Origin of the sequence: Streptomyces sp. NPDC006393, assembly GCF_040628575.1 — a bacterium.
GTDB lineage: Bacteria > Actinomycetota > Actinomycetes > Streptomycetales > Streptomycetaceae > Streptomyces.
In genome coordinates, this window is the sequence record NZ_JBEXZD010000040.1 from 1 (window position 1) to 57,671 (window position 57,671).

The 57,671-nt window shown below is 72.2% G+C and carries 48 protein-coding genes and 1 tRNA gene (1 of these 49 running past the window's edge); 16 read left to right on the forward strand and 33 right to left on the reverse strand.

What is annotated here, in order from left to right:
• Positions 1–196: 196 nt before the first annotated feature.
• The 8 genes from def to ABZ484_RS18635 form a co-directional block, all read right to left on the reverse strand.
• On the reverse strand, positions 197–847 hold the full coding sequence (gene def / locus ABZ484_RS18600) for a peptide deformylase (RefSeq protein ID WP_306190542.1): 651 nt from the start codon (positions 845–847) through the stop codon (positions 197–199).
• Between the two features lie 103 nt (positions 848–950).
• Positions 951–1,931: a hypothetical protein gene (locus ABZ484_RS18605; RefSeq protein ID WP_189902183.1), complete on the reverse strand. Its 981-nt coding sequence runs from the start codon at positions 1,929–1,931 to the stop codon at positions 951–953.
• A gap of 105 nt (positions 1,932–2,036) precedes the next feature.
• Complete coding sequence (locus tag ABZ484_RS18610; protein WP_358867009.1) at positions 2,037–3,257, reverse strand: HD domain-containing protein; 1,221 nt, start codon at positions 3,255–3,257, stop codon at positions 2,037–2,039.
• A 14-nt stretch (positions 3,258–3,271) separates the two neighbouring features.
• Positions 3,272–4,666 carry an HD-GYP domain-containing protein gene (locus ABZ484_RS18615; RefSeq protein ID WP_358866968.1) on the reverse strand — a complete coding sequence of 465 codons (1,395 nt, stop codon included), beginning with the start codon at positions 4,664–4,666 and terminating at the stop codon, positions 3,272–3,274.
• Positions 4,667–4,822: 156 nt separating this feature from the next.
• Positions 4,823–5,134 carry a mycothiol system anti-sigma-R factor gene (gene rsrA, locus ABZ484_RS18620; RefSeq protein ID WP_030179143.1) on the reverse strand — a complete coding sequence of 104 codons (312 nt, stop codon included), beginning with the start codon at positions 5,132–5,134 and terminating at the stop codon, positions 4,823–4,825.
• Complete coding sequence (gene sigR, locus ABZ484_RS18625) at positions 5,131–5,826, reverse strand: RNA polymerase sigma factor SigR (protein WP_358866969.1); 696 nt, start codon at positions 5,824–5,826, stop codon at positions 5,131–5,133. Before sigR ends, rsrA begins: the two co-directional genes overlap by 4 nt.
• 253 nt (positions 5,827–6,079) lie before the next feature.
• A complete protein-coding gene (locus tag ABZ484_RS18630) occupies positions 6,080–6,727 on the reverse strand; it encodes an alpha/beta family hydrolase (protein WP_358867010.1) in 648 nt (215 codons plus the stop codon).
• 25 nt (positions 6,728–6,752) lie between these two features.
• A complete protein-coding gene (locus ABZ484_RS18635; protein WP_358866970.1) occupies positions 6,753–7,568 on the reverse strand; it encodes an SOS response-associated peptidase in 816 nt (271 codons plus the stop codon).
• Between the two features lie 104 nt (positions 7,569–7,672).
• On the opposite strand from ABZ484_RS18635, the gene ABZ484_RS18640 reads away from it, so the two are divergent.
• From ABZ484_RS18640 to ABZ484_RS18655, 4 genes are all read left to right on the forward strand, one after another.
• Positions 7,673–8,395, forward strand: a complete 723-nt coding sequence (locus tag ABZ484_RS18640; protein ID WP_358866971.1) for a M50 family metallopeptidase — start codon at positions 7,673–7,675, stop codon at positions 8,393–8,395.
• Positions 8,396–8,551: 156 nt separating this feature from the next.
• Positions 8,552–9,880, forward strand: a complete 1,329-nt coding sequence (gene aroA, locus ABZ484_RS18645) for a 3-phosphoshikimate 1-carboxyvinyltransferase (RefSeq protein ID WP_358866972.1) — start codon at positions 8,552–8,554, stop codon at positions 9,878–9,880.
• A gap of 18 nt (positions 9,881–9,898) precedes the next feature.
• The gene (gene rsgA, locus ABZ484_RS18650; protein WP_358866973.1) at positions 9,899–10,909 is read left to right on the forward strand and encodes a ribosome small subunit-dependent GTPase A; all 1,011 of its coding nucleotides are present in this window, start codon (positions 9,899–9,901) and stop codon (positions 10,907–10,909) included.
• Between the two features lie 107 nt (positions 10,910–11,016).
• Positions 11,017–11,340 carry a multidrug efflux SMR transporter gene (locus tag ABZ484_RS18655; RefSeq protein WP_030179165.1) on the forward strand — a complete coding sequence of 108 codons (324 nt, stop codon included), beginning with the start codon at positions 11,017–11,019 and terminating at the stop codon, positions 11,338–11,340.
• Between the two features lie 86 nt (positions 11,341–11,426).
• Here ABZ484_RS18655 and ABZ484_RS18660 read toward each other — a convergent pair whose 3' ends face one another.
• Positions 11,427–12,038 (reverse strand): helix-turn-helix domain-containing protein, encoded by a 612-nt coding sequence (locus tag ABZ484_RS18660; RefSeq protein WP_358866974.1) that lies wholly within the window; start codon positions 12,036–12,038, stop codon positions 11,427–11,429.
• A 166-nt stretch (positions 12,039–12,204) separates the two neighbouring features.
• Here ABZ484_RS18660 and hisN point away from each other — a divergent pair, with 166 nt between their 5' ends.
• Together hisN and ABZ484_RS18670 are read left to right on the forward strand one after the other, a co-directional pair.
• Complete coding sequence (gene hisN, locus ABZ484_RS18665; protein WP_358866975.1) at positions 12,205–13,005, forward strand: histidinol-phosphatase; 801 nt, start codon at positions 12,205–12,207, stop codon at positions 13,003–13,005.
• Positions 13,006–13,152: 147 nt separating this feature from the next.
• A complete protein-coding gene (locus ABZ484_RS18670; protein ID WP_358866976.1) occupies positions 13,153–13,539 on the forward strand; it encodes a CBS domain-containing protein in 387 nt (128 codons plus the stop codon).
• Between the two features lie 70 nt (positions 13,540–13,609).
• Here the strand turns inward: ABZ484_RS18670 and ABZ484_RS18675 are convergent, their stop codons facing one another.
• On the reverse strand, positions 13,610–15,061 hold the full coding sequence (locus tag ABZ484_RS18675) for a catalase (protein ID WP_358866977.1): 1,452 nt from the start codon (positions 15,059–15,061) through the stop codon (positions 13,610–13,612).
• Between the two features lie 141 nt (positions 15,062–15,202).
• Here ABZ484_RS18675 and ABZ484_RS18680 point away from each other — a divergent pair, with 141 nt between their 5' ends.
• Positions 15,203–15,619 carry a Fur family transcriptional regulator gene (locus ABZ484_RS18680; RefSeq protein ID WP_358866978.1) on the forward strand — a complete coding sequence of 139 codons (417 nt, stop codon included), beginning with the start codon at positions 15,203–15,205 and terminating at the stop codon, positions 15,617–15,619.
• Positions 15,620–15,849: 230 nt separating this feature from the next.
• Here ABZ484_RS18680 and ABZ484_RS18685 read toward each other — a convergent pair.
• From ABZ484_RS18685 to ABZ484_RS18695, 3 genes are all read right to left on the reverse strand, one after another.
• Positions 15,850–15,923: transfer RNA gene (locus ABZ484_RS18685), tRNA-Met, on the reverse strand.
• 68 nt (positions 15,924–15,991) lie between these two features.
• The gene (locus ABZ484_RS18690; RefSeq protein ID WP_358866979.1) at positions 15,992–17,944 is read right to left on the reverse strand and encodes a sel1 repeat family protein; all 1,953 of its coding nucleotides are present in this window, start codon (positions 17,942–17,944) and stop codon (positions 15,992–15,994) included.
• A gap of 238 nt (positions 17,945–18,182) precedes the next feature.
• The gene (locus ABZ484_RS18695; protein WP_358867011.1) at positions 18,183–21,158 is read right to left on the reverse strand and encodes a UPF0182 family protein; all 2,976 of its coding nucleotides are present in this window, start codon (positions 21,156–21,158) and stop codon (positions 18,183–18,185) included.
• Positions 21,159–21,335: 177 nt separating this feature from the next.
• Here ABZ484_RS18695 and ABZ484_RS18700 point away from each other — a divergent pair, with 177 nt between their 5' ends.
• Positions 21,336–21,878 carry a PPA1309 family protein gene (locus ABZ484_RS18700; RefSeq protein WP_358866980.1) on the forward strand — a complete coding sequence of 181 codons (543 nt, stop codon included), beginning with the start codon at positions 21,336–21,338 and terminating at the stop codon, positions 21,876–21,878.
• Positions 21,879–21,941: 63 nt separating this feature from the next.
• Here the strand turns inward: ABZ484_RS18700 and ABZ484_RS18705 are convergent, their stop codons facing one another.
• The 4 genes from ABZ484_RS18705 to ABZ484_RS18720 all read right to left on the reverse strand — a co-directional run bounded on the left by ABZ484_RS18705 (position 21,942) and on the right by ABZ484_RS18720 (position 25,240).
• Entirely contained in the window at positions 21,942–23,039 is a 1,098-nt protein-coding gene (locus tag ABZ484_RS18705) for a PDZ domain-containing protein (RefSeq protein WP_358866981.1), read from the reverse strand.
• Between the two features lie 94 nt (positions 23,040–23,133).
• Entirely contained in the window at positions 23,134–23,265 is a 132-nt protein-coding gene (locus ABZ484_RS18710; protein WP_358867012.1) for a hypothetical protein, read from the reverse strand.
• 259 nt (positions 23,266–23,524) lie between these two features.
• Complete coding sequence (locus ABZ484_RS18715; protein WP_358866982.1) at positions 23,525–23,986, reverse strand: molybdenum cofactor biosynthesis protein MoaE; 462 nt, start codon at positions 23,984–23,986, stop codon at positions 23,525–23,527.
• Between the two features lie 141 nt (positions 23,987–24,127).
• Positions 24,128–25,240, reverse strand: a complete 1,113-nt coding sequence (locus tag ABZ484_RS18720; RefSeq protein ID WP_358866983.1) for an SDR family oxidoreductase — start codon at positions 25,238–25,240, stop codon at positions 24,128–24,130.
• A gap of 190 nt (positions 25,241–25,430) precedes the next feature.
• Between ABZ484_RS18720 and ABZ484_RS18725 the strand changes: the two genes are divergently transcribed.
• Entirely contained in the window at positions 25,431–26,900 is a 1,470-nt protein-coding gene (locus ABZ484_RS18725; RefSeq protein ID WP_358866984.1) for a zinc-dependent metalloprotease, read from the forward strand.
• The gene (locus tag ABZ484_RS18730) at positions 26,897–27,412 is read left to right on the forward strand and encodes an NUDIX hydrolase (RefSeq protein ID WP_358866985.1); all 516 of its coding nucleotides are present in this window, start codon (positions 26,897–26,899) and stop codon (positions 27,410–27,412) included. Before ABZ484_RS18725 ends, ABZ484_RS18730 begins: the two co-directional genes overlap by 4 nt.
• A 76-nt stretch (positions 27,413–27,488) precedes the next feature.
• On the opposite strand, the gene ABZ484_RS18735 is transcribed toward ABZ484_RS18730, so the two are convergent.
• From ABZ484_RS18735 to ABZ484_RS18750, 4 genes are all read right to left on the reverse strand, one after another.
• Complete coding sequence (locus tag ABZ484_RS18735; protein WP_358866986.1) at positions 27,489–28,244, reverse strand: AIM24 family protein; 756 nt, start codon at positions 28,242–28,244, stop codon at positions 27,489–27,491.
• 17 nt (positions 28,245–28,261) lie between these two features.
• Positions 28,262–28,942, reverse strand: coding sequence for an AIM24 family protein (locus ABZ484_RS18740; RefSeq protein WP_030179198.1), 681 nt, complete (start codon positions 28,940–28,942; stop codon positions 28,262–28,264).
• A 12-nt stretch (positions 28,943–28,954) separates the two neighbouring features.
• A complete protein-coding gene (locus ABZ484_RS18745; protein WP_358866987.1) occupies positions 28,955–30,736 on the reverse strand; it encodes a TerD family protein in 1,782 nt (593 codons plus the stop codon).
• Positions 30,737–30,955: 219 nt separating this feature from the next.
• Positions 30,956–31,552 (reverse strand): M48 family metallopeptidase, encoded by a 597-nt coding sequence (locus ABZ484_RS18750; protein ID WP_358866988.1) that lies wholly within the window; start codon positions 31,550–31,552, stop codon positions 30,956–30,958.
• A gap of 263 nt (positions 31,553–31,815) precedes the next feature.
• Between ABZ484_RS18750 and ABZ484_RS18755 the strand changes: the two genes are divergently transcribed.
• Positions 31,816–33,075, forward strand: coding sequence for a TOMM precursor leader peptide-binding protein (locus ABZ484_RS18755; protein WP_358866989.1), 1,260 nt, complete (start codon positions 31,816–31,818; stop codon positions 33,073–33,075).
• Complete coding sequence (locus ABZ484_RS18760; RefSeq protein ID WP_358866990.1) at positions 33,068–34,504, forward strand: AarF/UbiB family protein; 1,437 nt, start codon at positions 33,068–33,070, stop codon at positions 34,502–34,504. Before ABZ484_RS18755 ends, ABZ484_RS18760 begins: the two co-directional genes overlap by 8 nt.
• A 51-nt stretch (positions 34,505–34,555) precedes the next feature.
• Here ABZ484_RS18760 and ABZ484_RS18765 read toward each other — a convergent pair whose 3' ends face one another.
• The 5 genes from ABZ484_RS18765 to ABZ484_RS18785 form a co-directional block, all read right to left on the reverse strand.
• Positions 34,556–34,765 (reverse strand): hypothetical protein, encoded by a 210-nt coding sequence (locus ABZ484_RS18765; protein ID WP_358866991.1) that lies wholly within the window; start codon positions 34,763–34,765, stop codon positions 34,556–34,558.
• Between the two features lie 137 nt (positions 34,766–34,902).
• Positions 34,903–35,226 (reverse strand): hypothetical protein, encoded by a 324-nt coding sequence (locus ABZ484_RS18770; RefSeq protein ID WP_358866992.1) that lies wholly within the window; start codon positions 35,224–35,226, stop codon positions 34,903–34,905.
• Positions 35,223–35,591 (reverse strand): WhiB family transcriptional regulator, encoded by a 369-nt coding sequence (locus tag ABZ484_RS18775; RefSeq protein WP_358866993.1) that lies wholly within the window; start codon positions 35,589–35,591, stop codon positions 35,223–35,225. Before ABZ484_RS18775 ends, ABZ484_RS18770 begins: the two co-directional genes overlap by 4 nt.
• Positions 35,592–35,765: 174 nt before the next feature.
• Positions 35,766–36,089: a hypothetical protein gene (locus tag ABZ484_RS18780; RefSeq protein WP_358866994.1), complete on the reverse strand. Its 324-nt coding sequence runs from the start codon at positions 36,087–36,089 to the stop codon at positions 35,766–35,768.
• 164 nt (positions 36,090–36,253) lie between these two features.
• Positions 36,254–38,587: an ATP-dependent DNA helicase UvrD2 gene (locus tag ABZ484_RS18785; protein ID WP_358866995.1), complete on the reverse strand. Its 2,334-nt coding sequence runs from the start codon at positions 38,585–38,587 to the stop codon at positions 36,254–36,256.
• A gap of 83 nt (positions 38,588–38,670) precedes the next feature.
• Here ABZ484_RS18785 and ABZ484_RS18790 point away from each other — a divergent pair, with 83 nt between their 5' ends.
• A complete protein-coding gene (locus tag ABZ484_RS18790; RefSeq protein WP_030183332.1) occupies positions 38,671–38,913 on the forward strand; it encodes a mycoredoxin in 243 nt (80 codons plus the stop codon).
• A gap of 71 nt (positions 38,914–38,984) precedes the next feature.
• On the opposite strand, the gene nudC is transcribed toward ABZ484_RS18790, so the two are convergent.
• The 5 genes from nudC to ABZ484_RS18815 all read right to left on the reverse strand — a co-directional run bounded on the left by nudC (position 38,985) and on the right by ABZ484_RS18815 (position 49,516).
• Entirely contained in the window at positions 38,985–39,929 is a 945-nt protein-coding gene (nudC, locus tag ABZ484_RS18795; protein WP_358866996.1) for an NAD(+) diphosphatase, read from the reverse strand.
• A 154-nt stretch (positions 39,930–40,083) separates the two neighbouring features.
• Positions 40,084–41,487, reverse strand: a complete 1,404-nt coding sequence (locus ABZ484_RS18800; RefSeq protein ID WP_358866997.1) for a dipeptidase — start codon at positions 41,485–41,487, stop codon at positions 40,084–40,086.
• Positions 41,488–41,497: 10 nt separating this feature from the next.
• Entirely contained in the window at positions 41,498–45,199 is a 3,702-nt protein-coding gene (locus tag ABZ484_RS18805) for an ATP-dependent DNA helicase (RefSeq protein WP_358866998.1), read from the reverse strand.
• 101 nt (positions 45,200–45,300) lie between these two features.
• The gene (locus ABZ484_RS18810) at positions 45,301–48,810 is read right to left on the reverse strand and encodes a UvrD-helicase domain-containing protein (RefSeq protein ID WP_358866999.1); all 3,510 of its coding nucleotides are present in this window, start codon (positions 48,808–48,810) and stop codon (positions 45,301–45,303) included.
• Between the two features lie 313 nt (positions 48,811–49,123).
• Positions 49,124–49,516: an MGMT family protein gene (locus ABZ484_RS18815; RefSeq protein ID WP_358867000.1), complete on the reverse strand. Its 393-nt coding sequence runs from the start codon at positions 49,514–49,516 to the stop codon at positions 49,124–49,126.
• A gap of 186 nt (positions 49,517–49,702) precedes the next feature.
• On the opposite strand from ABZ484_RS18815, the gene ABZ484_RS18820 reads away from it, so the two are divergent.
• The 3 genes from ABZ484_RS18820 to ABZ484_RS18830 all read left to right on the forward strand — a co-directional run bounded on the left by ABZ484_RS18820 (position 49,703) and on the right by ABZ484_RS18830 (position 55,992).
• Positions 49,703–52,633, forward strand: a complete 2,931-nt coding sequence (locus tag ABZ484_RS18820) for a lysylphosphatidylglycerol synthase domain-containing protein (protein ID WP_358867001.1) — start codon at positions 49,703–49,705, stop codon at positions 52,631–52,633.
• 109 nt (positions 52,634–52,742) lie between these two features.
• The gene (locus ABZ484_RS18825) at positions 52,743–54,302 is read left to right on the forward strand and encodes an alpha/beta hydrolase (protein WP_358867002.1); all 1,560 of its coding nucleotides are present in this window, start codon (positions 52,743–52,745) and stop codon (positions 54,300–54,302) included.
• Positions 54,303–54,582: 280 nt separating this feature from the next.
• On the forward strand, positions 54,583–55,992 hold the full coding sequence (locus ABZ484_RS18830; protein ID WP_358867003.1) for an alpha/beta hydrolase: 1,410 nt from the start codon (positions 54,583–54,585) through the stop codon (positions 55,990–55,992).
• A gap of 71 nt (positions 55,993–56,063) precedes the next feature.
• Here the strand turns inward: ABZ484_RS18830 and moeZ are convergent, their stop codons facing one another.
• Positions 56,064–57,242 carry an adenylyltransferase/sulfurtransferase MoeZ gene (moeZ, locus tag ABZ484_RS18835; RefSeq protein ID WP_358867004.1) on the reverse strand — a complete coding sequence of 393 codons (1,179 nt, stop codon included), beginning with the start codon at positions 57,240–57,242 and terminating at the stop codon, positions 56,064–56,066.
• A 63-nt stretch (positions 57,243–57,305) separates the two neighbouring features.
• On the reverse strand, positions 57,306–57,671 hold the end of the coding sequence (locus ABZ484_RS18840; protein WP_358867005.1) for a spherulation-specific family 4 protein. 381 nt of this gene lie beyond the right edge of the window; the window shows 366 of its 747 coding nt (coding positions 382–747); its start codon lies beyond the right edge, outside the window; the stop codon is at positions 57,306–57,308.

Consider the following 57,671-nt stretch of genomic DNA (forward strand, 5'->3'; position numbering starts at 1 on the left):
AGCGCTCCTGTGGCCGGGTACTCCGAGCCGGGCACCTTCTGGAGCTTGACCGTGCCCTTCGCCGTCTTGGCCGCCGCCGACCGGTCGTTCCGGTCGGGCGCCGCACCCACGGGACACACGAGGCACACGCACACGGGGCACACGCACACAGAGCACCCGCACACGGGGCACCCGCGCCCCGACGGCATGAGAACCCTCAGTCGTTGGCGACCACGGGGTAGCGCGGCTCGTTCTCGGCCATCTGCCGCAGGGCGTCCTTGCGCTCCCGCTTGGAGAGCCGGTCGATGTAGAGGTAGCCGTAGAGGTGGTCGGTCTCGTGCTGCAAACACCGCGCGAAGTAGCCGGTGCCGCGCACCTTGATCGGGTTGCCCCGCTCGTCCTGGCCGGTGACCTCGGCGTAGTCGGGGCGGGCCAGCGGCGCGTAGGCGGTGGGCACGGACAGGCAGCCCTCGTTGCTGTCGTCCAGGCGGCGGCGGTCGGCGGGCAGTTCGACCAGCTTGGGGTTGCAGACCACGCCGACGTGCCGCACGCCCTCGTCGTCCCCGCAGTCGTAGACGAAGACCTTCAGGTCGACACCGATCTGGTTGGCGGCCAGGCCCACGCCCTCGGCGGTGCGCTGGCTGGCGAACATGTCCGCGACCAGCTGCTGGAGCTCGTCGCCGAACTCGGTGACGTCCTTGCACTCCTTGTGCAGCACGGGGTTGCCGACGACCGTGATCGGCCGCGAGGTACCGCGCTCGCGCCACGCGGTCTCGCGCTCCTCGCAGTCCCCGGTGTCGACGACATAGCCCTCGTCGTCGACGGGGAGCACGCCCGCGTGCTGCTGATCGGTGTCCTGCTGCGCCATGACCGACGTACGCCTTCCTGCAAGCCTGAGAGATTCTGCGAGTACAGCCTAAGGGGGCCGGGGGACACACGGGTCTCCGTCGGACACCGGGGGCGGCAGGCGGTCAGCAGACCTCTTCCAGATCCCGCCAGTCCCGGGAGTCCGGGCTGTCCGCGACCCACCCGTCCAGCAGCCCCCGGACGAGGGACGCCGGTGCGGCCACCCCGCACTCCCGCTCGGGCACCCACAGCTGTCCGTCGGTGCGGTGGCCCAGCGGCCCGGGGTGCCCCGGCTCGCTGTGGTCGTGCGGGTCCAGGTGCACGCCGTCGCCCTCGTCGGACGGCATCCGCGACTCCGAGCAGGTCCGGCACAGCAGCCGCACGGACGACGACCAGTCCTCGGCGGCGAAGCCCGCGTCGGCGGCGAGCTGCTCCAGGGCGTCCCGGTCGGCCTCGGTGGCGGCCTCCAGCAGGACCACCCACGTGGGCACGGGCGAGGGCGCCCACAGCTCGATCTCGTCGAAGACCGGGTAGCTGTGCCCGGCCGCGGTGGTCCGCTCGCCGTGCGGCACGCCGTCGTGCAGCACGACCTCGCCCCAGCGCCGCCCGGAGGAGGGCAGCGGGATGGACAGCACCTCGATCCGGGCCGGGTCCAGGCGTCGGCCCCAGACCACCTCGGCCTCGCCCTCCGGCGACAGCCGCACGGCCGCGCTGCCCAGCTCCATGCCCACCGGTTCCCCGGCGGCCGTCGCGCCCCCGGGCACCTTCAGGCCGTAGGCCTGCCAGGCGCGCCGGGCCAGCGGCCAGTCCTGCAGGGCGGTGGCGGCGATCCCGACGTTCCACCAGTCCGGCGCGCCGGACTCCTTCTCCAGCAGGGCCACGGCCCGCAGCCCGGCCGTTCTGGCCTGCTCCCAGTCGTGCCGGAACTTGTGCAGCAGGGCCAGGTTGAACCAGGACTCCGACAGCCAGGGTTCCAGATCGGCGGCGCGCGTCAGCAGCGCGCCCGCGTCCTCGTACCGGCCGTCGCCGATCAGGGTGAACGCGCGGTCGGTGGCCTGCCGCCAGGAGGCGGAGGGCCGGTGCCGTCCCTTGCCGAAGATCCTCACGATTCCCGCCTGCCAGTTCCGTTCTGTGGGCTGGCTTCTGCCCCCGGTTTCCCTTTCCTTCGCATCCAACCACGTACGGCTTGAAGGGCGCTCATTACCCATGGGTTACCCCGTCGCGGGCAGCGTCAGACAGTCCCGCGACAGCACCCGGGCCAGCGATTCCACCACCTCGGGCGCGTAGTCGCCGGCCGTGGCCAGCCGCAGCTCCTCCAGTGCCCTGAGCGGGCCGCCGGGTCCGGCGTCGCGCGCCTTCTCGTCGTAGGCGTTCACGGCCCGCACGATCCGGGCGGGCAGCGGCTGCTCCCGGCACGGGTCGGCCTGCCGCTCCACCACCACCGCGACCTCCCGGGAGACCCCGGTCTGGCGGACCACCGCCCCGCCGAGCAGCGCGATGCGCCGCTGCTCCGCGACGGGCAGGCCGGCCGTCGCCCCCGCGGGCATCGGGTCGACCAGGCTGAGCTGCCCGATGTCGTGCATGAGCGCGGCGTGCTCCAGCACGGTCAGCTCCGGCTCCGTCAGGCCCAGGTCCCGCCCCACGGCCCGGCTGAGCACGGCGACCCGGCGGGCGTGTCCGGCCGGGGTGTACCCGGCCACCTCGGTGGCCCGGGCCAGCGAGGCGATGGTCTGCCGGTAGGTGTCCCGCACGGCCGCGTACCGCCTCAAGGACAGCTGGGTGAGCAGCAGCGGCAGCGAGAAGACCGGCAGCGCCCACAACCCGACGACGGCGACCGCGAGGGCCATCACCGCGCCCGTCGCGCACACCGCCGACCCGATCCCGAGCAGGCCCCGCAGCTCCTCCCGCAGCAGCGGGCCGAACGGCCACCGGGTACGGCAGTGGGCGGGCACGGCGGCGAGCACGGCCCCGCACAGGGCGGTGAGCACCAGGAGCGCGAGCAGCAGCAGGGCGTACGCCGGGCCCACCCACCCCCGGAAGGCGCCCTTGCCGTACAGCGGTTGGAAGCAGACGGCGGCGAAGAAGACGGTGAGGATCCGCCGGGCCAGGTGGTCGAGGGTCGATCCGCGCCCGCGCGCGATGTGCGGCACGCTGCCCAGCAGACAGGCGGCGAGCACCACGGCGACGGCCTGGAGGGCGCCGTGATGGCTGGGCCGTCCGGCGTCCTCCCCCAGCAGGGCGTACGACAGCGCGCCCGCGGCGCCCAGCGGCGCGGCCTCCCGGGCCTGGCCGCCCGACCACCGGGCGAGCTCCCCCACCAGCACCAGCACCCCGAACGCGAGCGCCGCCCCGCGCTCCTCGAGCCCGGTCCACACCGTGACGGCGAGCGACAGCAGGCCGACGGCGAGGGCGGACCCGCGGATCAGCACCAACGGCCACGGCCACCTCACCCGCGCGCCTCCTCGCGCCCGCCGGCCGACCCGGCCCGCGCACGGGGGGCGCGGTGCCTGGCCGGGACGCACGGCGCGCCGTCCCCGGGCGGGGACGGCGGGCTGCCGTCCTCCGCCGTGACCGCCGGGTGCCAGCCGTTCCGGTCCAGGGCCCGCACCAGGGCGGTGACCATGCGCGGGTCGAACTGGGCGCCCGCGCAGCGTTCCAGTTCCCGCAGCGCCGTGCCCACCGGCCGGGCTCTGCGGTAGGAGCGGGTGGACGTCATCGCGTCGAACGCGTCGGCGACGGCCACCACGCGTGCGCACTCCGGGATCTGGCCGCCCCTCAGCCCGTAGGGGTATCCGCTGCCGTCCAGGCGTTCGTGGTGGTGCAGGATCGCCGAGCGTGCCTCGCCGAGGAAGGAGATCCCGCGCACCATCTCGTGTCCGTACTCGGGGTGCAGTTCGATCACCCGCCGCTCCTCGGGGGTCAGCGGGCCGTCCTTGCGCAGCAGCCGGGTGGGTACGCCCAGCTTGCCCACGTCGTGCAGGATGCCGGCGAAGCGCAGCACCTCGACGCGTTCGTCGTCCATGCCGAGTTCGCGGGCGATCATCATGGAGGCCTGTCCGACCCGCTCGCTGTGTCCGCGCGTGTAGCCGTCCTTGATGTCGACCGCCTGCACCAGCGCCCGGATCGTCGCCTGGTGGGCGGCCCGTTCCCGGTGGTACTGCGCGTACGCCCACCAGGACACGCACATCGGCAGCAGCACCAGGAGGGCGGCCACCGGCCCGTACGGGCTGCGCCAGAGCACGGCCATCATCAGGCCGGCGAGCCCGTGGACCGCGGTCGGCGCCAGGGAGCGGGCGAACAGTCCCCGCCGGCCCGGCAGGGCGGGCGAAGCCGCCGCCAGCGCCCGGACCCCTCCGTCCAGCGCGGTCAGCACCCCGCAGAACGCCACCACCGCGGCACCGGCGGGGACGAGGGCGTACGGGAAGTCGGGGTCGGCGACGGCGCCCGGGCCGCCCAGTTCCCCGTGCACCGCGGCCGCCACCCACACGGCGAGCGCGAGCTGGGCCGCACGCCAGATCCGGCGCAGGGCCTCGGGCCGCTGCCCGGCCGCGGCCAGCAGGGCGCCGGGCAGCGGGACGAGCGCGGCGGCGGACGGCGGCAGCAGGAAGGCCGCGGCCAGCAGCACGGGGTAGAAGGGCCCGGCGAAGCTCCGCCGGGCCAGTTGCTTGCCGCCGGTGTACACGGCGGCCAGCAGGCCGACGGCCCACCAGGACGCGTGCGTCACCGGCACCGGAACCAGCGGCGGCACCGTGAGCGGCACCAGCACCGGCAGCAGGCAGACCAGGGCACCGAGGGCGACACAGGCGACGTAGGCACGTGCCCGGGGTGGAACCGCCTCCATGCCGTCCCTCCCCCGTCGCGCCGGTCCTGCCTGCCCACGGCTGGGAGACTAGGGGGCGCGGAGGGACGTCCGTGGGCCGATAACCCGCGGATTAGCACGTATGGGTGACGAGGGACGCGCGCGGCATGGAGCGGGCCCGCATCGCGCGTGGGGTGGTCAGGACTCCTGGGAGGTGACCGGTTCCTCGGTCACATCGCGCTCGGAGACGGTCTGACCGGAGCGGATCAGCTCGAGCCGCCCCATGACCTTGGCGCGCAGGTCGGCGGGTACGTCGTCATGCCCGCAGCACCGCTTGACCAGCTTCTTCACGGCCTGCTCCAGGCCGTACTTCTCCAGGCACGGCGAGCACTCCTCGAAGTGGTGCTCGAACTTGGTGCGATCGACGTCCGGCATCTCACTGTCGAGGAACTCGTACAGATGGTCGAGTACCTCACTGCAGTCCGTCTCGTGCGGCTCTCCGCAGCTCATGAGCCCGAGCCTTTCGCTTCGTTCGACTCTCCGGCACCGGCCGGGACCAGTCCGCGATCGCGGGCGTAGTCCTCGAGCATGCCACGCAGTTGACGGCGGCCCCGGTGCAGCCGGGACATCACCGTACCGATGGGTGTCCCCATGATGTCCGCGATCTCCTTGTACGCAAAGCCCTCTACGTCCGCGAGATACACGGCGATGCGGAACTCCTCGGGGATGGCCTGGAGCGCTTCCTTCACGTCCGAGTCGGGCAGGTGGTCGAGCGCCTGCGACTCCGCGGAGCGCAGACCCGTCGACATGTGCGACTCGGCGCGGGCGAGCTGCCAGTCCTCGATCTCCTCCGCGGCGGAGCGCTGCGGCTCACGCTGCTTCTTGCGGTAGGAGTTGATGAAGGTGTTGGTCAGGATCCGGTACAGCCAGGCCTTGAGGTTGGTGCCCTCACGGAACTGGTGGAAGGACGCGTACGCCTTGGCGTAGGTCTCCTGCACCAGGTCCTCCGCGTCGGCCGGGTTGCGCGTCATGCGCAGGGCGGCCGAGTACATCTGGTCGAGGAATTCCAGCGCGTCCCGCTCGAAGCGCGCGCTGCGCTGGGCGGTCGACTCCGCGGACGCGTCCACGCCCGTGCCCTGGCCCTCGGGCAGCTCCGCCTGGCCGTTGTCGGTCCCTGCGTCGGTACCGGGAACCGGACCCACCTCCTCAAACGATGGCGCGGGACCGGAACCGGTCCCACTCGATTCGGAGGATAGACGACGACCCGTGCCTCCCGCCGCTCGAATAGGAGCGGTCTTGGCCGCGCGCAGCACGGACCAGTCCAGGTCAGCGCGGCTGCGGCTCGGGCAAATGGTCGAACCCATGCGGCGGACTCCCTCTCCTGCGACGTCGGTGCCGAGGCCTCAGCACTTCTGTCCGGCTCAACAGTGGTCCGCCACCCGGCATTCCCAGGAGTCACCCGAGTGACGCGATCCACTCCACGACGCCACCGGTGACGATCTCCAGCGCCCGCTCCTGGCTGATCTCCGCGCGTTTCGGCACGGCGAAGCCGTGATCGCCGTACGGCACCTCGACCAGCCCGTAGGACCCCTCGGGGAACTCCTCCGGCTTCCCGAACGGGTCGTTCCCGCCCTGCACGACCAGCGTCGGCACCCCGGCGCCGAGCAGTTCGCCGGCACGGGACTTCTCCGGCTTTCCCGGCGGGTGCAGCGGGAAGCTCAGCGCGAGCACGGCGTGCGCCCCCAGCTCGGCCGCGGTACGGCAGGCGACCCGCGCCCCGGCGCTGCGCCCGCCGGAGACGACGGGCAGCCCCGGTGCGGCGAGGGCGGGCCAGACGCCCCGCCAGCCCACGTCCAGGGTCTTCGGCGCGGGCGCGACCTTCTTCCCGGCGACCCGCCAGGGCTGCTCGACCAGGGCCACGCTCACCCCGTGCGCGGGCAGCACCTCGGCCAGGGCCCGCAGGTCCCGCGCCTCGATGCCGCCTCCGGCGCCATGACCGACGGCGAGGACCATGGCGGGCTCCTCCGCCCGGTGCCAGGTGATACGGGCGTCACCCGCGTCCGTGGCGACCGTCTGCGGGGTACCGGCCGTCTCCTTGGTCATGTCACAGGACGTGTCAGAGGTCATGTCAGAAGAGTGTGCCCTCTTCGGGTGCGGGCAGCTCCTTGAGCAGCTCCGGCCCGTTGTTGCGGACGTTGCTCACGGCGGTGGACACCGGGTAGGCGCGCATCAGGCCGGCGGGCGGCGGGGCGAGGAGGGCGCGCAGGTCGTCCACGTCCGTGCGGGCCGGGTCCAGCCAGGCGTCCCAGCGGTCGGGCGTGAGCAGGAGCGGCATCCGGGGGTGGATGTCGGCCAGTGCGTGCGGGCCCTCGGCCGGGGCCACCGCCAGCGGGGTGCGCTCGGCCTCCGTGGTGATCACCGAGCAGGTCGCCCACCAGGCCAGCGGATGGTCGTCGGGCAGCGTGCGGTCCCGCCAGAACTCGTAGAGCCCCGCCATCGCGAACACCGATCCGTCCGCCGGGGTGACGAAGTACGGCTGCTTGCGCGGCCGCTTCCGCTTCCCCTCGACCTCCAGCTCGCGCTCCTGGGTGCCGGTGACCCACTCGTAGTAGCCGTCGGCGGGCACGATGCAGCGCCGGACGGCGAAGGCCCGCCGGTACGACGGCTTCTCGTGCACCGTCTCCGCCCGGGCGTTGATCATGCGGGCGGCACCCTCGGGAGACTTCGCCCAGGAGGGGACCAGGCCCCACTTCAGCTTCCGCAGCTGCCGAACCGGACGCTTGTCCTCGGCGTCCTTCAAAGGGCGGTCCAGGACGACATGGACCTCCTTGGTCGGGGCCACGTTGTAGTCGGGCTCAAGGGTCTCCTCCGGCTCCCACTTCTCGATCTCGAAGATTCCTGCGAGATCCTCGGCTCCGCGACTTGCCGCATACCGTCCGCACATACGTGCAACACTGCCAGGCCCACCCGTCGCCCGACCACCACCCCTCAACGACGGCGCTACGCGCCGGCCCCTCTTGACTCGACCACAGGGAGCCACCGCAACACATGGACAGCCTCGCCTCGACAGCGCTGGCCGGCCTCTGGGACCGGCTCGTGGGCACCCAGCCCGATCCGGACCTGTGGGTGGTGATCGCCACCGCGGTCGCCGCGCTCGCCGTCGTCGTCCCGCACACCCTGTGGCGCGTCTCCCGCAACGCGATCACCATCGCCCACGAGGGCGGCCACGGCCTGGTGGCGCTGCTGAGCGGCCGCACGCTGACGGGCATACGGCTGCACTCCGACACCAGCGGCCTGACCGTGAGCCGCGGCAAGCCGTACGGCGCCGGCATGATCCTCACCGCGGCCGCCGGCTACACCGCTCCGCCGCTGCTGGGCCTGGGCGGCGCGGCCCTGCTCGCCGCCGGGCGGATCACGCTGCTGCTGTGGGTGGCCACGGCGCTGCTGGTGGCGATGCTGGTGATGATCCGCAACGCGTACGGGGCGCTGACCGTGCTGGTCACGGGCGGTACGTTCCTGCTGGTGTCGTGGCTGACCGGGCCCCAGGTGCAGGCCGCGTTCGCGTACGCGGTGGTGTGGTTCCTGCTGCTCGGCGGGGTGCGGCCGGCCTTCGAGCTCCAGGCCAAGCGGTCCCGCGGGGGCGCCGGGGACTCGGACGCGGACCAGCTGTCCCGGCTGACGCACGTGCCGGCGGGTCTGTGGCTGTTCCTGTTCCACGCGGTGTCCCTGTGCTCGCTGATGGGCGGGGGCCGCTGGCTGCTGGGGGTGTGACGGGGGGCCGTTGGGGGGCACACGTGGCAGCGGGCCACGAGGTGCGCATGGCTTCGGACCGGGGTGGCGTACGGCTCCGCCGCCCGGCGTGACCGGCTCCGGCCGGGCCGCACCCGAACGACGGCCCGTCCAACCGCCTCCTTATAGAGTGGGTCCATGGCCCCGAACCCCGCAGACACCGCCCTCTGGCCCGCCCCGCACGCGAGCGGAGCCGTCGACGCGACGGTCCACGTGCCCGGGTCCAAGTCGGTCACCAACCGCGCGCTGGTGCTCGCCGCGCTCGCCTCGGAGCCGGGCTGGCTGCGCCGCCCGCTGCGCTCCCGCGACACGCTGCTGATGGCCGGCGCCCTGCGGGCGATGGGCGTGGGCATCGAGGAGACGGTGTCCTCCGCGTCGGGCGCCGGCGCCTCCGGCGAGGCCTGGCGGGTGATCCCCGCGGGGCTGCACGGCCCGGCCACGGTCGACGTCGGCAACGCCGGCACGGTGATGCGCTTCCTCCCTCCGGTCGCCGCGCTGGCCGACGGCCCGGTGCGCTTCGACGGCGACCCCCGTTCGTACGAGCGTCCGCTGCACGGCGTGATCGACGCGCTGCGCGCGCTCGGTGCCCGCATCGACGACGACGGCCGGGGCGCCCTGCCGATGACCGTGCACGGCAGCGGTGCGCTGGACGGCGGCCCGGTCGAGATCGACGCCTCCTCCTCGTCGCAGTTCGTCAGCGCCCTGCTGCTGTCCGCCCCGCGCTTCAACCAGGGCGTCGAGGTCCGGCACACCGGCTCGACGCTGCCGTCGATGCCGCACATCCGGATGACGGTCGACATGCTGCGCGCGGTGGGCGCCCAGGTGGACACCCCGGAGTCGGGCGGCGAGCCGAACGTGTGGCGGGTCACGCCGGGTGCGCTGCTCGGCCGGGACCTGACCGTGGAGCCGGACCTGTCCAACGCCCAGCCGTTCCTGGCGGCGGCGCTGGTGACCGGCGGCAAGGTGGTCGTACCCGACTGGCCGGAGCGGACCACCCAGCCCGGTGACCGGCTGCGGGAGATCTTCACCGAGATGGGCGGTTCCTGCGAGCTGACCGACTTCGGCCTGGTCTTCACCGGCTCGGGGTCGGTGCACGGCATCGACGTGGACCTGAGCGAGGTCGGCGAGCTGACCCCGGGCATCGCCGCGGTCGCCGCGCTCGCGGACTCCCCCTCGACGCTGCGGGGCGTGGCCCATCTGCGGCTGCACGAGACGGACCGGCTGGCCGCGCTGACCAAGGAGATCAACGAGCTCGGCGGCGATGTCACCGAGACCGCCGACGGCCTGCACATCCGCCCGCGCCGGCTGCACGGCGGCGTCTTCCACACCTACGAGGACCACCGCATGGCGACGGCCGGCGCGATCATCGGCCTGGCGGTCGAGGACGTGCAGATCGAGAACGTGGCGACGACGGCGAAGACCCTTCCGGACTTCCCCGAGCTGTGGGCCGGGATGCTCGGGGCGTAGAGGCGCGGGGATCACGTCATGCGCCGCTACGGCAAGCACACCGACGAGGACGACATCCGGACCCGGCCCGGCCGCAGGGGCACACGGCCGCGTACGAACATCCGCCCGAAGCACGAGGACGCGGCCGAGGGCATGGTGCTCACCGTGGACCGCGGCCGGCTGACCTGCCTCGTCGACGGCCGCACGATCATCGCGATGAAGGCCCGCGAACTGGGCCGCAAGGCCGCCGTCGTGGGCGACCGGGTGGCCCTGGTCGGTGACCTGTCCGGCGCGAAGGACACGCTCGCGCGCATCGTCCGCATCGAGGAGCGAAGCTCGCTGCTGCGCCGCACCGCGGACGACGACGACCCGTACGAACGCGTGGTCGTGGCCAACGCCGACCAGCTGGCCATCGTCACCGCGCTCGCCGACCCGGAACCGCGCCCGCGCCTGATCGACCGCTGCCTGGTGGCGGCGTACGACGGCGGCCTGGAGCCGCTGCTGGTCATGACCAAGTCGGACCTGGCCCCGCCCGACAAGCTCCTGGAGCTGTACGGGGCGCTGGACATCCCGCACGTCGTCACCAGCCGTGAGGAGCTGGAGAACGGGGACGCGGCGGACCGGGTGCGCGAGCATCTGGACGGCAAGATCACCGCGTTCGTGGGTCACTCCGGCGTCGGCAAGACGACGCTCGTCAACGCGCTCGTCCCGGAGGACAGGCGCCGTCTGACGGGACACGTCAACGTGGTGACGGGCCGCGGCCGGCACACCACCACCTCGGCGCTCGCGCTGCCGCTGACCGGCGCGGAGGGCTGGGTCGTCGACACCCCGGGCGTGCGGTCCTTCGGGCTCGCCCACATCGACCCGTCCCGGGTCATCCACGCCTTCCCCGACCTGGAACCCGGCACGGAGGGCTGCCCGCGCGCGTGCAGCCACGACGAGCCGGACTGCGCGCTGGACGCGTGGGTCGCGGAGGGCCACGCCGACCCGGCCCGGCTGTACTCGCTGCGCAGGCTGCTGGCCACCCGGGAACGTAAGGAAGGCGACTGACGCCGCGTGCTCACCTTGGCGTAGTTTGTGTCCGCCACGGTCCGGCACGTGCATAATCGCAGCGAGCCGGAGCGGTCACGGAGCGAGGACCTACGGGAGGACGGCACATGGCGTGGCTGCTGGTCATCGTCGCGGGACTGCTCGAGACCGGCTTCGCGGTGTGCCTGAAACTCTCGCACGGCTTCACCCGGCTCTGGCCGACCATCGCCTTCGCCTGCTTCGCGCTCGGCAGCTTCGGCCTGCTCACCCTGTCCCTGCGCAAGCTCGACGTCGGTCCCGCGTACGCGGTGTGGACCGGGATCGGCGCGGCGGGCACCGCGATCTACGGCATGGTCTTCCTCGGCGACCTGGTGTCCACGCTGAAGATCGTGTCGATCAGCTTCGTCATCATGGGCGTGATCGGCCTGCAACTGTCGGGCTCGGCCCACTGAGATGCGACTGTGGGGCTCGGCCCACCGAGGGGCGGGCGCGCTACCGAGCCGGGTTCCGCTCGGACGGGACGGCGGCAGCCGGTGGCTCAGGTGAGCTGGTGGCGGCGCAGCGTCTCGCGCACCAGGGCGGCCACGCCTCCCTCGCCGGGGGGAGCCGCCACGCAGGACAGGGCGAGGCGGATCGCCAGCTCACAGGCCCTCGCCAGCTCGGACACATCCATGACGGGCGCGACCGAGGCGGCCAGGGCGGCCACGGCACGGTCGCGGACGTGTCCCAGCAACTCGCCCGGCGACGGCAGCGGACCGTCCGCCCTGCGCTGCGCCGGGACGGGAGAGGTCGAGGGCACCGCCGACAGCGTCGGCCAGGGCAACCGCTCGCTCCAGCAGCCCGTGAGCATGGCCTTCACCAGCGCGTTCTGGCCCGCGGCCGCCACGGTCCACTCGGCGGCGGCGCTGAGCCGCTCGGACGGGTCGGCGTGTCCGGCCAGGGCGCGGTCCACCCCGGCGAGATAGCCGTCCGCCTCCCTCCTGACGAGCGCCCGCGCCAGTCCGTCCTTGCTGCCGAACTCGTTGTACAGCGTCTGCCGGGACACCCCGGCCGCCACGGCCACGTCCACCATCCGTACCGCGGACCACGGCCGACGCGCCAGCGCCGTGTAAGCGGCGTCCAGCAGGGATTCCCGCGCTGCAGGCATCATCGCCTCCCGGGGGCGAGCGACTCTGCGCACAGATTTGACGCGGCCCGCGGCACTGTCAAGGGGGCCCGGGGGCATGTGCGCCCTTCGAGCGACACACCGCGGCTCCGGCCCCGCCACCCGCGCCCCCTGTGGCCCGGTGTCGCCCCAGGCGGATACCGTTCCCTACATGCCGGACTACCTTGACGACCTGCGCCTGGCCCACGTTCTCGCGGACGCCGCCGACGCCGCCACCATGGACCGCTTCAAGGCGCTCGACCTGAAGGTCGAGACCAAGCCGGACATGACCCCGGTCAGCGAAGCGGACAAGGCGGCGGAGGAGCTGATCCGCGGCCAGTTGCAGCGCGCCCGCCCGCGCGACGCGGTCCTCGGCGAGGAGTACGGCATCGAGGGCACCGGCCCCCGCCGCTGGGTCGTCGACCCGATCGACGGCACCAAGAACTACGTGCGCGGCGTTCCCGTGTGGGCCACGCTGATCTCCCTGATGGAGGCCGGTGAGGGCGGCTACCAGCCCGTCGTCGGCGTCGTCTCCGCGCCCGCCCTCGGCCGCCGCTGGTGGGCCGCCAGGGGCCACGGGGCCTTCACCGGCCGCAGCCTGTCGCAGGCGTCGCGCCTTCGGGTCTCCGGCGTGGCGAAGCTGGCCGACGCCTCCTTCGCGTACTCCTCCCTCAGCGGCTGGGAGGAGCAGGGCCGGCTGAACGGTTTCCTGGACCTGACCCGCGAGGTCTGGCGCACCCGCGCCTACGGCGACTTCTGGCCCTACATGATGGTCGCCGAGGGCTCGGTCGACCTCTGCGCGGAGCCCGAGCTGTCGCTGTGGGACATGGCCGCGAACGCGGTCATCGTGACCGAGGCGGGTGGCGCCTTCACCGGCCTGGACGGCCGGCCCGGCCCGCACAGCGGCAACGCGGTGGCGTCCAACGGACTGCTGCACGACGAGTTGCTGGGGTATCTCAACCGGCGCCACTGAGGAAGAGGAGACGCCTGCGCACGCCCCCAACCGGCTACGCGCGCCCTCTTGTTGACCGCCGCTTTACCTGCAACTCTGAGAGTCCCCCACTTGTGAACTTGTGAATCCAGTCACCAGCTGGATTCCGCGAGGAGGTGGCTCCATCCCATGCTCGTCCGCGACGCCATGAGCACGGTGGTCCTCACCATCGGCCCCGCACACACCCTCCGACAGGCCGCCGCCCTGATGTCCGCCCGCCGGGTGGGCGCGGCCGTGGTCCACGACCCCGACGCCGGCGGCATCGGCATCCTCACCGAACGCGACATCCTCAACTCCGTCGGTCTGGGCCAGAACCCGGACACGGAGCCCGTCCACGCCCACACCACCACCGACGTCGTGTTCGCCGCCCCGTCCTGGACCCTGGAGGAGGCCGCCCGCGCCATGGCGCACGGCGGATTCCGCCACCTCATCGTCCTCGACGACGGCGAACCGGCCGGCATCGTCTCGGTCCGCGACATCATCAGCTGCTGGGTTCCGGCCCGGGTGGCGGCCTGACCGCACGACGGTGGACCGGGCCCCGAAGGGACCCGGTCCACCACCGCGACAAGCGGTCCGGTTCCGAAGATCAGCCGCGCAGGGCCTGGACCGCGGCCTCCAGCCGCTTGCCGAAGTCCGCGTCCGCCTGGCGGAAGTTGTCGATCGCGCGCCCGGCGATGTCCTCGCGCGAGACCTGTGCGATGGCGCCGGCGAGGTTGCCGATCAGACGGTCCTTCTCCTCGTCCGACATCAGCCGGTAGAGGTTGCCGGCCTGGACGAAGTCGTCGTCCTCCGCGTGCGCCGGGGTCGCGTGGTCGCCGGTGACGCCGGAGACCGCAACCGGCTGCCACAGCGGCCGGTCCGTCTGGAACGGGCCGCCGAAGCTGTTCGGCTCGTAGTTCTTCGCGCCCTTGTGGCGGCCGTCGTAGAGGTGGCCGTCACGGGAGTTGGTGCGCGCCTCGGTGGCGTGCGGGCGGTTCACCGGCAGGTGGTCGGCGTTGATGCCGACGCGGTAGCGGTGGGCGTCGCCGTAGGCGAAGAGACGGCCCTGGAGCATCTTGTCCGGCGACGGGCCGATACCGGGCACGAAGTGCGCGGGGCTGAAGATCGACTGCTCGACCTCGGCGAAGACGTTCTCCGGGTTGCGGTTGAGCTCCAGCCTGCCGATCTCGACCAGCGGGTAGTCGGCGTGCGGCCACACCTTGGTCAGGTCGAACGGATTGAAGCGGTAGGTCGCCGCCTCGGCCGCCGGCATGATCTGGACGGAGACGGTCCAGGACGGGTACTCGCCGCGCTCGATCGCCTCGCGCAGATCGCGCTGGTGGGAGTCGGGGTCCTCACCGGCGAGCCTGTTGGCCTCCTCCTGGGTGAGGCACTTGATGCCCTGGTCGGTCTTGAAGTGGTACTTGACCCAGAAGACCTCGCCGGCCTCGTTGTTCCACTGGTAGGTGTGCGAGCCGAAGCCGTCCATGTGGCGGTACGACGCCGGGATGCCGCGGTCACCGAACAGCCAGGTCACCTGGTGCGTGGACTCCGGGGACAGGCTCCAGAAGTCCCAGACGTTGTCCGGCTCCGTCGAGCCCGTGTACGGGTCGCGCTTCTGGGTGTGGATGAAGTCGGGGAACTTGATCGCGTCCCGGATGAAGAACACCGGGGTGTTGTTGCCGACGAGGTCGTAGTTGCCCTCCTCGGTGTAGAACTTCAGCGAGAACCCGCGCGGGTCGCGCACCGCGTCCGCCGCGCCGAGGTTGCCCGCCACCGTCGAGAAGCGCAGAAACGTCTCCGTCTGCTTGCCGACCTCGGAGAGGAACGCGGCACGCGTGTACGGCGTGACATCGGCGGTCACCGTGAAGGTGCCGTAGGCGCCCGCACCACGCGCGTGCACCACGCGCTCCGGGATGCGCTCGCGGTTGAAGTGGGCGAGCTTCTCCAGCAGGAGCTGGTCCTGGACGAGAACCGGGCCGCCGACGCCCGCGGTCTCGCTGTTCTGGTTGTCGGCCACCGGAGCACCGGCCTCCGTCGTGAGCGGTCCCTTGGTCATGTCGCCTCCCGGCACATCTGTCTGTTCCTGTCGCTTGGCCAAAGCCGTTCCCGATCCTACAATGGACAATGTCCAAGTCAAACAGGCATCCAAAGTCACACTCGTTCGTAAACTGTTCCCCTTGCTGTTAAGCTGGTGTGTATGAGCGACCTTCTGGAACGGCTGCGCGGACGCGGATGGCGGATGACCGCGCAGCGGCGTGTCGTGGCCGAGGTCCTGGACGGCGAGCACGTCCACCTGACGGCCGACGAGGTCCACGCGCGGGCCGTCGCCAAGCTGCCCGAGATCTCCCGTGCGACCGTCTACAACACCCTGGGCGAGCTGGTCTCCCTCGGTGAGGTGATCGAGGTCAGCACGGACAAGCGCGCCAAGCGGTACGACCCGAACGCCCACCGGCCGCATCAGCACCTGGTCTGCGCCGGCTGCGGCGCGATCCGCGACGTGCACCCCGGCGGCAATCCGCTGGCCGACCTTCCGGACTCGGAGCGCTTCGGCTTCACGATCTCGGACGTCGAGGTGACGTACCGCGGGCTGTGCCCGAACTGCGCGGCGGCGTGACGAACGCCTGAAAGCCCCGGCACCAGGGAGTGCCGGGGCTTTCCGCATGCCGGGGCTTTCCGCATGCCGGGGCTTTCCGCGTGCCGGGGCTTTCCGCGCGCCGCCATCTTCGCGGGGGACGCACATGCCGGGGGACGCCGCGACGCCGAGAGGCAGACGCAGACGCAGAGGCAGACGCACAAACACCGAGGGCCGGAATCCTTGATCGGATTCCGGCCCTCGGCCTTCAGTAGCGGGGACAGGATTTGAACCTGCGACCTCTGGGTTATGAGCCCAGCGAGCTACCGAGCTGCTCCACCCCGCGTCGGTGAATAGAACACTACGTGACCGGCGGGGAAAGAAGCAAATCGTTTACGGGGAGCGTCGCGCACGTCACGCCGACAGTTCCTCCCGCAGCGCGTCCCTGAGCCGTGCCGCCCGCTCCGCGACCTCGGCCGGGCCCAGCGCCACCGCGCGGTCGGCCCACCGCTGCCCCTCCGCGAGCTCCCCGCGGCGCGCGTAGACGAGGGCCAGCCGCAGCGCCGCCCGGCCGTGGCCCGCGTCGGCCGCCCGGGCCCACCACACGGCGGCCTCCGGCTCGCTCCCCTCCCGCGCGAGCAGCAGCCCCAGGTTGAAGGCGCCGTTGCGGGACCCGGCCTCCGCCGCCACCCGGTACCAGCGGGCCGCCTCGACCACGTCCCCCCGGGCGGCGGCCAGCATGCCCACCCGCACCTGCGCGCGCCGGTGCCCCTGGGAGGCCGCCCGCTCGTACCACTCCTCGCACTCGGTCTTCTCGTGGATCACCGACTCCCCCAGCTCATGCGCCGGCACCGGCGGCCGTCGCGCGTCGAGCACCGTCGCCAGCCGGTAGGCGGCCTCCGCGTTCCCGCCGCCTGCCGCGCAGCGCAGATGCCGCTCGGCCTGCCGCTCGTCCCCCGCGCGCAGCCGGGCGATCCCGACCTGGAGCGCGGCCTCCGTGTGCCCGGCGGCCGCCGCCCGCTCGTACCAGCGCAGGGCCTCGGACTCCAGGTCCCGCCCGGCGTAGAGGATCCCCAGGTTGAACGCGGCGTCCACGCTCCCGGACTCCGCCGCCCGGGAGAACCACGGCTCGGCCCCGCTGGTGTCCCCGCTCTGGAGCAGCAGGACGGCCAGCGCGTTCGCCGCCTCCCGGTGGCCTGCGTAGGCGGCACGCCGGTACCACTGCTCGGCCTGCACGGTCCGTCCCTGCTCGGCGCAGAGCAGCCCGAGATTGTAGGCGCCGTTCACGTCACCGGCGTCCATGGCCGCCCGGTACCAGCGCTCGGCGGTCTGCGTCTCGCCGCGCTCGGCGTGCAGCGCGCCCAGCGCGTTCGCCGCGTTGCCGTCCCCGTCCTGGGCTGCCCGCAGCCACCACACGGCCGCGCTCTCGGTGTCTCCGGCGTCGCGCAGCAGGAACCCGAGCGCGCAGGCGGCCCGGGCCTCGCCGTCCTTGGCGGACGTCAGGTACCAGCGTCCGGCCTCCTTCAGCTCGCCCCGCTTCTCCAGGATGGCGCCGAGGTGCAGCGCCGCGCGCCGGTGCCCGCGCGCCGCGGCCTGCCGGTACCACTGCTCGGCCTCCGCCGGCAGGTCGCTCCGGTCGCAGTCCGCGCCGTCGCGGGCCGTCCCGGTGGTGCCGGCCCCGCGCGCGCCCGTGCCACGGGTGCCGGCACCGCCGTCCGCGGCCAACTCGCCCGCCGCACGCCGGTCCAGGGCCCGCGCCAGCCGGTACGCCGCCTCGCGGTGGCCGCGCTCGGCGGCGACCCGCATCCAGGGCTCGGCCCCGGCGTCCGCGCGGTGCTCCAGGAGATCGGCGAGCGCGTAGGCGCCCAGCACATGACCCTGCTCGGCGGACTGGCGCAGCCAGTACTCGGCGGCGGGCTCGTCGCCGCGCTCACGGTGGTGCCGGCCGAGCGCGTGCGCGGCGGCGGCGGAGCCGGCGACCGCGGCGATCCGCCACCAGCCCGCCGCTTCGTCGGCGTATCCCCGCTGGTGGAGGAGGACTCCCAGGTTGTTCGCGGCGGCGCGGTCACCGGCCGAGGTGGCGGCACGCAGATGGGGTTCGGCTCCGTCGAGGTCGCCGCGGCGCAGCAGCATGGCTCCGAGAACGCTCATCGCGTCGATGTCGCCGGCCTCGGCGGCGAGCCGGCGGCGCGCCAGTTCGGCCACCTCGTCGGCGGCCTCACCGGTCTCGTCCGCGGCCGCGTCCCCGATCCCCTGGTGCCTCTTCGTCCCCTCGAGGCCCTCGGGCTCCCCGCCCGTCCCGGGATCGGACGCCTGCACAAATCGCCCTGTCTCGAACAGAGTTACCTTGTCCCCCATAACGTCCATCGTCGCACCACCTGCAAACTGGGTACATCTGGTATACCGCAGCCAGTGAGGTCACTTCAGCGTTTTGTCGACATGCCCACAGAGAGACAAGTCAAACACAGATCGCCCAACTCCCCACGGCGGCACGGCGGTCCCTCCCGTCGGCACATGCGTTCGCCCTCCCCCACCGACTGCCGTACGCACACCACGAGGGCCCGGATCCGCTCACGGACCCGGGCCCTCGACTCGGCACGAGCGATCAGCTCCCCGTCGTGCCGCTACCGCTGTCCTGCTTGTCGCTGCCGGCGCTGTTCTTGGCGCTGTCGGCGCTGTTCTTGGCGTTGCCTGCGCCGTTCTTGGCGCCGCCGCTCTGCTTCTCCGCCTGGGCCTGGGCCTGCGCGGCCTGCTTGAGAGCGTCCTGCAACTCCTTCTGCGCCTTGCCGTACGCCTCCCAGTCGGTCGGCTTCTTGTTCAGCGCCGTCTGGCCCTCGTCGAAGGCCTTCTGCGCGTCCTTCAGCGCCTGCTGGACCGTCGGGTTGCCCGAACTCGGTGGTTTCGTGGTGCCGGTGCCGGGCGGTGGCGCCGAACCCGGTGCTCCGAAGATCTTGTCGAGGGCCTGACCGAGCGTGTCCTCGAACGCGGTGGAGCCGCCGTAGGTCACCAGGACCTTCCGCAACAAGGGGTACTTGAGCTGACCGCCGCGTACGTAGACCGGCTCCACATAGAGCAGTCCTCCGTCGAGCGGAATGGTCAGCAGATTGCCGTACTCGATCTCCGAGTCGCCGTTCCTGACCTGCCGGACGAACTCCGTGATGTTCTGCTGCGAGTTGGAGTTGAACTGGCTCTGGACCTGCTTGGGCCCGTCCGCCGTGGTGCTCGTCCGCAGCTTCAGGATCCTTATCTTCCCGTAGTCGGACGTGCCCGCCTGCGAGTCGACCGCCATGAAGGCGCTGAGATTGTCCCGGCCGTTCGGCGTGAACGTCGTCGTCAGTGAGAACGCCTGGGAGTTCTGGTCGGGCATCTTCATGGTCAGGTAGTACGGCGGCACCGCATCGCCCGACTTGTTCGTCGGGTCGTCCGGCACCTGCCAGACCTCGCTGCCGCTGAGGAAGGTCTGGGCGTCCTGGACGTGGTAGCGGGTGAGCAGCTCGCGCTGGACCTTGAACAGGTCCTGCGGGTAGCGCAGATGGGACATCAGGTCCGGGGAGATGTCCGACTTCGGCTTCACCGTGTCCGGGAACGCCTTCATCCAGGTCTTCAGCACCGGGTCCTCGGTGTCCCACTGGTACAGCCGGACCTCGCCGGTGTAGGCGTCGACGGTGGCCTTCACCGAGTTGCGGATGTAGTTGACCTGGTTCTGCTGGGCCACCACCGCGCGCGAGTTGTTGGTCGCGGTCAGCGAGTCCGCCGTGGTGTCTCCGAGGGTGGTACGGGAGGCGTACGGATAGCCGTTCGTGGTCGTGTAGGCGTCCACGATCCACTGGATGTGGCCGTCCACCACCGCCGGATAGGCGTCGCCGTCGATGGTCAGCCAGGGGGCCACCGCCTCGACCCGCTCCTTGGGCGTGCGGTTGTACAGGATCCGAGAGCCGTCGCCGATCGCGCCGGAGTAGAGGATCTGCGGCTCGCCGAACGCCAGCGCGTACGCGGCCCGGTTGACGGGGCTGGACAGGCTGACGCCGCTCTTGCCGCGGTAGCTGGTGGTCTTCTCGCCGTCGTTGTCGGAGTAGTCGATCTCCTTCTGGGGACCGCCGACGATCGAGTACGTGGTGGTCTTCTCGCCGTAGTAGACCCGCGGTTCGTACCTCGGCAGGTCGCCGGCGGGCGGCAGGTTCTTCTCGGTGAAGACGGGCTCTCCGTTGTCGGCCTCGGTGCCCTTGGCCGAGACGACGCCGTAGCCGTGGGTGTAGCGGAAGTGGGTGTTGATCCAGTTCTGCTTGACGCCGGAGAAGTTCAGCTCGCGCAGGCCGACGACCGTGTCCTGGACCTTGCCGTCCTTGGTGGGGTAACGGTCGACGTCCAGATTGTTGGGGAATGCGTAGAAGCCCTTGACCTGCTGAAGTTGCTGGAACGTCGGCGAGACGATGTTGGGGTCGAGTATGCGGATGCTCGCCGTCTTGTCGACGTCGTCGCGCAGCGCCGACTTGTCCGTGGTCTTGCTCGTGCCGTCGTAGGGCGTCACCTCGGTGTCGTCGATGCCGTACGCCTGGCGCGTCGCCTCGATGTTCTTGGCGACGTACGGTGCCTCCTTGGCCTGCTCGTTGGGCTGGACCTGGAACTTCTGGACGATCGCCGGGTACAGGCCGCCGATGAGGATCGCGGAGAGCACCATCAGGCCGAACCCGATGACCGGCAGCTGCCAGGTGCGCCGCCACAGGGTGGCGAAGAACAGCAGCGCGCAGATGACCGCGATGCAGAAGAGGATCGTCTTGGCCGGCAGGTAGGCGTGGGCGTCGACGTACCTCAGACCGGTCCAGTTGTCGGTGGCCTTGAAGTCGCTCGACTTGACCGCGAGTCCGTACCGGTCGAGCCAGTACGCGATCGCCTTCAGGGACACGAAGACGCCGAGCAGCACCGACAGGTGACCGGTCGCCGCGGCCGTGGCCCGCGCGCCGGGGCTGGTGAGCCGCAGCCCGCCGTACAGGTAGTGGGTCAGCGCCGCCGCGATCAGGGACAGGATCGTCGCGGCGAAGCCGAAGCCCAGCAGGAAGCGGTACCAGGGCAGATCGAAGGCGTAGAACGACACGTCGAGGTGGAACTGCGGGTCCGTCCGGTGGAACGGGACGCCGTTGACCCACAGCAGCCAGGTGCGCCACTGGCCGGCGGCGGAGGCACCCGCGATCAGGCCGACCAGCGCGGTGATGCCGCACAGCAGCCACTTCTTGTACGGCGCGATGCCCATCCGGTAGCGGTCGAGGTTCTGCTGCTCCATCGACATGGCGCTGAGCGGGGGCCGCATCCGGTGCGCGAGCCAGATGTTGAAACCGACGGCCACCGCCATCAGCAGTCCGAAGACGAAGAACAGTCCGATCTTGGTCCACAGGGTGGTGGTGAACACGGACGAGTAGTGCACCGACCGGTACCACAGCCAGTCCGTCCAGAAGCCCGCGAACATCGTGAACGCCATGCCGAGGACGGCCAGGACGCCCAGGGTCATCAGCAGGACACGGGCTCGCCGGGACGGGCGGCCGACTCTCATCCGCGGCCCGGACGGGCCTGAGCCGCGGTCCGGCATCTGGAAAGCCAAGGTGCGCCCCTCGAAGTTCGCTGGTGGTTCGCTGTCGTTGCGTCTGGCCCCCGTGCCCGCGGACCGTACGGCGCGCCCGCGGTCGTCGCGGGCACACACCTATGAAACTTACTGACGGTTTACTCGGTTCCCGATTCCGGCCGGGAACGAGGCAGGATTGTGACCATGTCCAACACTCCCATGGCAGCGAGCCCGCTCACCCGGGCCGTACTCGAGATCGACGAGTACGCCTCCGGCCTCGGCTGGGACCAGCCCGCTCGCCTCTTCGCCCTCGTAGACACCGCGCGGCTGCGGGCCGAGGAACCCGTCCTCGCGGCCCAGCTCGGCCTGGAGGACGAGCAGCAGACCTCCGGTCTCACCCCGATCGAGCAGGACGAGATCCCGGCCGGTCAGCCGCTCGACGAGTTCCTCGGCACGATCGCCTGGCCCGACGCGGTGGCCGGCTGCGCGCTGACCGTGGAGCGGCTGATGCTGCCGCCGTCCGCCGAGGCACAGGTCCCGCAGGGGCTGGACGAGGCGAAGCTGGCCCGGTGGGTGGCCGACCACCCCGAGCGCCAGGAGGTCCGGATGACGGTGGCCGTGCTGCGCGACGGCGCCCGGGAGTCGGCCCTGCGGCTGCGCGAGAAGGACTCCCCCACGGACGTCCTCACGGGCGCCGACCTGGTGCCGGGGCTCGCGGAGGCACTGGCGGCGACGTTCGAGGACTGAGTACGTGAACCGGGGGCGCGCCTGATGCCGGGAGCGCCCTCGTCTCAGCCCTTGGCCGTGATGTCAGCCCTTGGTCGTGCACTTCGGCAGGTCGGCGGTTCTCCCGGAGCGGATGTCCTTCAGGGCGCCGAGGGCGTCGCCGATGGTGCCGACCTTCACCAGGGTGAGCCCGGAGGGGGCGTCCTCGGCGGCGGCCGCGCAGTTGTCGGCGGGGGTGAGGAAGTACTGGGCGCCCTTGTCGCGCGCGCCGACGGTCTTCATCTCGACGCCGCCGATCGGGCCGACCTTGCCGTCGTCGTCGATCGTCCCGGTGCCGGCCACGAACTTCCCGCCGGTCAGGCTGCCCGGGGTGAGCTTGTCGTAGATGCCGAGGGCGAACATCAGACCGGCACTGGGTCCGCCGACGTCGGCGAGCTTGATGTCGATCGTGAACGGGAACGTGTGATCGGTTCCGGCGGAGATCCCGACGATGGCGCGCTTGGCGCCGGTGTCGTGGGACTCCGCCGTGGTGATGGTGACCTTCTTGGTGGTGGTCGCCGTCTTGTTCTGCTTCTCGGCGGCGGCCTGATCCTTGGCGGGCACGATGGTGAAGACGACGTCCTGCCCGGGCTTGTGCCGGGTGACCAGCTTCGCGACGTCGGAGGGCTGCTTGACCGCGGTGCCGTCCACGGCCTTGATCACGTCACCGGCGTGCAGCCTGCCCTGGGCCGGGGTGTCCTTGACGACCGTGGAGACGATCACCCAGGACCGCACCGGGATGCCCAGTTCCTTCAGCGCCGCCACCTTGGCGCTCTCCTGGGACTGGCTGAACTCCTCGGCGTTCTCCTGCGTCGACTGCTCCTCCGTCTTGCCGTCGGGGTAGAGCGTGTCGTGCGGCACGACCTTGTCGTCGTGCGCGAGCCAGCCGTAGACGGCCTCGACGAGGTTCATCCGGTAGTCGGCGCTGGTGACCCGGACGGTGGTCATGTTGAGGTGGCCGTCCGTCGGATACGTCTGGTGCCCGGAGATCTGCAGCACCGGCTCGCCGTCGTGCTCGTCCAGCGTGTTGACCGTCGGTCCCGGGGACATCTCCGAGTACGGCACGGGGAGGAAGACCCCCGCGCACAGGAGCGCGATCAGCATCAGGGTGGAGGCGAGCATCGTCGCGGTGCGGCGTGGCATGAGTCGACAGTACGGGACGTGTCTGTCGGAGCACCGTCAGGGCCGTCGTACGGAGTCTTGGCGCGAGCTCTTCGCACGCGGTTTCCGTACGGCCTCACGTGCCGGACGTGGACCTCTCCATGGCCTCGCGGAAACGGGCGTACCCATCCAGCTCGGGACGATCGCTGCGCACCTTGCGGGTCCGGTTCGCCCAGATCCCCCACAGTCCGGCGGCTATCGCAGCCACCAGTGGTATCAGCAACCAGGCGAGCGCCGCCATGCCGACCTCCCGACCCCAACCGTGCGACCCAACCGACTGATCAGCAGATTAACCATCCGCACTGACAACGCTCGGGCCAGGGGGTCGGTTACGCAACCGGAGCCGCGACGGCAGGGTGCGGCCGGTGACCGGGGGCCGCCGACGGTGGGGTCGGCAGGCCGCCGAGGCGGGCGGGGGTGGCGTCAGCGGGCCGGTCGGTGGCGTCGGCCGGCTGCCGGGAGTGGCGTCAGCAGGCTCCGACCCACTCCTCGGTGCCGTCCGAGAACTTCTGGTGCTTCCAGATGGGCACCTCGTGCTTGAGGTCGTCGATCAGCTTCCGGCAGGCCTCGAAGGCCTCCGCGCGGTGCGGGCACGACACGCCGACGACGACGGCGAGATCCCCGACACCGAGGTCCCCCACACGGTGGACGGCGGCCAGCGCGCGCACCGGGTACTCGGCGACGACCTTCTCGGCGATCCGCCGCATCTCGGCCTCGGCGCTGGGATGGCAGGAGTAGCCGAGCTCGTCGACATCGGCGCCCCCGTCGTGGTTGCGCACGGTCCCCACGAAGAGCGCGGTGCCGCCGGCGGCGTCGTCCCCGACGGCCTTGAAGACCTCGTCGAGGGAGAGCGCCGTCTCGCGGACGGCGATCAGCTTGATGGGATCGTCGGCGGCGTGCTCGCCGGGGTGATCGTTGGTGGGTGCCATGCCCCCATCGTGCCGCACGCGCGCGACCACGCGGAATAGCGTCATCGCCCGGCACGCGCGCGTGCCGGTTTGGAGCCTTCTACGACCGAGGACCCCGGCCGCGGGCCGCCGTGCCCGCGGCGCACCCCGTCGGCCCCGGGCTCACATCCGCCGCCGGGCCTTGCGGGCCCGCCGCACCACCGCTGCCGCGCCCAGCAGGGCGACCGTCGCCCCCGCGGCCCCCGCCGCCGTCGCGTCCTTGCGCCCCAGCCGCCGGCCGGCCACCGTGTGCCGTCCGGCGACCTCCTCGAGCAGCTCGGCGAGCACCTCCTCGTTGGTCCACTTCGGCCGCCACCCCGCGTCGTGCAGCCTGCTGCCGCTGACCACCCAGGGGTACATCGTGTACGCGAGATCCCCCGCCGGGGACGGGGTGAGCCCGATCCGGTGCAGCCGCGCCGCCGCCCCCAGCGCCACCGCCGAGGGCAGCTCCATCCGCCGGATGCCGCTGAGCTCCTCGACCTCCTCCTGCTCCAGCCATCCGTCGCAGCCGACGGCCAGCTCGCCGTCGACCTTCTCCAGCACGGCGTACTCCAGCGCACCGCACAGGTCCTCGACGTGGCAGAACTGCCAGGCGGGCCGCGAACCGGCCACGACCAGCAGCCGTGGCGACTCGAAGTACCTGGTCAGCGCGGTGTCGGTGCCGCCGACCAGCACGGCCGGCCGGACCACGGTGACGTTCAGCCCGGGGTGTGCCCGCGGCGCGCGGCGCGCCAGCCGCTCGACCTCCAGCAGGTCCCCGACGCCGGTCGCCTCCGCGGTCGCCCGCAGTTCGGCGTCCTCCGACAGCGGCAGCTCGTTGTCCGGCAGCGCTCCGTACACCATCGCGGACGTGCACAGCACGACCCGGTGCACACCGGCCGCCGCGGCCGCGGTGAGCACGGTCTGCGTCCCCCGGACGTTGTAGGCCGTACGGGCGGCGGGGTCGGTCTCCAGATCGAGATCGAGCGCCAGGTGCACCACGACGTCGGCGCCGCGCAGTTTGTCGGCGATCGCCGGGTCCCGCACGTCGAGGATGTGCCACTGCGCCGCCGCGCACTCCCCGCGTCGCTCGTCGATGGCGATGACCTGCCTGACCTCGTCGGACGCGGCCAGCCGCTCCGTGAGCAGCGCGCCGACGCCGCTCGCGGCTCCGGTGACCGCGACGACGGGCCCGCGCACGGCGGGAGTGCTTTCAGGGTTTCGCGCTGCGCGAACCTGCGGATCTGGGGAACTCACCGGGCGTCTCCAGCGGTTGTCTTCCATACGGGCGCGAATGACGCGTACGTACCAGGTGGCTCCATCCTGCCGCAGCCGCTGTGTCGGCGAAGCACCGAGGCCCGATGCGTCCGCGGTGTCTACGCTGGGTGGTGTTGTCGGGCAGCCGCGCCGCCGGAAAAACCGGTGGCCTTACCAGCCGAGGAACCCCGTGAGTGACACCCCATTCGGATTCGGCCTTCCGCCGGAGGAGCCGGACGACGGCGACGAGGGCAAGAAGAAGGACCAGCAGAGCGGTGGTGGGCAGGGACCGGCCAACCCGTTCGGTTTCGGGCGGCCCGGAGCCGGAGGCCTTGGCGGGCCCGGCGCCGACAATCCGCTCGCAGCGATGTTCGGCTCGCTGAACCCCACCGACCTGGGCGCCGCGTTCCAGCAGCTCGGCCAGATGCTCTCCTACGAGGGCGGCCCGGTGAACTGGGACATGGCCAAGCAGATCGCCCGCCAGACCGTCGCCCAGGGCACCCCGGACGGCACGAAGGACGCGAGCGTCGGCCCCGCCGAGCGCACCGCCGTCCAGGAGGCCGTCCGCCTGGCCGACCTGTGGCTGGACGACGTGACGTCCCTGCCGTCCGGCGCCGCCTCCTCGGTGGCGTGGTCCCGGGCGGAGTGGGTCGAGGCGACCCTGCCCGCCTGGCAGGAGCTCGTCGACCCGGTCGCCGAGCGCGTCGGCACCGCCATGGGCGATGTGCTGCCCGAGGAGATGCAGGCCATGGCCGGCCCGCTGATCGGCATGATGCGCTCCATGGGCGGCGCCATGTTCGGCACGCAGATCGGCCAGGCCGTCGGCGTGCTGGCCGGCGAGGTCGTCGGCTCCACCGACATCGGCCTGCCGCTCGGCCCGGCCGGCCGGGCCGCGCTGCTGCCGGTGAACATCGAGAAGTTCGGCAAGGACCTGGGCGTGCCGCTGGACGAGGTGCGGCTGTACCTCGCCCTGCGCGAGGCCGCCCACCAGCGCCTGTTCGCGCACGTGCCGTGGCTGCGCTCGCACCTGTTCGGCGCGGTCGACGGGTACGCGCGCGGGATCAAGGTGGACACCGCCAAGCTGGAGGACGTGGTCGGCCAGTTCGACCCGCAGAACCCCGAGCAGCTGCAGGACGCTCTTCAGCAGGGCATGTTCCAGCCGGAGGACACCCCGGAGCAGAAGGCCGCCCTGGCCCGTCTCGAGACCGCTCTGGCGCTCGTCGAGGGCTGGGTGGACGCGGTGGTGCACGCCGCGGCCAAGCCCCGTCTGTCGTCCGCTGACGCGCTGCGCGAGACGCTGCGCCGCCGCCGGGCGTCGGGCGGCCCGGCCGAGCAGACGTTCGCCACGCTGATCGGTCTGGAGCTGCGTCCGCGCCGTCTGCGTGACGCCTCCCGTCTGTGGGCCTCGCTCACCGACGCGCGCGGGGTGGAGGGCCGCGACGGTCTGTGGGCCCACCCGGACATGCTGCCGACGGCCGCCGACCTGGACGACCCGGACGGCTTCGTGCACCGTGAGCAGCTGGACTTCTCCGAGCTGGACAAGATGCTCGGCGAGGCCGCGGGCGGCTCCGCGCCGAAGCCGGACCTGCACAAGAAGGACGACGACGGCCGGAAGGACGGCGACGACAAGGGCGACGACAAGGGCGACGACGCCGAGTGAGCCTCCACGACGACGCCGCCCTCGTGCTGAAGGGGTACGAGGGCCAGGAAGAGCTGCGACAGACGTACCTGGACCATCTCGCCGCCCACCCGGACGGCATGTGGAAGGCCTGCGCGGACGGGCACATCACGGCGAGCGCCCTGGTGGTCGACGCCGAGCGGGGCCGGGTTCTGCTGACCCTCCACAGGAAGTTGCGGATGTGGCTCCAGATGGGCGGCCACTGCGAGCCGGACGACGCCACCCTGGCGGTCGCCGCGCTGCGCGAGGCGACCGAGGAGTCGGGCATCGCGGGCCTTGCCCTGCTGCCCGGCGGTCCGGTCCGCCTGGACCGGCACCTCACGCCGTGCGCCTGGCACCTGGACGTCCAGTACGCCGCGATCGCTCCGCCCGGGGCGGTGGAGGCCATCAGCGACGAGTCCCTGGACCTGCGCTGGTTCGCCTACGACGAGGTGCCGGACGTGGCGGACGAGTCGGTCGTGCGCCTGGTGGCGGCGACGCGCGCCAGACTCTGAGCCGGGCGAACGGGTAAGGGGTGGCCGCCCTCGCGGTCACCCCTTACCCCCGGCGCTCGGCCGAAGGCGCCTCGGCTCAGCTCCAGACGTTGCCCTGGTTCTGTCCGCGCGCGCCCTGCTGTCCCATGCCGAACTGCGCGGCGAGGCCCTGCCCGATCACCGCGTTCTGCGGCGGCAGCAGCTCGCTCGGCTGGACGAGCGCGTAACCGCTGCCCATGAAGCTGAGCTCCCAGCCCTCGCCGGTGTTGCCGCGCCGCCGCCACACCCCGGAGGAGTGCGTCTGGGCCTGCATCTGCACCCGCAGACCGGTGGACCAGGCGACGATCGCGTCGGCGTCGCAGTTGACGTACTTGTCGGGCGTCACCTGCATCATCAGCGGAGCGCCGGAGGTCATCAGCGCGACCTTGCCGCGGCCGGTGATGTTCAGCTGGTACTTCCCGGAGCCTGAGATGCCGTACATGCTGTCGACGGCGATGACCTCGTGGTGCAGCGAGGAGTCCATCGCCAGCACATAGCTGCTGTCGACCGTCAGGCCGTCCTGCTCGACGTCCATGACATGGACGTACTGGGCGAGGTTGGCCAGGTAGACCGTGCCCTGCCCGTGGCAGCGCATGAGGTCCAGGCCCTCGCCGGTGCGCGCCCGCGCATAGGCCTGGTTGTTGTTCTGGTACTCGGCGTCGAACTCGACCAGACCCTGGTAGGCGACCATGGTGCCCTTGCGGGCGAGGATGTCGTCGTGGCCCTCCAGGGTGACGCGCAGCATCTGCTTGTTCTGCAGGCTCCAGCGCTCCTGGGTCTGGGCGTCGTTGAACGCGAAAAGCGGGCTCTGCATGCTGTCCTGTCTCCCCCTCAGCCCCGGATCCGGAGGCGGTCGGTGCTGTCCTCGCTGGGCTGCACGACGACGATGCCCTGGCCGGAGAAGGCCATCTGGTACGCCTCGCCGCTGCCCCGGCCGATCAGGGACTGCGCCTTGAAGCTGCGCTTGCCCTTCACCTTCAGGTTCGGGGACCAGGCGACGAGCGCGTCCGGGTCGACGTAGGTCTCGTCCTCGCCGCTGCCGCAGTCGACGACGATCGGCTTGCCCCGGGAGGTGAGCGCGACCCAGCCCTGTCCGGAGATCTTCGTGTTCCACAGGCCCTGCCCGGCGAACTTCGCCAGGCCCTTGACCCGCTCGACGCCCCACTGGAGGTTCGCGTCGAAGGCGAGCAGGTTGGTGGCGTTGACCGAGATCGCGTCGCCGCCCAGGTTGATGACGACGACGTTGGCGCCGTAGTCGGCGAGGTAGAGCAGGCCGTCGCCGGAGCACTTCATCAGGGGCGCGCCCTCGCCGGTGATCCAGTCGCGGGCGATCTGCCGCACGGCCGGCGGGTTGGGCTCGTACTGGATGAAGCCTTCGTAGGCCACCATGGACCCCACGCGCGCGAGGAGGTCGTTCCCGGTCTGCATGGCGACCTTCAGCATGTGGCTGCCGTGGTTCTCCATGCGGGCGGTGACAGGTGCGGGGGCGTAGCCCGCGAGCGGCTGGTTCATGACGGGCTCCCTCTAGACCTCGTAGGGCTGGACGACGACGAAGTTGCCGGGGGCGGCCCGGAACTGGAGGTTGACGCCCTCTCCGGTGTGGCCCGGGTAGGCGTTGCGGCGCATGCGCACCTGGCTGGAGACGACCACCTGCGCGGCGGCGGACCAGGCGACGACGGCGTTGGAGTCGACGAACGTCGTCGGCGTCACCGGCAGCACCACGGGCGTGCCGTGCGTCTTGACGACGATGGTGCCGGTGCCCTGGAACTGCATCGTGAACAGGGCGCCTCCGGGGATGCCGTGTCCCTCGACGCGGCGGACCTCGTACTGGAGGCTCTCGTCGAAGGCGAGGACGTTCTCCGCGGAGACACAGATCGCGTCGCCCTGGAGTTCCACGGGGTGCAGATGCGTGGAGTTCTCCGCGAGGAACACCTGGCCCTGGCCCGTGCAGCGCATCAGCTGCATCTCCTGGCCGGTGGCGTTGCCCACGATGCGGCCGGCGAAGCCGGCGCCCTTGTAGCTGAAGTCGACCTTGCCCTGGTAGAGCACCATGCTGCCCTGGCGGGCCAGCACGGGCTGGCCTCCCATCCCGAGGTCGACCCGGATCAGCTTGCTGCTCTGCGGCGTCCAGCGCTGGCCGGTGGGCGTCTCCTTGAACTGCTGCAGCGCGCCGGCCACGCCGGTGGCCTGGGGACCGCCCTGCGGGGCCCCGTACGCCGCGGGGGCGCCCTGGCCGGGAACCTGTCCGTACGGCTGCTGGCCGTAGCCCGGGGGCGGGGTGGGCTGACCGTATCCGGGAGGCGGCGTGGGCTGGCCGTATCCGGGAGGCGGGGCGGGCTGGCCGTATCCGGGAGGCGGGGCGGGGGCCTGCGGGGCCTGCGGCTGTGCGTAGCCGGGGGGCGGGGGCGCGCTCGGGGCGCCGGGCTGGTGGCCGTACGGCGGCTGCTGGCCCGGCTGGCCGTAGGGCGCGGGGGCCGGGGACGGCGGCGGGACGGTGCCGCCCGGCGGCGTCATGGGCGCCACGATGGTCGGCGCGGCGTGCACCGAGGGCGAGGGCGGCGGGGTGGACCCCGGGGGCGGGGCGAAGCCCTGCGCGGCGGGCTGCGGCGCGGGGGCCGGGGTGGGTGCGGGCGCCGGTGCCGCGGGCGTGGTGGGCGCGGCGGGTCCGGTGGGGACGCCGAAGGCCGGTGGCGGGGAGGTCTGGGCGGGCGGGGCGAAGCCCGGAGCGCCGCCCGTCTGCGGCTGCTGCGGGGCCGGTGCCGGAGCGGGAGCCTCCTCCTCCAGGACCTCGCCGCCGAAGTTCTTCAGCAGCGCTTCCAGTCCGCCGTCGAATCCCTGTCCGACCGCGGCGAACCGCCACACGTCCTTGAGGTAGAGGTCGCCCAGCATCACGGCGCGTTCGGTGGAGAACTCCGAGCCGCTGAACGCGTACCGGGCCACTTCCTCACCGCCCGCCACGATGCGCAGGTATCCGGGGCCGATCTGCGACATCTGCCCCGCGCCGTCGACGGTCGCCGTGAACGACAGCTTCCGGATCTGCGCCGGGATCCGGTCGAGCGTGACCCTGAACGACTCCGTGTCGCCCGCCTGCGCGCCCAGCAGCTGGATGGCCTCCTCGGGGGACTTCGGCTGGTTGAAGAAGACGAAGTACCGGTCGTCCGAGAGCCGTTCGTCGGCGTCGAGGCCGAAGCAGCTGATGTCGAAGGTCAGTCCGGGGCCGGAGATCTGCACGCCTACGTACAGATCCGTGCCCGCGGTCAGGTCACTGATCCTGGCCTTGTGGCCGCGTTGGAATTCCCTGGGCATGCGTAACGACCGTCCCCCATCCCGAATGCGAGTGCGTCGCGTCAGGCTAACGGCAAACTCCGACACCGGACCAAGCCGGTACAGACCCGGTACACAATCCCCGCCCGCCTGCGCCGTACGCGGACCCGTCGGCCGCCTCCCCGGGCTCGTGCCTCCCGTCTGCCCCATGGGCCGCCGTTCGGCCGCCGGGTGAACCGCTCCCCCGGCGGGTGCCGGCGGTCACTCGCCGCGCGCGGCCGGCAGATGCGGCAGCCGGCCCGCGGCGACCACCCCTTCGAGATAGCCCCGGGCCCGCTCGGTGCGCGGATAGGCCTCGAGGAGCCGCCAGAAGTCGGGACCGTGGCCGGGGACGAGCAGATGGGCCAGCTCGTGCAGGAGGACGTAGTCGACGACGTACTCGGGCATGCCCTGAAGGCGGTGCGAGAGCCGGATGCTGCCCTCCGCCGGGGTGCACGATCCCCAGCGCGTGTTCTGGTTGGTGACCCAGCGCACGGAGGCCGGCCGGGCCCGGCCGTCGAAGTACTGGTCGGAGAGCCGCTCGGCCCGCTCGGCCAGCTCGCCGTCCCCGAGCGAACGCCGGCTCTCCTGGGCGGCCAGCTTGTCGAGCATGACGTTCACCCAGCGCCGCTCCTCCGCCTCGGACATCCGGGCCGGGATGAGCACGATGGTGCGATCGCCCTCGCGGTACGCGGAGACCGTCCTGCGGCGACGGGCGCTCCGGCGGACCTCGATCGCGCTCGTCGCCGAGCCGCTCGGCGGCGGGCTCGTCTTGCTGCGCTGCGGCGCTCCGGCGCGGTGCAGTGGGTCGGCGGACACGCCCCGACGTTACCGGGTGTACGCGGGGGAAGTCCCGGGTCCCGGACGGTTCCGCACCGATCCCCCACCGAGCGTCTGATTCGTACGACGAATATCCCCTGCCTGTGGACAACTTTCCGCGCCGACCCGCCGGGCCGGGCATGCTGGCACTCGTCGGCGCAGCGATGACCGGTTCCGCCGGCGCCCGGGGGACGCACCGACCCTTTTCCCCGGGCTGCTGTCCAGGCTGTTTCCTTGGGTTTCTTCGGCTACGGGGGCCGCACATGCATCCGATGGTGAAACCCGCGCTCCGGCGCGGCTGGCGTGATCTCAACACCGTGCAGTTCGGGATGACTCCCGCGCACGCGCTGACACTCGGCCCGGTCGACACGGCGACGGGCAGTTTCCTCGAACTGCTCAACGGCACACGCGGCCTGCCCCTTCTGCGGGAGGAAGGGCGCCGCATGGACCTGCCGGAGGGCCATGTCGACCGGCTCGTGACCCGGCTGGCCCATGCCGGGCTGCTGGACGACGCCCGCGGCGGGGGCGCGGCGGCCCGCGCGCTGCGGGAGAAGAAGGAGGTCATGGACCGGCTGCGGCCGGATCTGGCGTCGCTGTCCCTGGTGGCGCGGGAACCGGGCGAGGCGATCGACCGGCTGGCGGCCCGGCGTGATCTGCGGGTACAGGTGCGCGGCGCGGGCCGGGTGGGTGCGGTCCTGGCGGCCCTGCTGTCCGGCGCGGGCATCGGTGAGGTCGATGTGCTCGACGGGGGATGCGTCGAGCCCTGGGACGTCGCCCCGGGCGGGCTGCCCGCCGAGGCCGTCGGGGAGCGGCGGACCGCCGCGGCCCGCCGGGCCGTGCGCCGGGCGGCCCCGGACCGTCCGGTGCGCCGCGGCACCGGAGCGCCGCACGAGTCGCATGAGTCACGCGAATCGCGCGAGTCACGCGAGTCGCTCGGGGTGGGCGAGCCGGGCCACTCGCTGGTGATCGTGGCCCCGAGGGACGACCTCGCCGTGCACGCACCCGACCCGGTCTCAGCGGCCGAGCTGATCGCGTCGGGCACCCCTCATCTGTACGCGGGTGTCGTCGAGGCCACGGGCGTCGTGGGCCCGATCGTCCTGCCCGGCCAGACGGGCTGCGCCGAGTGCCTGCACCGGGGCCGTACGGACCGGGACGAGACGTGGCCGCGTCTGGTGGCCCAGTGGCGGTCCGGCAGGCGGCGCCCCGTACGCCCCTGTGACCTGGCCCTCGCCACGACGGTCGCCGGGCTGGCGGCGGCCCATGCGCTCGCCTTCCTGGACGGGGAGTCGCCCTCCGGCATGGGTGTCCGCTGGGAGGTGTCCGCGCCCGGTCTGAACTGGCGCGCGCGGCCGGTGTGGCCGCATCCGGACTGTCCGTGCGGAGCCGCGCGGAAACCCGTGGCGGAGGACACCTCAAACGAAGGGGACTCACGCGCGACAATGGCTGGGCAACGGCCGTCATCGACGCCCTGCCGACAGGCAGACGCGGCGCGGCTTGCTGGGACTTGGAGGGCGCATGTCTGATCTTCCCCGGAAGGCGGTCACCCGGACCGCCAAGCTCGCCGCACTCCCGCTCGGCTTCGCCGGGAGGGCGACCTGGGGACTGGGCAAACGGATCGTCGGTGAGTCCGCGGAGCTCGTCGGCCGGGAACTGCAGCAACGCACGGCCGAGCAGTTGTTCAAGGTGCTGGGCGAGCTCAAGGGCGGGGCGATGAAGTTCGGGCAGGCGCTGTCCGTCTTCGAGTCCGCGCTGCCCGAGGAGGTCGCCGGCCCCTACCGGGCGGCGCTGACCAAGCTCCAGGAGGCCGCTCCGCCGATGCCGACGCGCACCGTGCACGCCGTGCTGGAGGAGCGGCTCGGCGTGGACTGGCGTGAGCTGTTCGAGGAGTTCGAGGACAAGCCGTCCGCGGCGGCCTCGATCGGGCAGGTGCACCGGGCGGTGTGGCACGACGGCCGCGAGGTCGCGGTCAAGGTGCAGTACCCGGGCGCCGGTGATGCCCTGCTGTCCGACCTGGGGCAACTGAGCCGGTTCGCGCGCCTGCTGGGACCGCTGATCCCGGGCATGGACATCAAGCCCCTGATCTCCGAGCTGAAGGACCGTGTCTCCGAGGAGCTGGACTACGGCCTGGAGGCCGAGGCCCAGCAGTCTCACGCGGAGGAGTTCGCGGACGATCCCGACGTGGTCGTCCCCGCCGTCGTCCACCAGCGCGACCAGGTGCTCGTCACCGAGTGGATCGACGGCATCCCGCTGTCGGAGGTGATCGCGGACGGCTCCCGTGAGCAGCGCGACCGGGCCGGCCAGCTGCTGGCCCGCTTCCTGTTCTCCGGTCCGGCCCGCACCGGTCTGCTGCACGCCGATCCGCATCCGGGCAATTTCCGTCTGCTGCCCGGCGGGCCCGACGGCGCGGACGACTGGCGCCTGGGCGTGCTGGACTTCGGCACCGTCGACCGCCTGCCCGGGGGTCTGCCCACGCCGATCGGGGAGTCCCTGCGGATGACCCTGGACGGGCAGGCCGATGCGGTCTACGAGCTGCTCTGCGCGGAAGGCTTCGTGAAGGAGTCGATCGAGCTCGACCCGGACGCGGTCCTCGACTACCTGCTGCCGATCATCGAACCGGCCCAGGTGGAGGAGTTCACCTTCACCCGGAGCTGGATGCGCAACCAGGCGGCCCGCATCGCCGACCCCCGCTCCCCCGCCTATCAGCTGGGCAAGCGCCTCAACCTGCCTCCGGCGTACCTGCTGATACACCGTGTGACGCTCAGCACCATCGGGGTGCTGTGCCAGCTGGGTTCGACGGTGCGGCTGAGGGAGGAACTGGAGGAGTGGCTGCCGGGCTTCGTCCTGGAGCCCGAGGATGTCCTGGAGCCCGAGGACGTCCTCGACTCCGGGGATGTCCTGGACTCCGAGGACGTCTTGGACTCCGAGGACGAGGAGTCCGCCGTCGAGGCCTGAGCGGGGAGCGGAGGCCGGATCGAGGAGGGCCGGGCCGGTGGTCCGGCGGGTTCACCACCAGGCGGAGTCGAGCCGGCTCTCGATGGAACGGAGGTTCTCGCGGGAGCAGGCGTCGCAGAAGTAGCAGCGGACACCGTTCTCCACGGAGCAGGTCCACGTGGGGGGAAGGCCCTCGGCCGGGGTGGCGCAGCGCGTGCAGACCACGGGCGGGCGCTGCGCGGTGGGGCCGCCGTGGCCGGGTTCTGCGGGAAGACTCGTCACCCGGCGACGATACCTCCGCCGCCGTGCGTCGGCGCGTGCAACGCACCGCGGGGGCGGGTCCGCATCTCAACGGACCTGCCCCCGCGGGAGAGTTCACCTCCCGGCCGGGAGGCCACCGCTCGGCGGTGTGTGGACGGTCAGTGCATGACCGCCATGGCGAGCGCACGGCGGGCGCGCAGCGAGGCACGCTCGGCACGACGCTGCATCCGGCGGGCGGCCACCAGACGCATGGCCTGGCGTTGCCCCTCCGCCTCCCTCAGTCGTTCGTGCATATGCGCACGAGCCATGGCTTCGGGGATGAGTTGCATCTCTCGGGTCCTGTTCTGACGCGAGTCGTTCGCGCCGGTGGTGGTGACGTCTTCGGTCGCGGAGCCTGCGGGCTCGCTGGTGGACGGCTTCATCGGGGCCTGCTTCTGGGGGTCGTGCGTGAGGGGGCGGTCGATCGTTCCTGCGGTGTTCATGCCGTGACCGGGTTCTTGCGCGGGCGGCCACGCGGCCGCTTCCGGGCGACCACAACACCCTGGACGAACAGCTCGCCACCCCAGACACCCCAGGGCTCACGCCGCTCCTTGGCGCCGGCGAGGCAGGCCTCGATCAGCGGGCAGGTGCGGCAGAGGGACTTGGCGTACTCCACGTCCGCCGGCGACTCGGCGAAGAAGACCTCCGGGTCGTAGGAGCGGCACGGGACGGGCACGCCGAGGTTCTCGATGGCGTCGTCGAGCGCGGTGAGCGCGGTGAGCGGGATCAAGGTGGGGTCCTCCGTGAGACCGGGCTTGGGGATCGTGTCGGAAGGCGGTACGGACGGGGCGTGCGCTTCGAGTTGCACGGTTCGTCTTCCTCGTCTGGTCGGTCCGGCCGGTCGGCCGGGTGTCGGCTGGGTACCGGGTTCTTTTCTTGTCCCGAGGCCCCTTCGGTCCGCCGTCCCCGTTCGGGGAAAACAGAAGGGCCGCGGATCCCGGATGGGGTTCCGCGGCCCTGAAGGCGCCGGCCTGATCGGCGATCAGGCTGGATCACTCCAGGGTTTCGGCCCACGGAAGGCCCACATCAGGTGGTGGTGCTGCGTCGTCTGCTTCCGGCTTCCGGCACCGGCCGCCGTAAAGGCATAGGCCTGCGCCTGTGCCGCTACTGCTTCCAGTGCCTTGGTCGGTCGCTCATTGCGCTCACGGATGGGAAGACCCGCGAGAGACACAGAGGACGCCGGACGCACGGCACGAATGCCGGACAGACCGGTGCCCTGGTCCGAGACGCCGAGCATGCACAGGGAGGCGACCGAGCGATCGGTCATTTTGGCGGTGCTGAAGAAGCTGCTCTTGATGCTGATCACTGGACTCGCCTCCTCTCGGCGTCTAGGGGACTGGGGTGAGCCAGTCCGTTCAGATGTGCAAGTACAACACGGAATCAGGGCCTCAGGAAGACCGCTGTTCCCGTGACCAAGAACCTATGGGGATGGACGGGGCGTGCGCAAACTATTTTTTCGACGAGTTCGTATCAGTCCTCGGCGTCTCCGGTCGCACACGGCTGACCTGCGCAGATGGCGAGAACGTCGGCCCCGTGGCGGCGCAGCTTGCGCATGCCGACCCCGGGGATGCGCGCGAGCTCCCGCTCGTCGTCCGGGACCGCCTCCGCGATCGCCATCAGGGTCCTGTCGGTGAAGACGCAGAACGCGGGCTGCCCGGTGCGCCGCGCCTGCTCCTCCCGCCACTCACGCAGCCGCTCGTAGAGGCCCTCGTCCATGTCGGAGGGGCAGTCGTCGCAGCGCATCAGCTTCATCTCGCCGGCGTCGGTCAGCGTGCGGCCACACACCCGGCACCGGGCCGGGGTCCGCTGGGTGCGCCGCGGCACGGTCTCCGGCGTCCCTGCCGTGCCAGCCGTCCCCGCCGTCCCCCCGGACAGGGCGACCCCGCGCTCGATGCCGCCGGTGGCCCCGGTCGTGGCACGGCCGGCCGTGGCGGCGGACCCGGGACGCAGTCCGTCGAGGAAGCGGCTGGGGCGGCGGCTGGGACGGCCGCCGGGCGAGCGGCACAGCGACCAGGAGACGTGCAGCCGCTCACGGGCGCGGGTGACGCCGACGTAGAGCAGGCGCCGCTCCTCCTCGATCTGCTCGTCGGTTCTGGCGTAGCTGATCGGGATCATTCCCTCGGTGACGCCGACGAGGAAGACGACGTCCCACTCCAGGCCCTTGGCGGAGTGCAGGGAGGCCAGGGTGACGCCCTGCACGGTGGGGGCGTGCTGGGCGCCGGCCCGCTCGTCGAGTTCGGCCACGAGGTCGGCGAGGGTGGCGCCGGGGTGGGCGGCGGCGAAGTCCTGCGCCAGGTTCACCAGGGCGGCCAGCGACTCCCAGCGTTCTCTGACGGCACCCGAACCGGCCGGGGGCTGCGGGGTCCAGCCCTCGCCGGAGAGGACGGCACGCACCTGCGACGGCAGATCCACGGCCTCGTCGAGCAGGGAGTCGTTGGACCCGAAACGGGCGGCGCCACGCAGGGCGACACCGGCCTTGCGCACCTCGGGGCGGTCGAAGAAACGCTCGGCGCCCCGCAGCTGATAGGGCACGCCGACGTCGGCGAGGGCCTGTTCATAGGTCTCGGACTGGGAATTCGTCCGGAACAGGACCGCGATCTCGCTCGCCGGGACCCCGGAGGCGACGAGGTCCCGGATACGGCGGGCGGCGCCCTCCGCCTCGGCGGGCTCGTCGGTGTACTCGGCGAATTCGGGCTCCGGCCCGGCGGCCCGTTGGGAGACCAGTTCCAGCCGGTGGTCGGCGGCACGGCCGCGGGCCTGGGCGAGCAGTCCGTTGGCCAGATGGACCACCTGGGGAGTGGAGCGGTAGTCACGGACCAGCTTGACCACGGTGGCGCCGGGGTGGCGGGCGCGGAAGTCGAGGAGGTGGTCGGGGGTTGCGCCAGTGAACGAGTAGATGGTCTGGCTGGCGTCGCCGACGACGCACAGGGTGTCCCGGTCGCCCAGCCACAGCTCCAGCAGGCGCTGCTGCAGCGGGCTGACGTCCTGGTACTCGTCCACCACGAAGTGCTGGTACTGGGCGCGGACCTGTTCGGCGATGTCACGCCGGTCCTGGAGGATGGCGACGGTCAGCAGCAGGACGTCCTCGAAGTCGATGACCGAGCGGTCCCTCTTGAGGTCCTCGTAGACGGAGTAGAGCTGGGCGACCTCGGCCGGATCGCGGGGGACCTCACGGCCGGCCTTCGCGGCTGCGAGGGCGTAGTCGGCCGGGACGGTCTGGGTGACCTTGGACCATTCGATCTCCGCCGAGACGTCCCGCAGCTCGCCCCGGTCGAGGCGGACACGACAGGCGGCGGCCGCGTCCGCGACGAGCTGGATCTTGCGGTCCACGAGTCGGGGCATGCCGCCACCGACGGCTTTCGGCCAGAAGTACTGGAGCTGGCGCAGGGCGGCCGAGTGGAAGGTGCGGGCCTGGACCCCGTGAGCGCCGAGCTGACGCAGCCGGCCGCGCATCTCACCGGCGGCGCGGTTGGTGAAGGTGACGGCGAGCACGCTGGAGGGCTGGAGGATCCCGGCCCGCACCCCGTACGCGATGCGATGGGTGATCGCGCGCGTCTTGCCCGTGCCGGCGCCGGCGAGCACGCACACCGGACCGTGCAGCGCGGTGGCGACCTCGCGCTGCTCGGGGTCGAGCCCTTCGAGCACCGCGTCGGCAGAGTCCGGTACGTGCGGGAAGAGGGTGGAGTGCGTTGCTGCTGTCACATGGCCATGCTGCCAGGTCGCGGGAGACGGGTGAGCCGGTTGTCCACAGGTGGCCCCTTGCGGTCGTACTAATGCGACAGGCGTCACGCGGCCGGGCCCCATACCCCCGGTGGGAATGCCGTGCCCGTGCCGTACGTTCCCTCACTGCGACCATGACGTCCCGACCCGCCGAAGGAGCGCGAGACATGCCGGGCACTGTGACGATGTACAGCACCACGTGGTGCGGCTACTGCCGCCGGCTGAAGAGCCAGCTGGACCGCGAGGGCATTGGGTACACCGAGATCAACATCGAGCAGGACCCGGAGTCCGCGGCCTTCGTCGAGAAGGCGAACGGCGGCAACCAGACGGTCCCGACCGTGCTCTTCGCGGACGGATCGACGCTGACGAACCCGTCGCTGGCCCAGGTGAAGCAGAAGATCGGCGTCTGAGTCCGGCGCCCGGACCAGGTGACAAGGCGGCCCCCGAGAATCCCGGGGGCCGCCTTCGTCGTCGTGGTCCCTCAGACGACACTCCTGGTGGGCAGGGGCTTGCCGTACCAGAGTTCGATCAGACGGGCCGCGATGGAGATGCCGTACGGGGGCAGGACCTCGCCGGAGTCGAAGGCCGCGCGCAGCTCCTCGCGGGAGAACCAGCGGGCCTCGTGGATCTCGTCGCCGTCGACGTCGATCTCGGTGGAGGTGGCATGGGCCATGAAGCCCAGCATGAGGCTGGAGGGGAACGGCCAGGGCTGGCTGGCGACGTACTCGACCTGGCCGACGGCGATGCCGACCTCCTCGTGGACCTCGCGGCGCACCGACTGCTCGATGGACTCGCCGGGCTCGACGAACCCCGCGAGGGTGGAGAAGCGGCCCTCGGGCCAGTGCACCTGACGGCCGAGGAGGATGCGGTCCTCGTCGTCGGTGACGGCCATGATCACCGCCGGGTCGGTGCGCGGGTAGTGCTCGGCGCCGCAGGCGGGGCAGCGGCGGATGTGGCCGGCCGCGGCGATCACGGTGCGCTCGCCGCAGCGGGAGCAGAAGCGGTGCAGTCGCTGCCAGTTCTCCAGGGCCACCGCGTGCACCATCAGGCCCGCGTCGCGGGGCGGAAGCAGCAGTCCGGCCTCGCGCAGGCCCGCCGGGCGGGCGGACTGGTCCATGCGGCCGGGCAGGGAGTCCTTCTGGAGCGCGAAGTAGCTCACGCCCTCCTCGTCGGTGCCGAGGAAGTAGCGGTGCGCCTCGGTGAGGGGGGCTTCGAAGGACGGGGTCATGACGAGTTCGGTGCGGCCGTCGGGCGTCTCGTCGATGAGCACCTGGCCGCCGGAGACCACGAAGCAGCGGGTGGTGGGGTGGCTCCATGCCGCGGCGAGCCAGGCCTCGTCGAGCCGGTGGTGGGCGGCCCGGTCGATGCCGCTGGGTGCGGTGAGCGAGATGGGTCGGTCGGCGGTGTGGTCGGTCCAGGTGGTCACGAGTGCTTCCAACTCCCCCGGTGGAACGGTGGTTTCGGCGACGGTTCAGCGGGACGTACGGCGGGAGGCGACCAGGTCCGGCGGCGCCTGGAGATGCCGGGCGGCCTCTCCAGTGTGCCCCGCGCGGGCGGGTGCCCCGGACGGCGGCCGCCCGTCAGGGCGCATCGCGCCAGTGCTCGGCGAGGTCGGCCCACAGGTATGCGCTGGTCTCGACGCCCTTGAGCAGAAGGTCGAGCTCGACCTTCTCGTTCGGGGCGTGCCAGCCGTCGGACGGGACGGAGATGCCCAGGAAGAGCACCGGTGCGCCGAGGACCTCCTGGAGGTCGGCGGCCGGTCCGGAGCCGCCTTCGCGGGTGAAGCGGACCGGGGTGCCGAAGGCACGGCCCATGGCCCGGGTCACGGACCGCAGCGCCGGATGCTCCAGCGGGGTCAGGCAGGGGCGGGTGGCCGCGCCGAACACGGTCTCGTGCCGGATCCCGTCGGGCACCTGCTCGTCGACCCAGGCGCGGACGGCCTTCTCGATGTGGTCGGGGTCCTGGCCCGCGACCAGGCGGAACGACAGCTTCACCATCGCCGTGGACGGGATGATCGTCTTGCTGCCGGGGCCCTGGTAGCCGCCGCCGATGCCGTTCACCTCCGCGGTGGGGCGGGCCCAGACGCGCTCCAGGGTGGAGTAGCCCTCTTCACCGTGGGCGGCGTGGGACTTGGCGGTGCGCAGCCACTGGTCCTCGTCGAAGGGCAGCTCGGCGAAGAGTTCGCGCTCGCGCTCGGTGAGCTCCACGATGCCGTCGTAGAAGCCGGGGACGGCCACGCGCGCGTGCTCGTCGTGCAGGGCGGCGACGAGGCGGGCGGCCGCGGCCGCCGGGTTGGGCACGGCGCCGCCGAAGGAGCCGGAGTGGATGTCCTGGTCGGGGCCGGACAGCCGGATCTCGCACTCGGCGAGGCCGCGCATGCCGGTGCACACCGTGGGGGTGTCCTCGGACCACATGCCGGTGTCCGAGACGATCACCGCGTCGGCGGCGAGCCGGCCGGCGTGGCGCTCGACCAGCGCCCGGAAGTGCGGGGAGCCGGACTCCTCCTCGCCCTCGATCAGCAGCTTGAGGTGCACGGCCGGGGTGGCGCGGCCGGTGGCGGCGAGGTGGGCGCGGACACCGAGTGTGTGGAAGAACACCTGGCCCTTGTCGTCGGCGGCCCCGCGCGCGTAGAGGCGGTTTCCGCGGACGACCGGCTCGAAGGGCTCGCTGTCCCAGCCGTCCTCGCGGGCGGCGGGCTGGACGTCGTGGTGGCCGTAGACGAGGACCGTCGGGGCGTCGGGGTCGTCGGAGGGCCATTCGGCGAAGACGGCCGGGGCGCCCTCTGTCTGCCAGACCTCGGCGGTGGTGAAGCCGGTCTCCTTGAGCTTGGCCGCGAGCCAGTCGGCGCTGCGCCGTACGTCGGGCGCGTGGTCGGGCTGGGCCGACACGGAGGGGATGCGCAGCCACTCGACGAGGTCGTCGAGGAAGGCGGCGCGGTGCTGCTCGATGTACGTGCGGACGGCGCTGTCCGGGGTCTGGCTCATGGTCCCGAGCCTATCGGCACGCGATGACATCCTGTTCGGGCGGTTCGTCACACTGTGGCTCGCCCCGCGGTTCCTCGAGGAGCAGCCGCTCCAGTGCGGCCCGGTCCGGCAGGCCGTCCGGTCGTACCACCTCGCCGGTGCGCACGTACAGGAACGCGGCACCGACCCGCTCGAGCGGGACGCCGTGCCGCTCCGCCCAGGCCAGCCGGTACACGGCGAGCTGGAGCGGGTCGGCGGTGCGCCCCCGGCCGGTCTTCCAGTCCACGATCTCGTACGTCGCCTCCTCGCCGTCGCCCTCCTTGTAGACGGCGTCGATCCGGCCGCGGACGACGCGGCCGGCGATCTCCAGCTGGAAGGGGGCCTCGACGCGGTGGGGCGTGCGGTGCGCGTACTCGGTGCGCTCGAAGGCCTCCTTGAGGGCCTCCAGATCGCGTTCGTCGGCGATCTCCGCGTCGGAACCGGGCAGCTCCTCGGGCTCCAGCATGGGCAGCGTGAGCTCTTCGAAGCGGGTCTCGACCCAGGCGTGGAAGCGGGTGCCGCGGCGCGCCGCGGGTTGTGGGGGGCGCGGCATGGGGCGCGCGAGCTCCCGCGCGAACCCGTCCGGGTCGGCGGCCAGACGCAGTAGCTGCGAGGCGGTCAGGGTCGTCGGCAGGGGTACGTCGGTGACGCCCTGCCGGGCACGCCGGAGCTCCCCGGTGAGCGCGTCGAGGTCGCGGTCCCAGGAGGCGACGAGGCGGGTCTCCTCGGGGGTGAGCGGCTCGGTCCGGGGCTCGGGTGCGGGCTCCGGTGGGGCGCTGCGCGGTGCGGTGCGCGGTGCGGGAGCGTGCCGGCCGGGCGCGGCGGGGTCCGGCGGTGCGGCCGGCGGCCGGTCCGGTGCCGTCGCCTGGTGCGGGACCGTGGGCTGGTGGGGGATCGCGGTCTGGTGGGGGGTCGTGGGCTGGTGGGGGGTCGTGGGCTGGTCGGGGGCCGTGGGCTGGTCGGGGGCCGCGGGACGGTCGCTGCTCCAGGAGTCCCAGTCGCCCGGGTCGTCCTCGAAGGAGACGTCCTCGTCGTGGGGCGGTTCGTCGTCGAAGGGCGGTTCCTCGCCGTAGGGCGGTTCCTCGCCGTAGGGCGGTTCGTCGTCCTCCGGGGGCGAGGGCCAGTCCGGGTCGTCGTGGGACTCCGGGTCGTGTACGGCCGGACGGCGGCCGTCCGCGCGCGCGGCGAGGTCGTCCAGGTGGGCCAGGACGGTCGCGGCGGCGGCGCGGCGGCGGGTCAGGGCGGCCTCGTCCAGGGGCAGCGGCCAGACCTGGTCGGCCGCTGCCTGCCGCAGGGCCGGGTTCTCCTCGTCCTCCTCGGGCTCCTGCGCCCAGGCCTCGATCTCGCCGTGTCCGGCGGTGCAGTGGTCGTACAGGGCCTGGAGGAACTCGGAGGGGCCGCGGGGCTTCTTCTGGCTCGGGCCCCACCAGTGGCCGGAGCCGAGCAGCAGGGAGCGGGGGCGGGTGAAGGTGACGTAGCCGAGCCGCAGCTCCTCGGTGTGCTGGTGGTCCTTCATGGCCTCGTGGAAGGCCTTCAGGCCGCGCGCGTCCCAGCCGTCGACGTCGGGGAGGGTGGCGGCGTCGCCGCGCAGGGCGTGCGGGAGGACCTTGCCCTGGCTGGTCCACTTCTCACGGCCCTGGGCGCTGGGGAAGGTCCCCGTGACCAGGCCGGGGACGGCGACGACGTCCCACTCCAGGCCCTTGGACTTGTGCGCGGTGAGCACCTTGACCGTGTTCTCGCCGCCGGGCAGCGCGTTGTCCAGACCCTTCTCGTACTGGGCGGCGGTGCGCAGGAACCCGAGGAAGGCGAGCAGGGTCGCCTGACTCTCGTTGGCGGCGAAGGAGGCGGCGACGTCCAGGAAGTTCGACAGGGTCTCGCGGCGGCGGGCGGCCAGGGCGTGCGGGGAGGCGGACAGCTCGACCTCCAGGCCGGTGACGGCCAGGACCCGGTGCAGGACGTCCATGAGCGGGTCGGACAGCGAGCGGCGCAGGTCGCGCAGTTCGGCGGCGAGCCGGGCGAACCGCACGCGCGCCTCCGGCGAGAACGGCAGTCCGTCGTCGTCTCCCCGGCCGGGTGCGCCGTTCAGGGGCGTCTCCAGGAACGTGTCGAGGGCGTCGGCGAGCGAGATGACCTCGGCCGGGTCGACGCCCTCCACCGCCTCCGCGAGGCGGCGGTCCGGGTCGCCGTCGGCGCCCACGCGCGCGTGCGCCACGAGCAGCCTGGCCCGGCGTCCCAGGAGCGCGAGGTCGCGCGGGCCGATCCGCCAGCGCGGGCCGGTCAGCAGCCGCACCAGGGAGGCGTTGGCGCCGGGGTCCTGAAGGACCTCGCAGACGGCGACGAGGTCGGCGACCTCGGGCAGGTGCAGCAGCCCGGACAGGCCGACCACCTCGACCGGGACGTCCCGGGCGACCAGGGCGCCCTGGATCTCGGCGAAGTCGGTCGCGGTACGGCACAGGACGGCGATCTCACCGGGTGCCTTCCCCGTCCGCACGAGGTGGGCGATGGAGTCGGCGACCCATTCGATCTCCTCGGCGTGCGTGCGCAGCAGCGCGCACCGCACCAGCCCGTCGCGCTCGGCTCCGGGGGCGGGGCGCAGGGCCTCCACGCCCGCGTGCATGGCGCGCAGCGGCGCGGCGAGGCCGTTGGCGAGGTCGAGCAGACGACCGCCGCTGCGGCGGTTCTCGCTGAGCGCCTGGCGCGTGGCGGGGCGGCCGTCGGCGTGCGCGAAGTGCTCGGGGAAGTCGTCGAGGTTGGCGACGGATGCGCCGCGCCAGCCGTAGATGGCCTGGCAGGGGTCGCCCACGGCGGTCACGGGGTGGCCGGTGCCGCCACCGAAGAGGCCGGCCAGCAGGATGCGCTGGGCGACCGAGGTGTCCTGGTACTCGTCCAGGAGGACCACCCGGAAGTCCTCGCGCAGGATGCGGCCGACCTCCGGGAGCTGGGCGAGCCTGGCCGCGAGGGCGATCTGGTCGCCGAAGTCGAGCAGGTCCCGCTCGCGCTTGACGGCCCGGTAGCGGAGCACCAGCCCGGCCAGCTCGCGGCGGGCGGCGGCGGTCTCGGGGACCTTGCGCAGGTCGGCGTTGGACAGCTTGGCGCCTTCGAGGGTGCGCAGCAGCCCGGCGTCCCAGGTGCGCAGGTCCTCGGGTGTCACCAGGTGTTCGGCGAGCTCGGCGTCGAGGGCGAGGAGGTCGCTGACGAGGTCGGGAAAGGAACGGGTCAGCGCCGGGTACGGGCCCGGTGCCTCGCGCAGCACACGCGCGGCGAGCTGGTAGCGGGTGGCGTCGGCGAGCAGGCGGGTGGTGGGTTCGAGTCCGATGCGCAGCCCGTGGTCGGTCAGCAGGCGGCCGGCGAAGGCGTGGTACGTGGAGATCACCGGCTCGCCCGGTGGGTTGTCCGGGTCGATGACATCGGGGTCGGTGACGCCCGCCTTGATCAGCGCCTTGCGGACGCGCTCGGCGAGCTCCCCGGCGGCCTTGTTGGTGAAGGTCAGGCCGAGGACCTGTTCGGGGGCGACCTGACCGGTGCCGACCAGCCACACCACGCGGGCCGCCATCACGGTCGTCTTCCCGGACCCGGCTCCGGCCACGATCACCTGCGGGGCGGGCGGCGCGGTGATGCAGGCCGTCTGCTCCGGGGTGAACGGAATCCCGAGGAGCTCCTTGAGCTGCTCGGGATCGGTGATACGGGCGGGCACGTCGAAGAGGCTAGCGGCGGCCACTGACAACCGATGCCCGAGTCACTCTCAGGGGCGGAGAAAGCGCAGGTCAGCACACGTGGTGCCGTACGTCACGTACGTCACTCGACGACGTGGCGTCCCTCCGGCCGGGCGCTGCACGAGGCCCGGAAGGCGCAGTGCGCGCAGTGCTGGCCGGCGGTGGGCGTGAACCGTTCGTCGAGGACCTTTCCGGCGGCGGTGGCCAGCAGGTCGCCGACCCACTCGCCCTCCAGCGGCTCCTGGGCCTGCACCTTGGGCAGGCTGTCGCCGCCGTCCCGTTTGGCCGCGCCCTGGCGCAGCTGGACGAGCTCGGCGCCGCCCGGCTCGGGGCGGCTGCCGTCGAAGGCCTCGTCGACGGCGCCTTCGCGGACGGCCAGCTGGTAGACGGCCAGCTGCGGGTGGCGGGCCACCTCGGCTCCCGTGGGCGCCTGTTTGCCGGTCTTGAAGTCGACGACGTAGGCGCGGCCGTCGCGGTCGGCCTCCACGCGGTCCATGGAGCCGCGGATGCGCACCTGGTAGTCACCGGCCCCGAGAGTCACGTCGAAGTCGTGCTCGCTGGCCACCGGGGTGCGGCCGGTGCGCTCCAGAACGTGCCAGCGCAGGAAGCGTTCGAGCGCCACGCGCGCGTGTTCCTTCTCCTGGGCCGACTTCCAGGGCGCGTCGAAGGCGAGCGCGTTCCACACCGTCTCCAGGCGTTCCATGAGGACGGCGAGGTCGGCGGGGGTGTGTCCGGACGCGACCTCGTCGGCCAGGACGTGCACCACGTTGCCGAAGCCCTGGGCGGCGGTCGCGGGTGCGTCGGCCTTGACCTCGCGGCCGAGGAACCATTGCAGGGCGCAGGTGTTGGCCAGCTGGTCGAGGGCGCTTCCGGACAGCACGACCGGCTGGTCGCGGTCGCGCAGCGGCACCTTGCTCTCGGTCGGCTCGGCCATGCCCCACCATCGGTAGGGGTGCGCCGAGGGCACCAGGGGACGGCCCTCGTCGTCGGCGAGCGCGGCGAGCCGGGCCAGCCTGCGCGCGGCGGCCTGCCTCAGGGCGTCGGACACGCGCGGGTCGACGGTGGTGGCCCGCAGTTCGGCGACCAGTGCCGCCACGGCCAGCGGGCGGCGGGGGCGTCCGGTGACGTCCTTGGGTTCGACGCCGAGTTCGGTGAGGAAGCGGGACGGCTGGTCGCCGTCGTCCGCGGGGGCCTTCACCGCGGTCACGACGAGCCGGTCACGCGCGCGCGTGGCGGCCACGTAGAACAGCCGGCGCTCCTCCGCCAGCAGGGCCCCGGGCGTGAGCGGCTCGGCGAGGCCGTCGCGGCCGATCCGGTCGGCCTCCAGCAGGGAGCCCCGGCGGCGCAGGTCCGGCCACAGTCCCTCCTGGACGCCCGCGACGACGACCAGGCGCCACTGGAGGCCCTTGGAGCGGTGGGCCGTCATCAGGCGTACGGCGTCGGGGCGCGGCGCGCGCCGCGTGAGCGTGTCGGCGGCGATGTCCTGGGCGTCGATCTCCTCCAGGAAGTTCAGGGCGCCCCGGCCGCCGGTGCGCTCCTCCGCGCGGGCGGCGGTCGCGAACAGCGCGCAGACGGCGTCCAGGTCCCGGTCCGCGTTGCGGCCCGCGGCGCCGCCGCGCCGGCTGGTCCGCTCCAGGCGCTCGGGCCACGGCGTGCCCTCCCACAGGTCCCACAGCGCCTCCTCGGCGGTGCCGCCGCCCGCCAGGCGCTCCCTGGCCTTCCTGAGCAGCGCGCCCAGGCGCTGGGCGCCCCGCGCGTACGCCGGGTCGTGCGCGACGAGGCGCTCCGGTTCGGCCAGGGCACGCGCCAGCAGTTCGTCGGAGGGCGGTGGCAGGGGGTTGCCCGCGGTCCGTTCCTCCTCGCGCAGCGCACGGCCCAGGCGGCGCAGGTCGGCGGCGTCCATGCCGGCGAGCGGCGAGGCGAGGAGGGTGAGGGCGGTTTCGGTGTCGAGCCAGCAGGAGTCGGCGGCCTCCGGTTCCGGGTCACGCCGGTCCGGGTGCGCTGTCCGCTCAGTCTGCTCAGGCTCGGTCGTGTCCGGCTCGGTCGTGTCCGGCTCGGTCGTGTCCGGCTCGGGGCGCTGGGCCTCCCCGGTCGTGTCCGGCTCGGTCGTGTCCGGCTCGGGGCGCTGGGCCTCCCCGGTCGTGTCCGCCTCGGGGTGCCGGGCCGCATTGGCCGTCTCCCCTTCGGGACGCCGGGCCGCCTCCGCCGTCGCCACCGCGCGCAGCGCCGTCAGCAGCGGTGCCACCGCCGGTTCGTGGCGCAGCGGCAGGTCGTCGCCGTCGACCTCCAGGGGCACGCCCGCGGCGGTCAGGGCGCGGCGGAGCGTCGGTATGGTGCGGGCGCCGGCGCGCACCAGGACGGCCATCTCGCTCCAGGGAACCCCGTCCTCCAGATGGGCCCGGCGCAGGATGTCGGCGATGTTGTCCACCTCGGTGCCCGGCGTCGGGTAGGTGTGGACCTCGACGCGACCGCCCTCCCGTGCCGCGATCAGCTCCCGGTGTGCGCGGACCTTGTCGCCCGGGAGCCGGGTGAGCGGCATGCGCTGGGTCAGCAGGCGGGTCGCGGCCAGCAGTGCCGCGCCGGAGCGGCGGGAGGTGCGCAGCACCGCGACGGGCGCGGGACGGCCCTCCGCGCGCGGGAAGGTCTGCGGGAAGTCGAGGATGCCGTTCACGTCCGCGCCCCGGAACGCGTAGATCGACTGGTCGGGGTCACCGAAGGCGAGCAGGGTCCGGCCCTCCCCAGCCAGTGCCCGCAGCAGGCGGACCTGAGCCGCGTCGGTGTCCTGGTACTCGTCGACGTAGACGGCGTCGTACTGCGCGGCGAGCCGCTGGGCGACCTCGGGACGGCGGGCGAGGAGCACCGCGCGGTGGACGAGTTCGGCGTAGTCGAGCACGCCCTGGAGATCCAGGACGTCGAGGTACTCCGCGAGGAAGGCGGCCGCGGCCTGCCAGTCGGGGCGGCCGATGCGGCGCGCGAAGGACGCCAGCGCGTCGGGGCCGAGGCCCAGTTCGCGGCTGCGGGCGAGGACCGCGCGGACCTCGTCGGCGAAACCGCGGGTGGTCAGGCAGGCGCGCAGCTCGTCGGGCCAGCGGACGTGCGCGAGCCCCAGTCCCTCCAGGTCGACCTGGCCCGCCAGGAGCTCGCGGACGGTCACGTCCTGTTCGGGCCCGGACAGCAGCCGCAGCGGCTCCACGAACAGGCCGCTGTCCTGGTGGGCGCGGACCAGGGCGTAGCAGAACGAGTGGAAGGTGGTCGCCCGAGGGGCGCGGGCCGCGCCGGTGCGCAGCGCCATGCGGTCGCGCAGTTCCATGGCCGCCTTGCGGCTGAACGTCAGCACAAGGATCCGCTCGGGGTCCTGGCCGCGGGCGATCCGGGCGGCCACGGACTCGACCAGGGTGGTGGTCTTGCCGGTGCCCGGGCCGGCGAGGACGAGCAGCGGGCCGTTCTCATGGTCAACCACAGCGCGCTGTGCGGCGTCCAGACGAGGGGGATCCGGCTTGGCCGGCGGGGTACGCACCAGTCGGTAAGCGCCACGGTTCCCCTGGCGCACCTGGGGGTGCGTCAGGCGCCTGGTGGAGGAAGAGGAGCTCACGTGGTTCGCCGGTCCTGGTGGGAGTGCTGGGGTCTGTCACTGCCGGCGCGGGGCGCCGCGGTCATGGGGGCGGGCCGCCCGCCGTGGAGGGCGGTGGCTGCGGGGTGAGGGGGACACGTCCAGCCGACGCTACGCCGACGCCCGGCACGGAAGCAGGGCTTCCCCTTCTTCCCTCGGTGCACTGGGGCGCTGCGGGCGCTGCCGTCACGTGTGTCCCTCGATGCACGAACGTACGGCATTGCACGTGCGTGCCCGGATTCGCCCGAACGGGTGGCCGCGGGCTCCCCATCGGCCCGTCGGATGGCGGAAGCTGTCAGGTGTGACCCTGCTCACGTTCGCTGCCGTCGCCGTCCCAGCGGGCCCGCCTCATGTCCAGGCGCGGCAGGTGGCCCTCGGCCGCTCTGCTCGCCTCCTTCAGAGGTGTGCCCTCCGCGCGGTAGTGCGCGAGTGCCCGCAGTTCGTGCCCCGGGAGCAGGACACCGTCGGCGCGCACGACCCGCCACCACGGGACGGCGCCTCCGTAGAGGGCCATCACGCGGCCGACCTGGCGGGGGCCTCCCTCCTCCAGCCATTCCGCGACGTCCCCGTATGTCATGACACGGCCCGGCGGGACCAGCTCGGCGACCTCGAGGACACGCTCGGCGTACTCGGGCAGCGCCTCATCCCGCTCGGGGCGGCCGTCGTCCGGAAGGCTCACTTCGCTCATCCGTCCCATCCTGCCCCACCCCACCGACAGCGTGACCCGGTCGCGACGGGGTGTGCCCCTCGCTCCCGGACGGCCCTTGGGGCAGACTGTCGGATCCCGCATATGCACCCTCATGCCCCCGTGTGTCGGTGGGGCATGCCACCATCGTGCGGGCGGTGACCGGTGATACGAGACCAAGAAGAGACCATGAAGCAGCAGGGTGTGCACCCCGACGACGCGGAGGGCACCTCTGGGGCTTCATCGCGCCCGGACACCGAAGGCACGGGCGGCCGGGACGGCACGGACACCCGGGACCGCGCGGACACCACGGACGCGCAGACCGGCCGGGACCGCGCGGACACCACCGACGCCCAGGCCGACCGCGGACACGCGAACGCCGCTGAGACGGCCGCGACGGCCGCAACCGCTCCGACGGCCTCGACGGCTCCGGCGGCTCCGGCGGCTCCGGCAGAGAAAGATCCGGCGAAGAAGCGGGACGTGACCGCCGACGTGGCCCACATCGACGAGCTGGAGGGCGACGAACCGCTGCTCCCCGCGCGCGTGCACCGCCCCTCGGACCTGATGCGGCTGCTGGTGGGTGTGCTCGCCATCGTCGTACTGCTCGCGATCGCCGCGTTCGCGCACGGCACCACGTCGGGCCTGGAACAGGACATCAACAAGGGCACCGGGCAGGCGCCCGATCTGCTCATCAAGATCGCCGGGCTGGGTTCCAGCATCGCGATCCTGCTGGTGCCGGTCGCCTTCGCGATCGAACGGCTGATCAAACGGGACGGGCTGCGGATCGCCGACGGCGTGCTGGCGGCGGTCCTCGCGCACGGGGTGACGCTGGCCACCGACCTGTGGGTGGCCAAGGGGGCCCCGAACTCGATCCAGGAGGCGCTCACCCAGCCCTCCCCCGGCGACATCCACGCGCTGACCGACCCCGTGCACGGCTACCTCGCCCCCGTCATCGCGTACATGACGGCCGTGGGCATGTCCCGAAGACCGCGCTGGCGCTCGGTGCTGTGGATCGTGCTGCTGCTCGACGCGTTCTCGATGCTGGTCACCGGCTACACGACACCGTTCTCGATCATCCTGACCGTGCTGATCGGCTGGTCCATCGCCTACGGCACCCTGTACGCGGTCGGCTCGCCGAACGTCCGTCCCACGGGACGGACGCTGATGGCGGGGCTGCGCACGGTCGGCTTCCACCCGGTGAGCGCGGCCCGCGAGGAGGTGCCCGAGACCGCGGACAGCGGCGACCGCGGCCGACGCTACTTCGTCACCCTGGAGGACGGCCCGCCGCTGGACGTCACCGTCGTCGACCGCGAGCAGCAGGCGCAGGGCTTCTTCTACCGGGTGTGGCGCAACCTCACGCTGCGCGGCTTCGCCACCCGCAGCAGCCTGCAGTCCCTGCGCCAGGCCCTGGAGCAGGAGGCGCTGCTCGCGTACGCGGCGATCGCGGCCGGCGCCAACGCCCCCAAGCTGATCGCGACCTCCGAGCTCGGACCCGACGCCGTGATGCTCGTCTACGAGCACACCGGTGGGCGCACGCTCGATTCACTGCCCGACGACGAGATCACCGACGAGCTGCTGCGCCACGCCTGGCACCAGGTGCGGGCGCTGCAGTCCCGGCGCATCGCGCACCGCAGGCTCGCGGGTGACGCGATCGTGGTGGATCGTTCCGGCAGCGTGATCCTCACCGATCTGCGCGGTGGTGAGATCGCCGCCGGTGACCTGCTGCTGCGCATGGACGTCGCCCAGCTGCTGACGACGCTCGGACTGCGGGTGGGGGCGGAGCGGGCCGTCGCGTCCGCCGTCGGCGTGCTGGGGCCGGACGCGGTCGCCGACTGCCTGCCCATGCTGCAACCGATCGCGCTGACGCGCTCCACGCGCGCGACGCTGCGCAGGCTGGCCCGGGAGCGGGCGCAGCGGGAGCGCGAGGCGGTCCTGGAGACGTCCCGGAAGGCCAAGCAGGCCCGGCTGGAGCAGGCCGCCCAGGACACCACCGGAACCGTCACCGGGGTCGTCCTCGACACGCCGGACCGGAAGACGGAGAAGAAGGCCGAGCGGGCCGAGGCGCGGGCGCAGAAGCGGGCCATGGACGACGCCCTGGAGGAGGCCCGTGAGGAGGACCTGCTCACCCAGATCCGCCACCAGGTGCTGCGGATCAGGCCGCAGGCGCCGGTCGAGCCGGCCCGCCTGGAGCGGGTACGGCCGCGCACGCTGATCAGTTTCATCGCCGGTGCCATCGGCGCGTACTACCTGCTCACGCAGCTCACGCACATCGAGTTCGGCACCCTTTTCGCCAACGCGCAGTGGGGCTGGCTTGCGGCCGCGGTGCTGTTCTCGGCACTCAGCTACGTGGCGGCGGCCATGGCGCTGCTGGGGTTCGTGCCGGAGCGGGTGCCGTTCCCACGGACCGTGGCGGCCCAGGTGGCCGGGTCGTTCGTGAAGATCGTGGCGCCGGCGGCGGTCGGCGGTGTGGCCCTCAACACGCGCTTCCTGCAACGCGCGGGCGTGCGCCCGGGGCTCGCGGTGGCGAGTGTCGGCGCGTCGCAGCTGTTCGGGCTCGGCTGTCACATCCTGATGCTGCTGTCGTTCGGCTATCTGACGGGTACCGAGAAGACACCGTCGCTGTCGCCGTCCCGGACGGTCATCGCGGGGCTGCTGACGGTCGCCGTGCTGGTGCTGGTGGTCACCTCGGTGCCGTTCCTGCGCAAGTTCGTCGTCACGCGCGTACGGTCGCTCTTCGCGGGTGTCGTGCCGCGCATGCTGGACGTGCTGCAGCGGCCGCAGAAGCTGATCACGGGCATCGGCGGCATGCTGCTGCTGACCGCCTGCTTCGTGATGTGCCTGGACGCCTCCATCCGGGCGTTCGGCGACGAGTCGACCTCACTGAGCATCGCCAGCGTCGCCGTCGTCTTCCTGGCCGGCAACGCGCTCGGTTCGGCCGCCCCCACTCCCGGCGGCGTGGGCGCCGTCGAGGCGACCCTCACGGTCGGCCTGATCGCCGTGGGCCTGCCCAAGGAGGTGGCCGCTCCCGCGGTACTGATGTTCCGGCTGCTGACGCTGTGGCTGCCGGTGCTGCCGGGCTGGCTGGCCTTCAACCATCTGACACGCAAGGGATCCCTGTAGTCCAAGGGGCTCTTGTGACTCAAGGGGCCTCTGTGGCGAGCGGGTCACGCCTACTCCGGACGGCCCGTGTCGCGACGCGGGAGGCCGCCCGCGGCGCGAGGATGGAGACATGCAGAGCCCCCGCGGGCTGCGCGCAGCCGCCCTGACCGCAACCGCCGTCCTGCTCTCCGCCCTTGCGGCGGGCTGCGGCGGCGAGACATCCAGGGACAGCCCCAACGGCGGGGATCTCACGGCCCAGAAGCTTCAGTGGACGGACTGCCCCGCCCCGTCCGAATCCCAGGGCGGCGGCGCGGCGCCCTCCCCGCTGCCCGGCGGCGCCAAGTGGCAATGCGCGACCATGAAGGCGCCCCTGGACTGGAGCAAGCCCAAGGGCGACACGATCGACATCGCGCTGATCCGGGCGCAAGCGAGCGGACCCGGCAAGCGCATCGGCTCGCTGATCTTCAACTTCGGCGGTCCGGGGGGATCCGGTGTGACCGCCCTGCCGTCGTTCGCCCCGGACTACGCCAAGCTGCGCACCCGCTACGACCTGGTCAGCTTCGACCCGCGCGGGGTGGGCCGCAGCGCGGGCGTGCACTGCAAGAGCGACGCACAGCTCGACCAGTACTTCCAGCAGGACGCGACGCCCGACGACCAGGCCGAGCGGAACACGTACCTGAAGAACACCGAGCAGTTCAACGCGGGCTGCGAGAAGAACTCCGCGAAGATCCTCCCGCATGTGCGCACCACCGACGCGGCCCGCGACATGGACCTCATGCGCCAGGTCCTCGGCGACCGGAAGATGTACTACTTCGGCATCTCCTACGGCACCGAACTCGGCGGCGTGTACGCCCACCTGTTCCCCCGGCACGTGGGCCGCGCCGTGCTCGACGCGGTCGTCGACCCCACCCAGACCCCCGAGCAGACCTCGCTCGGCCAGGCCCGCGGGTTCCAGCTGGCCATGGACAACTTCGCGCACGCCTGTGTGTCCGACAAGACCGCGGAGTGCCCCATCGGGAACTCCGCGCAGGACGTCGAGAACCGCGTCGCGGCGCTGCTCAAGCAGCTCGACGCCAAGCCGATCCCCGGTATGTTCCCGCGCCAGCTGACCCAGAGCGCCGCGACCAACGGCATCGCCCAGGCCCTGTACTCCAAGGAGCTGTGGCAACCGCTCACCGAGGGACTGGAGCAGGCCTACGCCGGCGACGGCAGGATCCTGATGCTGCTGTCCGACGCGTTGAACGGCCGCAGCGAGAACGGGGAGTACAGCAACCTCACCTCCGCGAACGTCGCCATCAACTGCGCCGACGACAAGCAGCGGTACGACACGGCGTACGTGGAGCGGAAGCTCCCCGAGTTCCGGGCCGCCTCCCCGCTGTTCGGGGACTTCCTGGCCTGGTCCATGCTCACCTGCGCCGACTGGCCGGTCGCGGGCGCGGCCGACCACCCCGACGTGAGCGCGCCCGGGTCGGCGCCGATCCTCGTCGTCGGCAACACCGGCGACCCGGCGACCCCGTACGAGGGTGCGAAGAAGATGGCGGACGCGCTGGGCAAGGGCGTCGCCGTAGAACTGACCTACAAGGGACAGGGGCACGGCGCGTACGACAGCAAGAACAAGTGCGTGCAGAACGCGGTGAACGCCTACCTGCTCGACGGCAAGGTCCCGGCGGCCGGGACGGTCTGTTCCTAGCCGTAAAGACCCAGGTCAAAAGGTTATCCACAGGCTCCCACGGACGCGGTGGGGTCCGCCTACCATGGCCTGACGTGCTTGCCCGCGGCCGATCCGCGGGATTCGGGGAGGGGGGATGCGGCATGTCGCGTCTCATGCAGTGGACGGCCGTGGTCGCCGCCGCGGTGCTGCTGGCCGGGTGCGGCAGCGGATCAACCGGTGGAGGCGGGGGCGCCGGCGGGGGCAAGGGGAAGGGCGCTCCAGCCCGGCGGCCACACCGACGAGGTCTCCGGACGACGCCGTGTCGTCCCGGCGGCTGCCCGCCTCGCTCACCGCGCAGCGGCTCGACTGGGGCCGCTGCAAGGCCGGTTCCGGCTCGCCCACGCCGGGCGGCGAGTGGCGCTGCGCGACGCTCAGGGCGCCGCTGGACTGGTCCCGGCCCGACGGCGAGACCATCGGCATCGCTCTGATCCGGGCGAAGGCCACCGGTGAGCGCACCGGTTCGCTGCTGTTCAACTTCGGCGGTCCCGGAGGCTCCGGCGTGGCCACACTGCCGGCGTACGGCTCGGCGGTCGGCACTCTCCGGCAGCGGTACGACCTGGTGAGCTGGGACCCGCGCGGGGTCGGCGCGAGTGAGGGCGTCCGCTGCCGCGACGACCGGCGGATCCAGGCCGCCGAGGCGATCGACGCGACACCTGACACCCCGGCCGAGGAACGGACCTACCTCGAGGACGCGGCCGACTTCGGCAGGGGTTGCGCCAAGGCCGCCGGCAAGCTGCTCGGACACGTCTCCACGACCGACACGGCCCGCGACATGGACCTGATCCGGCAGGTCCTCGGTGACCGGACGATGCACTACTTCGGCATCTCCTACGGCACCGAACTCGGCGGTGTGTACGCCCATTTGTTCCCGCGGCACGTGGGGCGGCTGGTGCTGGACGCGGTCGTCGACCCGACCGCCGACTCGGTGGGCCACGCCATGAACCAGACCCTGGGCTTCCAGCGGGCGCTGGACGACTACCTGAAGTCCACCGGCGAGGATCCCGCGCGGGGCTCACGGAGGATCGCCGACCTGCTGAAGCGACTGGACGCCAAGCCGCTGCCCACACCCTCCGGGCGGAAGCTGACGCAGACTCTGGCACTGACCGGCATCGTCACCCCGCTGTACAGCGAGAACAGCTGGCCGGCGCTGACCGGCGCCCTGGACGCGGCGCAGAAGGGGGACGGCTCCGGACTGCTGTCGCTGGCCGACGCCTACAACGAGCGCGACACCTCGGGCCACTACGGCACGACGACCCACGCCCAACGGGTCATATCGTGCCTGGACGACAAGCAGCGGCCGACCCCGGAACAGACGCGAAAGCTGCTGCCCCGGTTCGAGAAGATCTCGCCCGTCTTCGGCGAGTACATGGCCTGGGACACGGCCGGCTGGTGCCACGACTGGCCGGTGCCCGGACAGTACGACACCCCTCAGGTCAGCGCGCCGGGGGCGGCCCCGATCCTGGTGATCGGCAACACCGGGGACCCGGCGACCCCCTACGAGGGCGCCAGGAAAATGGCGGACGAGCTCGGCAAGGGTGTCGGAGTGGAACTCACCTGGAAGGGCGAAGGCCACGGAGCCTACGGCAGCGGCAGCGACTGCGTGGACTCCACAGTCAACGCCTACCTTCTGTACGGCTCGGTACCGAGGAACGGCAAGGTCTGCTCCTGACGCCGGCGGGGGCCGCGGGCACCCATGGCACCCGCGCCCCCGCCGTCCGACAGACAGGACGAGCCGTGAGATCAGTACACCGGCTTGTGCGGTTCGATCTGGTTGACCCAGCCGATGACGCCGCCGCCGACGTGTACGGCGTCGGCGAAGCCCGCGGACTTCAGTACGGCGAGGACTTCCGCACTGCGGACGCCCGTCTTGCAGTTCAAGACGATCTTCTTGTCCTGCGGGAGGCTCTCCAGGGCCGTGCCCATGAGGAACTCGTTCTTCGGGATGAGACGGGCACCCGGGATCGAGACGATCTCGAACTCGTTCGGCTCGCGGACGTCGATGAGCTCGATGTTCTCGCCGTCGTCGATCCACTCCTTGAGCTGCTTGGGAGTGATCGTCGAGTCGGCGGCCGCCGCCTGGGCCTCCTCGGAGACGACGCCGCAGAAGGCCTCGTAGTCGATGAGCTCGGTGACGGTCGGGTTCTCGCCGCAGACCGCGCAGTTGGGGTCCTTGCGGACCTTGACCTGGCGGTACTGCATCTCCAGGGCGTCGTAGATCATCAGGCGGCCGACCAGCGGCTCGCCGATGCCCGCCAGGAGCTTGATGGCCTCGTTGACCTGGATGGAGCCGATGGACGAGCACAGCACGCCCAGGACGCCGCCCTCGGCGCAGGAGGGGACCATGCCGGGGGGCGGGGGCTCCGGGTAGAGGCAGCGGTAGCAGGGGCCGTGCTCCGACCAGAAGACGGAGGCCTGGCCGTCGAAGCGGTAGATCGAACCCCACACGTACGGCTTGTTCAGCAGCACGCACGCGTCGTTGACCAGGTAGCGGGTCGCGAAGTTGTCCGTGCCGTCGATGATCAGGTCGTACTGGCTGAAGATGTCCATCACGTTGTCGGCCTCGAGCCGCTCCTCGTGAAGGACGACGTTCACGTACGGGTTGATGCCCTGGATGGTGTCGCGCGCGGACTCGGCCTTGGAGCGGCCGATGTCGGACTGGCTGTGGATGATCTGACGCTGCAGGTTCGACTCGTCGACCTCGTCGAACTCCACGATGCCGAGCGTGCCGACACCCGCGGCGGCCAGGTACATCAGCGCCGGCGAGCCCAGGCCACCGGCGCCCACACAGAGCACCTTGGCGTTCTTCAGCCGCTTCTGCCCGTCCATCCCGACATCCGGGATGATCAGGTGGCGGGAGTACCTGCGGACCTCGTCTACGGTGAGCTCATCAGCTGGCTCGACCAGGGGTGGCAGCGACACGGGGACTCCGTTGGTCGGTCTATCACTACGGTTGTTCTTCTCGTAACACTGCCACGGCCTTCTTCATTCCGAGACACCTGGTCCGACCCGCGAGACGATTTCGTCCCAGTAGCCGGGCAGGTTCTCCCAGGGGTCGGCCCGGCCGCCGCGGTCCGTGCGGTCGGTGAGCCAGATCGTCGCCGCACCCTGCCAGCGGGCGATGCGCAACGCCTCCTCCAGATGACCGCGCGGAACGCCGTGCACGAAGTGGCAGAAGCGCTCGGGCGGGTAGTCGGCGGTCCACTCCGGCGCCTGCGAGAAGCGGTAGTCGCTCCAGGCCCCGCTGAACGTCACCAACTGGTCGGCGTTCTCGGCGTAGCCGGGATGCGGATGGGTGCCGTGGCCGAGGACGATGTGGGCATCGTCACGCAGGGCCCGGAGCGAGGTGAT

Coding starts and splice junctions, on each gene's coding strand:
- def (WP_306190542.1), bottom strand. CDS start 847: ATGGCGCAGCAGGACACCGATCAGCAGCACGCGGGCGTGCTCCCCGTC.
- ABZ484_RS18615 (WP_358866968.1), bottom strand. CDS start 4,666: ATGGAGGCGGTTCCACCCCGGGCACGTGCCTACGTCGCCTGTGTCGCC.
- rsrA (WP_030179143.1), bottom strand. CDS start 5,134: ATGAGCTGCGGAGAGCCGCACGAGACGGACTGCAGTGAGGTACTCGAC.
- ABZ484_RS18630 (WP_358867010.1), bottom strand. CDS start 6,727: ATGACCAAGGAGACGGCCGGTACCCCGCAGACGGTCGCCACGGACGCG.
- ABZ484_RS18635 (WP_358866970.1), bottom strand. CDS start 7,568: ATGTGCGGACGGTATGCGGCAAGTCGCGGAGCCGAGGATCTCGCAGGA.
- ABZ484_RS18640 (WP_358866971.1), top strand. CDS start 7,673: ATGGACAGCCTCGCCTCGACAGCGCTGGCCGGCCTCTGGGACCGGCTC.
- aroA (WP_358866972.1), top strand. CDS start 8,552: ATGGCCCCGAACCCCGCAGACACCGCCCTCTGGCCCGCCCCGCACGCG.
- rsgA (WP_358866973.1), top strand. CDS start 9,899: ATGCGCCGCTACGGCAAGCACACCGACGAGGACGACATCCGGACCCGG.
- ABZ484_RS18655 (WP_030179165.1), top strand. CDS start 11,017: ATGGCGTGGCTGCTGGTCATCGTCGCGGGACTGCTCGAGACCGGCTTC.
- ABZ484_RS18660 (WP_358866974.1), bottom strand. CDS start 12,038: ATGATGCCTGCAGCGCGGGAATCCCTGCTGGACGCCGCTTACACGGCG.
- hisN (WP_358866975.1), top strand. CDS start 12,205: ATGCCGGACTACCTTGACGACCTGCGCCTGGCCCACGTTCTCGCGGAC.
- ABZ484_RS18670 (WP_358866976.1), top strand. CDS start 13,153: ATGCTCGTCCGCGACGCCATGAGCACGGTGGTCCTCACCATCGGCCCC.
- ABZ484_RS18675 (WP_358866977.1), bottom strand. CDS start 15,061: ATGACCAAGGGACCGCTCACGACGGAGGCCGGTGCTCCGGTGGCCGAC.
- ABZ484_RS18680 (WP_358866978.1), top strand. CDS start 15,203: ATGAGCGACCTTCTGGAACGGCTGCGCGGACGCGGATGGCGGATGACC.
- ABZ484_RS18690 (WP_358866979.1), bottom strand. CDS start 17,944: ATGGACGTTATGGGGGACAAGGTAACTCTGTTCGAGACAGGGCGATTT.
- ABZ484_RS18695 (WP_358867011.1), bottom strand. CDS start 21,158: ATGCCGGACCGCGGCTCAGGCCCGTCCGGGCCGCGGATGAGAGTCGGC.
- ABZ484_RS18700 (WP_358866980.1), top strand. CDS start 21,336: ATGTCCAACACTCCCATGGCAGCGAGCCCGCTCACCCGGGCCGTACTC.
- ABZ484_RS18705 (WP_358866981.1), bottom strand. CDS start 23,039: ATGCCACGCCGCACCGCGACGATGCTCGCCTCCACCCTGATGCTGATC.
- ABZ484_RS18715 (WP_358866982.1), bottom strand. CDS start 23,986: ATGGCACCCACCAACGATCACCCCGGCGAGCACGCCGCCGACGATCCC.
- ABZ484_RS18735 (WP_358866986.1), bottom strand. CDS start 28,244: ATGCAGAGCCCGCTTTTCGCGTTCAACGACGCCCAGACCCAGGAGCGC.
- ABZ484_RS18740 (WP_030179198.1), bottom strand. CDS start 28,942: ATGAACCAGCCGCTCGCGGGCTACGCCCCCGCACCTGTCACCGCCCGC.
- ABZ484_RS18745 (WP_358866987.1), bottom strand. CDS start 30,736: ATGCCCAGGGAATTCCAACGCGGCCACAAGGCCAGGATCAGTGACCTG.
- ABZ484_RS18755 (WP_358866989.1), top strand. CDS start 31,816: ATGCATCCGATGGTGAAACCCGCGCTCCGGCGCGGCTGGCGTGATCTC.
- ABZ484_RS18760 (WP_358866990.1), top strand. CDS start 33,068: ATGTCTGATCTTCCCCGGAAGGCGGTCACCCGGACCGCCAAGCTCGCC.
- ABZ484_RS18770 (WP_358866992.1), bottom strand. CDS start 35,226: ATGAACACCGCAGGAACGATCGACCGCCCCCTCACGCACGACCCCCAG.
- ABZ484_RS18785 (WP_358866995.1), bottom strand. CDS start 38,587: ATGGGGCCCGGCCGCGTGACGCCTGTCGCATTAGTACGACCGCAAGGG.
- ABZ484_RS18790 (WP_030183332.1), top strand. CDS start 38,671: ATGCCGGGCACTGTGACGATGTACAGCACCACGTGGTGCGGCTACTGC.
- ABZ484_RS18800 (WP_358866997.1), bottom strand. CDS start 41,487: ATGAGCCAGACCCCGGACAGCGCCGTCCGCACGTACATCGAGCAGCAC.
- ABZ484_RS18815 (WP_358867000.1), bottom strand. CDS start 49,516: ATGAGCGAAGTGAGCCTTCCGGACGACGGCCGCCCCGAGCGGGATGAG.
- ABZ484_RS18820 (WP_358867001.1), top strand. CDS start 49,703: ATGAAGCAGCAGGGTGTGCACCCCGACGACGCGGAGGGCACCTCTGGG.
- ABZ484_RS18825 (WP_358867002.1), top strand. CDS start 52,743: ATGCAGAGCCCCCGCGGGCTGCGCGCAGCCGCCCTGACCGCAACCGCC.